At 45.2% G+C, this 42,198-nt stretch carries 33 protein-coding genes and 1 pseudogene; 22 read left to right on the forward strand and 12 right to left on the reverse strand.

Annotated elements, in window-relative coordinates; genetic code table 11:
• Nucleotides 1-514 precede the first annotated feature (514 nt).
• Nucleotides 515-661 (reverse strand): hypothetical protein, encoded by a 147-nt coding sequence (locus JGK20_RS15530; protein WP_293183019.1) that lies wholly within the window; start codon nt 659-661, stop codon nt 515-517.
• A 681-nt stretch (nt 662-1,342) separates the two neighbouring features.
• On the opposite strand from JGK20_RS15530, the gene JGK20_RS15535 reads away from it, so the two are divergent.
• A complete protein-coding gene (locus JGK20_RS15535; protein ID WP_293183017.1) occupies nt 1,343-1,471 on the forward strand; it encodes a hypothetical protein in 129 nt (42 codons plus the stop codon).
• A gap of 63 nt (nt 1,472-1,534) precedes the next feature.
• A complete protein-coding gene (locus tag JGK20_RS15540; protein ID WP_293231233.1) occupies nt 1,535-4,996 on the forward strand; it encodes a response regulator in 3,462 nt (1,153 codons plus the stop codon).
• Here JGK20_RS15540 and JGK20_RS15545 read toward each other — a convergent pair.
• The 3 genes from JGK20_RS15545 to JGK20_RS15555 form a co-directional block, all read right to left on the reverse strand.
• Nucleotides 4,929-6,383, reverse strand: a complete 1,455-nt coding sequence (locus tag JGK20_RS15545; RefSeq protein WP_293231285.1) for a hypothetical protein — start codon at nt 6,381-6,383, stop codon at nt 4,929-4,931. The two genes, JGK20_RS15540 and JGK20_RS15545, sit on opposite strands and share 68 nt — an antisense overlap.
• A gap of 125 nt (nt 6,384-6,508) precedes the next feature.
• Nucleotides 6,509-7,129: a DUF3177 family protein gene (locus JGK20_RS15550; RefSeq protein ID WP_293231236.1), complete on the reverse strand. Its 621-nt coding sequence runs from the start codon at nt 7,127-7,129 to the stop codon at nt 6,509-6,511.
• Between the two features lie 307 nt (nt 7,130-7,436).
• Nucleotides 7,437-7,673: a Calvin cycle protein CP12 gene (locus tag JGK20_RS15555; RefSeq protein ID WP_293151347.1), complete on the reverse strand. Its 237-nt coding sequence runs from the start codon at nt 7,671-7,673 to the stop codon at nt 7,437-7,439.
• A 500-nt stretch (nt 7,674-8,173) separates the two neighbouring features.
• On the opposite strand from JGK20_RS15555, the gene JGK20_RS15560 reads away from it, so the two are divergent.
• From JGK20_RS15560 to JGK20_RS15570, 3 genes are read left to right on the forward strand one after another with little or no spacing between them, the layout of a single operon-like run.
• A complete protein-coding gene (locus JGK20_RS15560; protein WP_293183009.1) occupies nt 8,174-8,773 on the forward strand; it encodes an IS607 family transposase in 600 nt (199 codons plus the stop codon).
• Nucleotides 8,764-10,038, forward strand: coding sequence for a transposase (locus JGK20_RS15565; protein ID WP_293231239.1), 1,275 nt, complete (start codon nt 8,764-8,766; stop codon nt 10,036-10,038). The genes JGK20_RS15560 and JGK20_RS15565 overlap by 10 nt, the downstream gene beginning before the upstream one ends.
• A gap of 56 nt (nt 10,039-10,094) precedes the next feature.
• Nucleotides 10,095-11,345 carry an FIST N-terminal domain-containing protein gene (locus JGK20_RS15570; RefSeq protein WP_293231242.1) on the forward strand — a complete coding sequence of 417 codons (1,251 nt, stop codon included), beginning with the start codon at nt 10,095-10,097 and terminating at the stop codon, nt 11,343-11,345.
• 204 nt (nt 11,346-11,549) lie between these two features.
• On the opposite strand, the gene JGK20_RS15575 is transcribed toward JGK20_RS15570, so the two are convergent.
• The 3 genes from JGK20_RS15575 to JGK20_RS15585 all read right to left on the reverse strand — a co-directional run bounded on the left by JGK20_RS15575 (nt 11,550) and on the right by JGK20_RS15585 (nt 14,512).
• Nucleotides 11,550-13,562: an iron uptake porin gene (locus JGK20_RS15575; protein WP_293231245.1), complete on the reverse strand. Its 2,013-nt coding sequence runs from the start codon at nt 13,560-13,562 to the stop codon at nt 11,550-11,552.
• 513 nt (nt 13,563-14,075) lie between these two features.
• Complete coding sequence (locus tag JGK20_RS15580) at nt 14,076-14,225, reverse strand: hypothetical protein (protein ID WP_293223921.1); 150 nt, start codon at nt 14,223-14,225, stop codon at nt 14,076-14,078.
• A gap of 164 nt (nt 14,226-14,389) precedes the next feature.
• Complete coding sequence (locus JGK20_RS15585) at nt 14,390-14,512, reverse strand: hypothetical protein (protein ID WP_293231248.1); 123 nt, start codon at nt 14,510-14,512, stop codon at nt 14,390-14,392.
• A 145-nt stretch (nt 14,513-14,657) separates the two neighbouring features.
• Between JGK20_RS15585 and JGK20_RS15590 the strand changes: the two genes are divergently transcribed.
• Nucleotides 14,658-16,280, forward strand: coding sequence for a glycosyltransferase family 39 protein (locus tag JGK20_RS15590; protein ID WP_293231251.1), 1,623 nt, complete (start codon nt 14,658-14,660; stop codon nt 16,278-16,280).
• A gap of 5 nt (nt 16,281-16,285) precedes the next feature.
• Nucleotides 16,286-17,233 (forward strand): hypothetical protein, encoded by a 948-nt coding sequence (locus tag JGK20_RS15595; RefSeq protein ID WP_293231254.1) that lies wholly within the window; start codon nt 16,286-16,288, stop codon nt 17,231-17,233.
• A 304-nt stretch (nt 17,234-17,537) separates the two neighbouring features.
• On the opposite strand, the gene JGK20_RS15600 is transcribed toward JGK20_RS15595, so the two are convergent.
• Entirely contained in the window at nt 17,538-19,607 is a 2,070-nt protein-coding gene (locus tag JGK20_RS15600) for a hypothetical protein (protein ID WP_293231257.1), read from the reverse strand.
• Between the two features lie 660 nt (nt 19,608-20,267).
• On the opposite strand from JGK20_RS15600, the gene JGK20_RS15605 reads away from it, so the two are divergent.
• Nucleotides 20,268-20,525, forward strand: coding sequence for a hypothetical protein (locus JGK20_RS15605; protein ID WP_293185809.1), 258 nt, complete (start codon nt 20,268-20,270; stop codon nt 20,523-20,525).
• Between the two features lie 509 nt (nt 20,526-21,034).
• On the opposite strand, the gene JGK20_RS15610 is transcribed toward JGK20_RS15605, so the two are convergent.
• On the reverse strand, nt 21,035-22,456 hold the full coding sequence (locus JGK20_RS15610; protein ID WP_293231260.1) for a CHAT domain-containing protein: 1,422 nt from the start codon (nt 22,454-22,456) through the stop codon (nt 21,035-21,037).
• Here JGK20_RS15610 and JGK20_RS15615 point away from each other — a divergent pair.
• From JGK20_RS15615 to JGK20_RS15645, 7 genes are all read left to right on the forward strand, one after another.
• The gene (locus JGK20_RS15615) at nt 22,455-22,643 is read left to right on the forward strand and encodes a hypothetical protein (RefSeq protein WP_293231262.1); all 189 of its coding nucleotides are present in this window, start codon (nt 22,455-22,457) and stop codon (nt 22,641-22,643) included. The two genes, JGK20_RS15610 and JGK20_RS15615, sit on opposite strands and share 2 nt — an antisense overlap.
• Nucleotides 22,644-22,858: 215 nt before the next feature.
• Nucleotides 22,859-23,503: a hypothetical protein gene (locus tag JGK20_RS15620; protein WP_293231264.1), complete on the forward strand. Its 645-nt coding sequence runs from the start codon at nt 22,859-22,861 to the stop codon at nt 23,501-23,503.
• A 31-nt stretch (nt 23,504-23,534) separates the two neighbouring features.
• Entirely contained in the window at nt 23,535-24,464 is a 930-nt protein-coding gene (locus tag JGK20_RS15625) for a DUF1822 family protein (protein ID WP_293231266.1), read from the forward strand.
• 29 nt (nt 24,465-24,493) lie between these two features.
• Nucleotides 24,494-26,956, forward strand: coding sequence for a CHASE2 domain-containing protein (locus tag JGK20_RS15630; protein ID WP_293216200.1), 2,463 nt, complete (start codon nt 24,494-24,496; stop codon nt 26,954-26,956).
• A gap of 102 nt (nt 26,957-27,058) precedes the next feature.
• Nucleotides 27,059-27,388 carry a hypothetical protein gene (locus JGK20_RS15635; RefSeq protein ID WP_293185799.1) on the forward strand — a complete coding sequence of 110 codons (330 nt, stop codon included), beginning with the start codon at nt 27,059-27,061 and terminating at the stop codon, nt 27,386-27,388.
• A 31-nt stretch (nt 27,389-27,419) separates the two neighbouring features.
• Entirely contained in the window at nt 27,420-27,677 is a 258-nt protein-coding gene (locus tag JGK20_RS15640) for a hypothetical protein (protein WP_293185797.1), read from the forward strand.
• A gap of 1,159 nt (nt 27,678-28,836) precedes the next feature.
• Nucleotides 28,837-29,406, forward strand: a complete 570-nt coding sequence (locus JGK20_RS15645; RefSeq protein WP_293191620.1) for a MarR family winged helix-turn-helix transcriptional regulator — start codon at nt 28,837-28,839, stop codon at nt 29,404-29,406.
• Between the two features lie 395 nt (nt 29,407-29,801).
• Here JGK20_RS15645 and JGK20_RS15650 read toward each other — a convergent pair whose 3' ends face one another.
• Entirely contained in the window at nt 29,802-31,484 is a 1,683-nt protein-coding gene (locus tag JGK20_RS15650) for a N,N-dimethylformamidase beta subunit family domain-containing protein (RefSeq protein WP_293231268.1), read from the reverse strand.
• A gap of 374 nt (nt 31,485-31,858) precedes the next feature.
• On the opposite strand from JGK20_RS15650, the gene JGK20_RS15655 reads away from it, so the two are divergent.
• The 5 genes from JGK20_RS15655 to JGK20_RS15675 all read left to right on the forward strand — a co-directional run bounded on the left by JGK20_RS15655 (nt 31,859) and on the right by JGK20_RS15675 (nt 38,895).
• Entirely contained in the window at nt 31,859-33,811 is a 1,953-nt protein-coding gene (locus tag JGK20_RS15655) for an FAD-dependent oxidoreductase (RefSeq protein ID WP_293231271.1), read from the forward strand.
• Nucleotides 33,812-34,036: 225 nt separating this feature from the next.
• On the forward strand, nt 34,037-35,197 hold the full coding sequence (locus JGK20_RS15660) for a low temperature requirement protein A (RefSeq protein ID WP_293176320.1): 1,161 nt from the start codon (nt 34,037-34,039) through the stop codon (nt 35,195-35,197).
• Nucleotides 35,198-35,290: 93 nt separating this feature from the next.
• A complete protein-coding gene (locus JGK20_RS15665; RefSeq protein ID WP_293231274.1) occupies nt 35,291-35,977 on the forward strand; it encodes a class I SAM-dependent methyltransferase in 687 nt (228 codons plus the stop codon).
• Nucleotides 35,977-37,047: an aromatic ring-hydroxylating dioxygenase subunit alpha gene (locus tag JGK20_RS15670; RefSeq protein WP_293231277.1), complete on the forward strand. Its 1,071-nt coding sequence runs from the start codon at nt 35,977-35,979 to the stop codon at nt 37,045-37,047. Before JGK20_RS15665 ends, JGK20_RS15670 begins: the two co-directional genes overlap by 1 nt.
• Nucleotides 37,048-37,206: 159 nt before the next feature.
• Nucleotides 37,207-38,895 (forward strand): DUF262 domain-containing HNH endonuclease family protein, encoded by a 1,689-nt coding sequence (locus JGK20_RS15675; protein ID WP_293231279.1) that lies wholly within the window; start codon nt 37,207-37,209, stop codon nt 38,893-38,895.
• A gap of 558 nt (nt 38,896-39,453) precedes the next feature.
• Here JGK20_RS15675 and JGK20_RS15680 read toward each other — a convergent pair.
• Complete coding sequence (locus tag JGK20_RS15680; RefSeq protein ID WP_293231282.1) at nt 39,454-39,924, reverse strand: hypothetical protein; 471 nt, start codon at nt 39,922-39,924, stop codon at nt 39,454-39,456.
• 170 nt (nt 39,925-40,094) lie between these two features.
• Between JGK20_RS15680 and JGK20_RS15685 the strand changes: the two genes are divergently transcribed.
• Both JGK20_RS15685 and JGK20_RS15690 read left to right on the forward strand, forming a co-directional pair.
• On the forward strand, nt 40,095-40,442 hold the full coding sequence (locus JGK20_RS15685; protein ID WP_293204751.1) for a type II toxin-antitoxin system RelE/ParE family toxin: 348 nt from the start codon (nt 40,095-40,097) through the stop codon (nt 40,440-40,442).
• Entirely contained in the window at nt 40,411-40,797 is a 387-nt protein-coding gene (locus tag JGK20_RS15690; RefSeq protein ID WP_293223907.1) for a transcriptional regulator, read from the forward strand. Before JGK20_RS15685 ends, JGK20_RS15690 begins: the two co-directional genes overlap by 32 nt.
• A 126-nt stretch (nt 40,798-40,923) precedes the next feature.
• Here JGK20_RS15690 and coaBC read toward each other — a convergent pair.
• Nucleotides 40,924-42,107, reverse strand: a pseudogene (gene coaBC / locus JGK20_RS15695) (bifunctional phosphopantothenoylcysteine decarboxylase/phosphopantothenate--cysteine ligase CoaBC).
• Between the last annotated feature and the right edge of the window lie 91 nt (nt 42,108-42,198).

The raw sequence follows: 42,198 nt of genomic DNA on the forward strand, positions 1-42,198 counted from the left end.
AGTGGATAGGTTTTCTTTTTCACCCTCATTCTCTCCTAGCGCGGTGGCTCTAGTTCTTCTTTTGCCACCGTTCTCATCTTTGGTTAGTCTAAACTACAGTTATAAAGCAATACGGTTTACTTAACGCTTTTGATGAATTTCATCTGACGATTTTTGGATTATAAAGAGGTGAAGTAGATATTAAGAATATTTTACCACAGAGAACACAGAGAACACAGAGAGGGGAGGGATAAAAGGTTTTTTTACGACATCCAAAACCCTCGCAATACTCTGCGCCCTCTGCGCCCTCTGCGCCCTCTGTGGTTCAAAACTCTTCTCTTGATGGAGTGGATTGTATTTCAATACGGTTTACTTAATGCTTTTGATGAATTTAATCTGACGATTTTCTGGCAATATAGCCATTTTGGGCAAGTCAGATTTTTCTTAAGTCAACTGTATTGTCTTATAAAGAGCGCGCTGAAGCGCAACTACTTACCTAGTCAGTAAGGTTGAATAGACTTGCTGCACAAACAACCTATTTTTTTTCTGCTTCTTTTTCTGAAGGTGAAGGAGCTAGCAGACCGGAGATGGCGCCGATCGCATTACTGCCAATCACAACAAAAAGCGGAGGGATTTCCTTGCCCATGACAGAGAGTGTCATGCCAAAAGTAAGTGAAATCATAATCGAGCCTGCTAAACTGCCAACAATTAGGCGGTAACAAAAGTTATCAGATTTATACATGATTAATTCAATTGCGAACGATAGTTGACTGCCAAAATTAATATTTATGTTGCAAAACAAATATAATTTGGCGATTTGATGCGATAAAGTTTAGATGCGCTGCTATCAATAGTCGAGTGTTCCCTCGCTCATCTGCCGTTGTCACAAACTTCTAGTATTGGTGCGGGAAATAAGCCCGCTGAATGCTCTATCAGTAATTGCCCAACAAGCTCCGCTGGCATTCAACCATCGCTGAAGTTAGCGGATATTTTCATTTTGGATAACGGCATAGTTTCAGGTAGTAAGTAACAATAACAGCCCCAACGTCATTTAATGTGAATTGCGTTTGTGCTTTGGATGGTTTTTTGATTTGACCTTGGTTGTTTGCGAGTTGCTAGACTTGCTATTCCCCAGTTGTAGCTGTGGGGAAAAGCGGTTTAACAGTCGCTTTTTCTAGTGACGCTTGTTTGAGGTAGCTTAGATGAGTGACACAAGAAAGGAAGTTGGCTAATATATTTTAATGGATGTAACAGATGGATGTTGAGAGTTGAGGGTTGAGGGTTGACTTAATTAGACATTCTATGAGGCCGCACTTAATTATGTAAAGTAGCAGGGAATAATTGTGTAGCGGAGATTTATATCATGAGGTACAATGCGTTAAATTGGGGAATTTGCGTATGTTTGACTCGGTGCTTTTTATTACATCACGCAGCCAGTATTGCTAATTTGCGCGGAATTCGCGATCGCCAATTAGCTGAAACTAATTACTAATTATGCTCAAATGCAACAATCTGCGGATTTGGGCTGGATCTCTGAGAAGTTAGACTATTTATTATGTTAGTGAAAATAATTAGTAGATCGATCGCAAAAATATCTGGTACTATGCCCCTCGGTTTAGCGTTGACATTGCCATTCGTCGTGCAAACTTTCGCCGTAGTCAGTATAGTTGGATATTTGTCGTTCAAAAATGGACAACAAGCAATTCAAAAACTTGCAGACAACTTGCAGGGCGAAATCAGTGGGCGCATTCAAGAACACCTCGCGCATTACTTAGAAAAACCTTATAATATTGTCCAACTCAACGCAGGTGCAGCTCAACTTGGGAAACTGAGACCTGAAGATTTTCTAGAAACTGAACGCTCCTTTTGGCAGCAGGTAAAAATATTTTCATCGGTGCGTCAAATCTATTTAGGGACGAAAGAAGGTCAGTTTATTGGAGTTAGTCGAGAGGAATCTGGTCAATTAGTTACCAGAATTACAGAAAACTTTCCCCGACGTTCTTTTTATGAGCTAGATGCTTTCGGCGATCGAACGAAGCTGTTGCGTTTTGAACCAACTTATGACTTGCGAACTCGCCCTTGGTACATTGGTGCAACCGCAGCCGAATCACCGATATGGACTGCGATTTATACATTTTTTCAAGGCGATTTGGGAATCACTGTGGCTCAGCCATTTTATGATAAGAAGGGCGACTTTCGTGGCATCATGGCAGTCGATATTCTTTTGGGTCAAATTAGCGATTTTCTTAGAAAAATCAAAATTAGTCGATCGGGTCAGGTATTTATTATGGAGCGATCGGGCGCAATAGTTGGCAGTTCGACGGAGGAAAAACCGTACATTACTGACGCCAGTGGCAAATTGCAACGCTTGCCAGCAATTGATAGCACAAATCCCTTAACTGCATCGGCAGCAAAACACATAATTAGTAGTTTCAACTTGAGCTTAGTTGAACCACCACAAAAGCTACAATTTAAACTTAACAATCAATCTAATTTTGTACATATTCTGTCCTATAAAGACCAGGTAGGACTGGATTGGTTGGTGGTGGTAGTAATTCCAGCAAACGATTTCATGGATGAAATCAATAGCAACACCCGCAGCACTATTTTACTTTGTATCGCTGCCCTATTTCTATCAATAATTATTGGAACTTTGACAGCGCGATCGCTCACAAAGCCAATTCTGCGATTAAACGCAGCAGCCAAAAACCTTGCGGGAGGAGAATGGGAGCACAAAGTTGAGCTGGATCTCGATCGCACCGACGAAGTAGGGCAGCTAGCCAAATCCTTTACCAGCATGGCATCTCAACTGCAAATATCCTTCAATACCCTAGAAACTCAGAATCAAGAATTGCAGCAACTCGACAAACTCAAAGACGAATTCTTAGCCAACACTTCCCACGAATTCCGAACTCCCCTTAACGGAATGATCGGCATTGCCGAATCAATGATTGACGGCGCCACCGGAACGTTATCAGAAATTCAACAACAAAACCTCTCAATGATTGCCAGCAGTGGCAGGCGACTCAACGAACTTGTTGACAACATTCTTGACTTTGCCCAACTCAAAAATCAGAAACTAGAATTGCAGCTTCAGAGTGTAGGATTGAGGTCAATTGTCGAAGTGATTCTCACCGTTTGTCAACATTTAACGGCTGGCAAAGATTTAGAATTAATTAATGCCATCGATTCAGATTTGCCATTAGTTTTAGCCGACGAAAACCGCCTGCAACAAATCTTCTACAATTTAATTGGAAATGCGATTAAATTTACGGAATCCGGCACGGTAAAAATATCAGCAGCAATTGTAGATACCGACGGCAAAACATCTCTGGGAGTGTCCCCGTCAAATCTCCCAGCATCAAACCCAGATTTTAAAATAGCTGTCACGGTTTCCGACACAGGAATCGGAATTTCTGTCGCGAATCTCGATCGCATTTTTGAACCATTTGAACAAGGCGACGGTTCCACAGTCAGGCAATACGGAGGCACAGGCTTAGGTTTGACACTCTCCAAACAATTTGTCGAACTCCACGGCGGCAAAATATACGCAGAATCCCAAATCGGCATCGGTTCGCGTTTCACATTTACCCTACCTCTTTCTCCCGAAACCATTCATCCTAGCGAAGCAGGAATAAATCGGCAGCTAGCATCGCCAATTCAGGATTCAGAATCAGAAAACAACAGAAATAAAACTTATCTATCCTCCAATTGGAATGTGCCTAAACCCGCTCCGAATCCAGTAAAGCAAGCCACTGCGCTATTAGAAGTCGAAAAATTTAAACTTTTGATAGTTGATGACGATCCGATTAACCTGCAAGTTTTAAACAATCACCTTTCTCTACAAAATTACAGTGTCATTCAGGCACTAAACGGCGAACAAGCCTTATCACTCTTGGAAAGCGGGGTGCATTTTGACTTAATCATTCTCGACATCATGATGCCCAGAATGTCTGGTTATGAAGTCTGCGCTAAACTCAGAGAGAAATACCCATCTCACGAGTTGCCCGTAGTGATGCTAACTGCCAAAAATCAAGTATCAGACTTAATAGCAGGATTTCAATTCGGAGCAAATGACTATCTAACTAAACCCTTCTCGAAAGACGAACTGTTAACCAGAATTAAGTCTCACATCAATTTATCGCAAACTAATAGCGCCTACGGGCGATTTTTCCCCGATGCTTTCTTAGACTTTTTGAAAAAAGAAAGCATTGTGGATATCCAATTAGGGAATCATGTCAGCAAACAAATGGCAGTCATGTTTAGCGATATTCGCTCGTTTACTGCCCTTTCCGAAACGATGACTCCGCAGCAAAACTTTGACTTTGTTAATGATTACCTGCGAGAAGTAAGTCCAAAAATTAGAGAACATCACGGCTTTATTGTCAAGTATTTAGGAGATGGGATGATGGCTGTTTTTCCCAACGGTGCTGACGATGCTGTCAAAGGTGGAATCGCTAAACTGCAACAAGTGTACGAATATAATGCCGATCGCATACACAGCGGATATCCACCGATTCAAGTCGGCGTAGGAGTGCATTTTGGTCACATGATGGTGGGTATAGTTGGGGAAGCGGAGAGAATGCAGGGAGATGCTTTTTCGGATAATGTCAATTTAGCCTCTCGTCTGGAAAGTCTCACTAAGTTATATGGAGTATCTTTGATAATTTCCGAGAAAGTTTTGGATAATTTGACGGATCGCGAACAGTATCAAATCCGTTTTTTAGATAGAGTAATTGTCAAGGGAAAACAGCAGCCAATTTCTATCTATGAAGTCCTCGATGCAGAAACAGAGTTGCTCAGGGAAATGAAGTTACAAACTCAGACTGATTTTGAACGGGGTTTAGAACATTATCGCTCTCACGAATTTAAGGCTGCTAAAATCTGTTTTTATCAAGTTTTAGCCGTTAATCCTGACGATAAAACGGCTGCACTGTATTTGGAGCGAGTCAATCATTTGATTGAGAGAGGCGTACCGGAAAATTGGTCTGGGGTTTGGACTTTAACTCAGAAGTGATATCGTAGTATCGGTAGATAGTAGATTTGCGGGTTTCAAACAACTTAAGAATTGAGTCAACGACAATTTCTGTAACGATGGGGTTAAAGTCGGTAATAAAGTCATCGGCTTCCAGATTGGCCCTAAAAAATTGCTTAGCCCGATCGCACTGATAGCGCATTTCGTCAAATCCCACAATTTTGACCATAAACGTTGCTAGGGGGGAGTTTTCCAAATCGGTATTAGAACTGCTTTTCGCCCGCCCATTTTCTAATAAATTGAATACTTCTGTTTCTAAAGGAGTTTGAGGTTGGTGAGGTTTCTCTATTTCAGGAAAAAAGCTTTCCAGACGGATGCCTTTATCGGCTCTATCTGGCAGTTCTCCCATCATCATGGCCAGAGAAACATCGAGTCCCAAACCTGAAGAAAGAGCTTCCAGCAGGGCGATAGCAGCCAGTTTGCACCCCAGATAAAGCTGGGCAATTTCGAGATTGTACCTAGCAGTAGTTTCCCAGCGTTGATATGTGCGATCGTCTGGGAATCCCTCAAACTGCCGAAAAATCACCTCGGGCTTGAGATAAGTCAGAAAACCCTCCATCTTCAGCAAAGCAACTCGGTAGTCGCGAACTGTATAAAAACCGTAGCTGGTGATATTGTGATTAGTTTCCGGTAATAAATTCCAGGTATTTGCCAAAAAATGGGCTGAACTTTCGTGAGCAAAACTAATTACATCCCGGTTGGCAATTCGCACAGCTTTTTTCACTGTTTCCCGTATTTGCTCATCAGTTAAACTGAGGTGAAACAGGCTAGTTATTGCTTGCAAGCGGTCATAAAGGCGCCCAGTTGCGGTGACTCCCCACTCGGCGGAGCGAAACGGAATTGTTTCTTCTATGCAGGCGACAATTTGAAGCAATTGCTCGGGCTTGAGAAATGGTTCGAGAGATTTTGCTGCAACTAAAGCGCTGAGAAATTCGTTTTGTCCGACGAAGGGATTGAGCACTTCTCCGGGTACAAAACCGAATATGAGCATTACCATTTCTAAGGTAGCATCAGCAGGGAGTTCAGATTGCTCCCGAATCCGTAGCTGTTTGTTAACCTCTTTGGTAACAGGAGTGATGTAGTAGCTGACGTTAAAGTTAATGCTGTGATCGACTTGTACGTAGACGATATCGTGAAATAAAGCTGCCAAAACCTCGATCGCATCTTGATTTCCCCCGACCTCAAAAATATGTTCGGGAGTATGGAAAAACCGCCAGGGCCCGGTCATCGGCTGAACTATAAGTTCGGCAATCCGAGCTAGTTCGGTTGGTTCGACTTCTGCGTTGAGGCGAGCGATCGCCCAAATCAGCTTTTCTAAGCATTGTAAGTATGCTTCTTTGCTATCAATCACAGTCTTTTCCACTAACATTACACCCACTTCTACCATCCTCTTATTGTTTTTATTTTTCCGTAAATTTGCCCCGTTTTTTATTTCTGAGTTTTTTTGAAGAGATTAACAGGAATTTAGGAAGCAAATACTTCCTTGAAATCAACTTAATTCCCTGTAGCAGATCTGCCTTGTTTTCCCAATCTAATTAGGACAAAGTATGATAAGTAAACCACATAAATTGCTAAACCTGTCAAACCCAAAAATCCCAAAAATTGAGGGCTTGCTTTAGCATGAAACATCTGTTTGTACAGCCAAGGCGGGTCAAACCAAACGCTGCAAAAAGGTTCGTCAATTACTTGTATTTGAGATTTAAAGGCACAGGTTAAGAAGGGAATTTGAGCTAGAGCGCCCAAACCGCTGTAAACAGTAATCGCCCACCGCCAAGCTGTAAAAGCCAGCTTTAAAGACGACTGCGGTCGATCGGCAATTTCGTCGTTTAAATCTTCCCAAAACCACAGACAAGCAGGAATCAATGCCCTCCCCATCACCGACGACACAAAGCTTACAGGCAGTGCAGCCATCATCAGGTAAAGTGTAATTGCCAACAAACTCGCCACCCGCCAATAAATCATCAACAAACGGACGATCGCGTCAGCCTTGGCAAAAACAGCCCAAATCAGCACTACCAGTGGAATCGAAACGGTTAATAACACCGACAACCGGTAATCCATCCACACAAGTGGTTGAAACCAAGGCCCGGTGGCTGCCAATAAAAGACTAAACATCTTTGGGAAAATATACTTACTTATTTGTGAAAGATTTTACTACAAAAGCGCTCAAAAAGCAGGGATAAGATAAGACGGCGGTTGAAACCGCGTCTATAAAAACGAAGTCCGCCGGACGCCGACTGAAGAAGAAGATCGCGTAATTTTAAGCGTCGGTTCTTCAACCCGCGGAGGCGGGTTTGGTCTGTGTAGACGCGGTTTCAACCGCCCGGTGTTCTTGCCAAGGTAATTGATAAACCGATCAAAAAATCCCGCGCCAAAATTAACTTTCGGCGCGGGATCGAAGGGATAGAGCTAAATTGCTCGTTTATTCGTCGTAGATGCGGCACTCAGCAGCGTCAGGATTGTCGTCGCAATACTTTTCAAAAGAATTCTTAGGTTTGACTTGCTTTTGGTGGGAAGCTTCAGCTTGCAGTTCTTCAACTGCGTCCCACGCTGCTGCACATTCCCCGGAAGTGGCGCCCTTCAAGTCACAGACGGTACGAGCGCTTTCTAGTTCTTCTTCAATTTTTTCTTCGATGTTGCCTGCGGGTGTTGTTGTCATAAACTTGTTGGTATGAAAGGTTTTCTTTTTGGATGTTAGCTTGTGTTTGACTTGCCGTTTCTGTCTGGCGATCTCAACTAATACTAGCTTGAGATGTGCTGCTGTGGCAGCCCAGATAGAAACCATCCCTAACTGCGATCGCAGCCGCCGTCTTTACTTCCTGCTTTGCCCAGATCCCGTCGGCGGGTTCTAGTCCACAGGCATGAATGCAGGTTGAGCTGACCTGACTTTTTATGAAAACATTACACGAAGTTGGTGTGTCAAACTGTATTGAGCTTTATCTTTTAAGATTTTGCTGAACACGGCTTTTAACACTAAACAGATTGAGTCGAGACTCATGTTAACTTATGTTAACACGATCGCGGACTGCGAGGGGAATCGATCGCCCCATAAAACCGTCCCGTCAGTGGCCTGTTCCGGTTAGCCTAAGTATTGTAAAACTTTATTAAAACTATAAGCAACAGTAAGCAATAGTAGTACCATATAGTCAGGAGGGCAAAATGAAACTACCCGATTACGCAAAAGCAATAGGCATCAGTTATACAACAGCTTGGCGGTGGTGGAAGACTGGCAAGCTACCACATCCGGCACGGCAAACAGAAAGCGGTTTAATTATAGTTGACTATTCGCCACAAAAACCACGTTCGGAGTTGAAACAAAATCGAGTTGCAATTTACAGCCGAGTCTCGTCTTCTGAAAACAAGGAAAATCTCAACCGCCAATCACTTCGATTAACCGAATATGCGATAGCCAACGGTTATCAAATCGTCAGAAATGTCAAAGAAATTGGCAGCGGATTAAATGACAACAGAAAACAACTAGAAGCTTTACTCCAACAAGATGACTACAATATTCTTTTAATTGAACATAAAGACCGTCTAGCTAGATTTGGCACACATTATCTAGACATACTTCTACTAAGATCAGGAGTTAAGCTAGAAATTGTCAATTTAGCCGACAATGGGCGAGATGAATTAATGCAAGACTTAGTGGCTGTTGTCACAAGTTTTGCTGCTCGACTTTACGGACAACGCCTGGGAGCACGAAAAACGGAGAGAATCATTGCCGAGTTAAAAAATGGAGAGTCTGAATGCAATTAGCAGAGAGACATATCATTAAATCCACAGAACATCGTTTCGCCACTATCGATCGGTTAGCCTTTAAATCAAAAAATCTCTACAATGCTGCCAACTACGTTATCCGCCAAAACTTTGTATACGGATGGGGGTATCTCAACTACAACAAAATGGCTCAGTTGATGAAATCTCATCCAGCATACAAAGCATTGCCAGCGAAAGTAAGCCAACAAATCTTGATGATATTGGACAAGAATTGGCAAGGTTTTTTTGCAACCGTTAAAGCTTATAAAATGCAGCCCACAAAATTCACGGGATGCCCAAAACTACCTAAGTATAAAGATAAAGTCAAAGGGCGAAACCTTGTTGTATACACAATTCAGGCGATTAGTAGTAAGCAATTACCGAAAGGAATTATCAAAATTTCAGGGACTGATATCTCAATTAAAACTCAGGTAAAACCAGAGAAAATATGTCAAGTTAGGTTAGTTCCCAAGTGTGATTCTTATGCGATTGAGGTAATTTACGATGAGCCGGAGTCCACCAGTGATGCAAATCAGAAAGAATCAGTAGCTAGTATAGATTTAGGATTGAATAATTTAGGAGCGCTAACTTCAAATCAGCCGGGGTTTGTCCCTTTACTGATTAACGGGCGACCACTGAAATCAATTAATCAATTCTACAACAAACGTAAGGCACATATACAGTCTCGATTGAAAGGTCTGCGCCAAACATCGCGTAGAATTCAGCGCTTGACTCGTTGTCGAAACCAGAAAATCGATAATTACTTGCACCATGCCAGTCGTGACATTATCAATCTTTTAAGAGAACTCAAGATTGGGACTCTGGTAATTGGCAAAAATGTACAATGGAAAAACGAGATAAATTTGGGGAAAAAAACTAATCAGAACTTCGTCACAATTCCTCATGATCGATTGATTGAGATGTTGGAATATAAGGCTGCATTAGTTGGGATAAGAGTGATGTTACAGGAAGAATCATATACTTCTGTCTCCAGTTTTATTTCTTTAGACCCGATTTCTGTTTACGGTCAGAATAGCGCCCAGGATGTCAAGTTTAGTGGCAAACGAATTAAGAGAGGATTGTACAAAACATCGAGCGGTCAATTAATTAATGCCGATGTTAATGGGTCTTACAATATCATGAGAAAAGCAATCCCAAATGCTTTTAGCAATGGGATAGGGATCTGCGTAGCTCAGCCGAGGCGGGTCAATCCGCTCGAAGTAAGAAAGAAGGGGGAGGGACTTCATGCCTCCTGTGTCATGTAATAAATGACTATACTTTTACAAGCTATAGAAATAGTTTTTATAGAGAAGTTTGCCTTATGTACGAAAACCAAATGCAATGGGTCAGTGCTTTATCAACCCGTCCGTCTTTAGAATCAGCCCTGAAAGAAGTTGTAGAACAAGCCGATCGCGAATTAGAAGGCCCGGCAGATTTAGCACTGATCTTTATCTCGTCTGCCTTTGCTAGCGAGTATTCTCGGCTGATGCCTTTACTGCAAGAACTGCTGCCCGTGCCCGCGATTTTGGGCTGCGGCGGGGGAGGAGTCATCGGCACGAACCGGGGCGGGCTCACCGAAGAAGTAGAGGGTTCTCCCGCAGTCAGCCTGAGTTTAGCCCGCTTACCTGGAGTAAACGTCAGAACTTTTCACGTCGGTGCAGAAGAACTGCCGGACTTGGACAGCCCCCCGGATACTTGGGTGAATGTCTTGGGTGTGCCTGCCCAGGAAGAACCGCAGTTTATCATCTTGGCAGACCCATTTTCCTCACAAATTAACGATTTGCTCCAAGGACTCGATTATGCCTATCCGGGCGCGCCGAAGGTAGGAGGACTGGCCGGCGGGGACGGTGCGGGCAGAGGTGCGGCGCTGTTTTGCGACTATCAGTTGTACCGAGAAGGGACGGTGGGAGTGGCTTTGAGCGGGAATATAGTTCTGGAAACGATCGTCGCGCAAGGCTGTAGACCGATCGGGCATCCTTATCGGGTGACGGAAGGAGAGCGCAATATTTTGCTGAAACTCGAAGAACAAACCGACGATATGGGCAGCAGGGGCATCGAGCGATCGCCCTTAGACGCCCTGCGAGAGTTAGTTCAAACTTTGAGCGAAGCAGACAGAGAATTAGCGCAGCACTCGTTATTTGTCGGCTTAGTCAGCGATGAATTCAAGATGACATTAGAGCCTGGGGATTTTTTAATCCGCAATTTGTTGGGTGTAGATCCGAAAGTGGGGGCAATTGCGATCGGCGATCGAGTCCGTCCCGGACAGCGCATCCAATTTCACCTGCGGGACGCCCGCACCTCCGCAGAAGATCTAGAAATGCTGCTCGATCGGCATCAGCGATCGGCCGAGGACAGGGGTACATCCAGTGCCGGCGCCTTGATGTTCTCCTGTCTGGGGCGCGGGGAAGGGCTTTACGGTCAATCGAACTTTGACTCGCGACTGTTCGGCAGATACCTCAAAAACATCCCCTTGAGCGGCTTTTTCTGCAACGGCGAAATCGGCCCTGTCGGGGGCAGCACATTTCTGCACGGTTACACCTCCGTATTCGGGATTTGCCGCCAAAATTCCTAATTTTGTTGACTGTTGATGGTTGATATCATCTCAAATCCGGTGGCATCGGAATTATTAGCCAAAATTAGGAGACGGCAGTGCCGTTTCCCTACAATATTATTTTCGGTAGGGACACGGCACTGCCGTCTCCTCCGTTGCTTTTGACCAAAAAATAAAAGCGGCAGTCACCTGCCGCTTTTAGCTTTAACTAGATATCGGGAAACCTTAGAAACTAAAGGTTGTCCGCAGGACTCCTACCCAGATATCATCATTGCGTTTGTTGTGTTCCGGATTCATAATCACATAAACGCCCGGTGTCACCGAAATAAAGTCATTAACTTGGAAGCGATAGAAACCCTCTAAGTGATAAGAGGTGTCGCGGTCTCTTCTGACATCGCTGCTAGTAACTTTTGGCGGTACGCCGGCAATAAAACCGAGGAGGTTCCCAGGCTTGCCAAAATCTGGCAGGGCCAAGAAAAGAGCACCATTTTGAATAGTAGCGTCATTGTCGGCACGGCGTTCTTGGTGAGCCTTGGTGTAACCGTACCAACCGCCAAACTGGAAGCGGGGGCTGGGTTTGAGGTTAAGTTGTACCCCAAAGTTATCTGATGCAGTCGATATTTGACCGAAGGGACGGTTAGCCAAGGAACTGCCCGTATTGCCCATGATCGCAACATCGCCACCCCGATTGTATTTCCGGTTGTAAGTTGCACCAATGTCAATAAATTTGCTTAGGGAGAAGTTGAGCTGACCCAAAGCGCTGAAAGAACCGTCGAAAACGCCCCGGCCATTAGCTGGGTTGGGAGCATCGCCGTCGGAGGCAAGATAGGCGACTGTGGCTCTCACGGCGCCAAAGTTGTATTTGATAGCAGCACCTGCTCCTTCGGGGCCGCGGAACACTGCGGGGTTGTAACGTCCAAACGCGGAGAGAGCGCCGCTACCAGGACTTTCTAAGGGAGAATTGAGCTCAGCAACGTCATCGAGCCTCAGTCCTTTCGGCCCGAACCAGACTGTAGCGTTGCCTGCGGGGAAGCGATACCACAATTGATCCAGGGAGAATTGGCTGCCGTCTTCGCCGGTGATGGCGAGGCGAGCCATGTTCGTATTAGTGGCAGTAGCTGCACCGTAGTTGGGGATGTTTCTAGCTTGCAAGCGGGTTCTGAGCAAGTCTTTGCCGGTGAAGCTGGTGTTGAAGTTCAACCGCACCCGGTAGCCGAGGGTGGTGGTAGTTTTGTCGTCGTGCTTGCCGACACCATCTCCGAAGCTGTCGCTGGCGAGAAAAATGGCTTCTCCTGCCAGTTTGGTTGTGGTGGAGAACTGGTTGGCTTCGAGTTCTGCGGTGCGAGCTTCCAGACCGTCTACTCGTCCGCGCAGGGTAGCGAGTTCGGCTGCAAATTCTTCTTGCAGGCGTTGCAGGATGGCTAAGTCGTCTTTGGTGACGAAGGTCGATGTTGCCGAGCTAATTTGCTTGGTTACTTGGTCTAAGCAAGCGTTGACGCCGGCTGCAAATTCGTAGCGAGTCAGGGCGCGGTTGCCGCGGTAGGTGCCGTCGGGATAGCCTACGATACAACCGTAGCGTTCGACTAGCGATTGCAGGGCTTGGAATGCCCAATCTGTCGGCCGCACGTCGGAGAGCTGAGAGACCGATGTCACTTGGGACATGGCTCCAGATGGTTCGGCGGGGAGGGCTTGGGGTGCTGCTGGGACGATCGGGCCACCCATGCCTGCGGGTGCTGTCTGAGCAATTTCTACCTTGGCGGCTGGGGTGCTAGCAATTGCTGGCACTTCAGTTTTGGCGGTTGCTGTCGGGGTGCTTTCCACTGCCAAGTCTGAGGCTTGGGGCAATGGTTGGGCTGTGGTGACAGCAGGTAGGGGAGCGATCGCTGCCGCTGTGGTGGCGGGGGCGATGGGCGCTGCTGCATTGATGTCGATCGCTGCTGTTTGCAGTTCTGTGGCGCTGGTTTCTGGTGCGATTGCTGCCAGTTTTTCGGCGTCTGCGGAGTTGGCGATCGGGGTTTCGGCCGCCGGAGCGATGCTGTTTAAAGCCAGCTTTTCTGGGGCAGCAGGGGTTGCTGCAACTGGTTCTACAATTTTTGACTCAGATGGCTGTGCTGTTGCTACCTGGTTGGCTTCAGCGGTTGCGGTCGCTTCAGTAGCGATCGCAGCGGTACTGACGACTGATGATAGCCCCAGAATTGCCGGGGATACTAGAAGTAAATTCCAAAAAGTTCTGTTCATTTTCCTCACACCTTCACACTCTATTCAACTCGATCGGCAATTCCCAACTGATACTTTTTGTGGTTCCTTGCCTGTTGACAATAACTGCCAAAAAAATAGAACCTATCCATAACTGTTGATGCACAGTAGGCGTGTCTAGTTCCTGCTTGAACGTAGAAGGCTGGCCCTTTTTACAGCCCAGACCCCAATTTAGGTCAAGCCCACATTACACTACGCTTGATTATACCATCAGTTGCTAATTTCATCTGTCGATCGCCAGACTTGCTGGAGTTGCTTTCTCCGACAGGGCGATCGACAACCAGTGGTATGGGTTAGACCACAATCGCCTCAAACTGACAAATACTGATAGTCCTTGCTTATGTCTGAGTTAACACACACTTATAGGTAGGATTAGGGCTGCTTGTCGCATTCCTTATACAGCTTTCGATCCTATTATGTCAAGCTTTTTAACCTAACTTTAAACCTCGCGGCCCGGACGGGGTTATTTTTCCGCCAGCAGTGGGGAACGGAAGGTTAAACGCTGCTAGATGCACCCGTGGGGGCAAAATTCCAGTCTTGACCAATTTGGGTGTTCTGATGCGCCCACCAGTCGAGACTTGCCAGCGCGATCGGCATTTTTGAGATGCCCCGTTCGGCGACTTGAATTTGCCAATATTTTAACACAATTTTTTTGTAGTTTGACAGTGGCAGCAGACTGAATGTCTGTGACCTAAAATTAAAGTTTTGTTCCCTCGCTGCGAAGGAGTTTTACAGCCAGTTATTTTTTTGGCACAGCCGATGTCTTTCAAATCACCTTTTGTATGTGATTTATGCTACCGAACAAGGAGCTATTGAGCCTTCACCATTCCTGGACGGATCAACCCGGTCAAATGGACGAAAATACTTGCTTTGATGCGATCGATCGCAGTTAAAAAAACGGTGTATGAGAGCAAGGAGTGCCTCCAGGACATTCCTCATTCGCTACTAACACAATAAATAAATGCCACAAATTATTAGAGGGCGATCGAAGAACCTGTAGATGTGGCAATGCACTTAACCTCGCTCTGGTATGTTACATTGAGGCGCAGCATCTATCTTTTTTGCCACCTTCCATCTATGACTTTGATTAAAAGCAAACTGGGCTTCTTAGTAGTTATCTTATTGATATTAGGATTGTTTTTTCGATTCACCAACATCGACACAAAGTTTTATTGGTATGATGAAGTATTTACTTCCCTGCGGATTTCGGGATACACGCAAACAGAAGTGCTGCATGAAATAAGCAGCGTTCAGTTAGTCGGCGCACAAGATTTGATGAAATATCAGCGCTCCAATCCCGCAAAAAATTTTGGCGATACAGTTAAAGGTATTGCCATTGAAGAACCTCAACTGCCGCCTCTATATTTTCTGGCAGTCAAGTATTGGGGAAAACTATTCGGTGATTCTCCTTTATCGACGAGAAGTTTCTCAGTTTGGGTGAGTTTGTTAGCATTTCCCGCTCTGTACTGGCTGTGCCGAGAATTGTTTCCAGCACCAGAAGTGGCGTGGATAGCCGTGGGATTGCTAGCAGTTTCTCCCTTGCACGTGCTTTACGCTCAAGAAGCTCGTCCCTACAGCTTGTGGCCGGTGCTGATTTTAGTTTCTTGTGCGTCTCTGCTGAGAGCAATGCGGCTTCAAACTAAGCTAAGTTGGAGTATTTATGCAGTAGCAACTATTCTGGGATTTTACACACACTTGTTTAGCCTGTTAGTCGCTTTGGGACACGGAATTTATGTATGGGGAATGCAAGGTTATAGGTTGAATCGCAAGGTAGTTAATTACGTGATGGCAATTGGCTTGTCTTTGGTAGCTTTTCTGCCTTGGATGGTGATTCTAGTAATAAACAAAAAGGCAGCAAAAGAGGCGACTCTTTGGGCGAATGGAGACAGTAATTTGCTATCTTTGATTAATAATTGGAGCGGGAATATCGGTCGTGTTTTTTGGGATTTTGGGCTAAATTCTCAGGCTACATCAATAAATTTGATTGGGTTGATGGCAGCGACTTTGATTTTATTGGCAATCGTAAGTTATGCGGTTTATTTTCTGTGTTGTGAGACAAAGAAACAGGTTTGGCTGTTTTTGCTGGTGTTGATGGCGGTGACAGCAGTGGCAGTGATGCTACCAGATGTTATATTGGGAGGAATCCGATCGACTAAACCTCGCTACCTATTTCCGACTTATTTGGCGATGCAAATATCTGTGGCTTACCTGTTAGCGACTAAAATTAGCGCGCTGGGCGTGCCAAGCTGGAAACGGCAGATGTGGAAAGTTCTGACAGTTGTATTGCTAACGGGATCTGTGCTGTCGAATATTGTTAGTTCTCAAGCCGATACTTGGTGGACGAAGGAATTGGGCCGGGAAAATCCCGTAATTTCTCGGAGGATCGATCGCGCTCCTAAGCCGCTGGTTGTCAGTGATATCTCGGAAGTCACTCTGGGAAATATACTGTCAATGAGTCATTTGTTAGAGCCGAAAGTGATGTGGCAATTGGTGTTGCTTGACCAGGAAGGGCGCCGTCAAGCTCAGTTGCTAGACCCACCCGCGATACCCAAAATTCCCAGCGGTTTTAGCGATGTTTTTGTTTACGGGCGAACGCAGAATTTTAGTGCTAAGCTGGCAAAAATGCACAACTCGAAAATAGATGTGCCGAAAAAACAAACAATCCAAATGTTGTGGGTTGGCAAGTTAGAAAAAGAGTGAGAGTTATGGAAGATTTTGGTATTATTATTGCCTGCTGCGACCAGGATTATCTGTTTGCTAAGGGTTGCTGTGCTAGCATTCGATATTTCCTGGGAGATGTACCGATTTGTTTGTTGATTGATGGTACGTTTTCTGTGAGTGCTTTGGAAAAGTCTTACGGGGTGCGAGTTATCGATCGCACAAACGTTTCCCAAGAGGTTCTCAGGAAAAGAAGTTTTGGGTGGGGTAAAACTAAAATGATTGCTTTCTGGGAAAGCCCTTGGTCGAATTTTATGGTTTTGGATGCCGATACGATCGTCTGGGGCGATGTTCTGAAATTGGCTAATTTTAAAGAATTTGATTTTACGATAGATAAGCCTTGTTACGATTACTCGGATGCAGATGTTTCGGAATTTTTCTTTGATATTCCGGGCGTTGAAAAGCATTTCCCGAAGTTTCGGTGGTCGGAATCGCGATCGAACTATTTCTGCACGGGTACTTTTTTTGCTAAACGCGGTATTTTTAGCTTGGAAGAATACATAGAAATTTTAGATTTTACGGAGGCTAATCCGGGGATATTTAAGTACGGAGAAATGGGGTTTTTGAACTTTATGATTTTCCGGGCGGCCGGGGAAAATCGACTGCGGGTGCAGAATGTGGATATGCAGTTGTTGGTGCCGGATTTTGACCAGGATTTGCTGAGAAAGCGGTTTCCGGTGGCAGAAAACGGGCCTGCGGGCGATCGCGAGTCGGCGACTGTGATTCACTGGTGCGGGCCGAAGCCGACTTTATCGACATCTAAGGTTTACTCGGAACCGATGAATTTTTGCCGCCGCAAGTGTCAGGAGGATGCTTGGGATCGCACGGGTTTGGCTGCGGAGATGTCGCTGCAAGTTGAGGATTTTCAGCGATCGATCTATGTGTATAAGAATAAGTTTAAGAAGAAGTTTCGGCAGTTAGTGCGATCGACTTGAAAAAATACCACAATTAAGTTTGTAGTAAGGACTTTAGTCCTTATATTATGTCCGGTAGATTAGACCTCTTGCATAAGTCTTCGATCGATCCTTCAACCGCAGATTTCAGACAGATAAACACAGATTAACGCAGATAATTTCAGGGTGTTTTCCGATTTTTGCAAGAGGTCTATTACCGATAATCTAATTAGTTTGTAGTGAGGACTTTAGTCCGAGGGAAAGAAGGACTAAAGTCCTCACTACGAACCAATTTGATTGTGGTTATTAAATGTGAATATTATTCATCGAGCGAGCGATCGACAATTTAACCTTCCAGAGGCAAAGTGGGCGCGGCTGGCGGTAAAACTTGGCGGTGAACGCTGACTTTGTGACTTTCCCGCTGAGTTTGCATTTCGACGGCGATCGCCTCAAATTCAATTTCCATGCAGCCGTAGGGAATCTCTAACTCGATACTAGCTCGCATATTTCCCAACCCGGTAGCTGTAAATTCGGTAATCCAGCGCGGCCCGTCGAGAATTAGGTAGGTTTGCCGATCGAATACCCAAACTTTTACATAAATCCGCGGCATTAATTCCGGTAGTTGCACTTTCACTATTACAGCCTGGCCTGCAAGGATTTGGGCGCGCGGCAATTCCAGGATGGGCATCGGTACTGACTCGTCTTCTGACAAAACGTAGGGAGTTGGTGGAGTTGCTTCTGCTTCTACTTTGGTGGTTTTTTGAGCAACTTGTTTCGGCTGCGGGGGCTCGTCAAACACCACAAATTCTCTCGCTTCCGGGCCAGTAGGTTGCGGTTGGGAAATGGTTTCCCTGATTGCTGGTTGCACTTTAGTTGGGCTGCTTTCTTCGACGACTGTTATGGCTTCGCTGGTATTGGGGGTGGCTTTTGGAGTTGGCGACAGGCTGGTTGCTTTCAGCCATTCGGGGGATTCGCCGGTGCTGGCTAGGGAACTCAGTCGCGACCAAAATCTATTTTGGACGTTTAAGGTTTGAAATGCCTTTTGTGAGGGGGGTGGCGTAGGTTCTGGGGCTGGTGTTTCTGGTTCGGGAGTGTTTTGGGGTTTTTGGTCGATCGCCCGAACTTCGGCCTTTTCTGGGGTAGTTGCGATGTCTGAGGGTTTGGTTGGTTGGTCGATCGCCCCGGCGGATGTTCTAGACGAATTGGTGATTTCTGAGAGCAATTGCGATCGGCTGCTGTCGGGCAGTTTGTTACCGAATGCCGGCAATTCTAGGCCGCCCGCACTTGGAGTCTGGCGGGAATTTAGTTGAGGGGGTAGGGATTCATTGCTTAAAGATTCATTGATAGCGACTTCTGCGGGAGATGGCAGATCTAAGCTTTTTTGTGCTACCCGGAGGAAGGATGGATGTACTTCTTTCCGAGGTGGTCTGACTGCTGTTGGAGAGGGTTCGGCTTGATGTTTTTCTTCGATGAAATCGTCTTTAATTGCTTCTAGCAGGTGTTCTAAACCGGCTGTAATTGTAAATAGTTTGGTGGCTAAAGTTACATCGCCGCTGCTAAGAATTGCTTCTCCTAAAATTAGGCGACTTTTGCAGTCGGGTGGGATGTAGGTAACGCAGGCAAAGATGCAGGGAGGAGCTTGTTCTGGCATCGGCTGCTCGATTTGGGCGAGTATTTGTGAGGTTTGGGGGTCTCGCAGGTAAATTTGCAGTTGTGCTGAACCGATGAGTTTTTGGAGTTCTTGAAGTTGCGATTCGGGGATGGGAGGTGGTGTTCTTCTGGTTTTTTGAGGTGGTTGGGGAATGTCGATTTTGCCGGAAATGATTAAGGGGCGGCCGAGTTGGGTGATGAAGGTTTCTCGATCGAGTACGAGTTCAAGTTCGAGTTTGACTGGGGGGTTCGGCGGCTGAGGCGTTTGGGGAAGGGGGAATTGGTAGATTTTGGTCGGCTGCGGTGGAGGTGGAGGTGGGGCTGGGATTTGGGTTGGTGTCCGATCGACTGCTGCTGCGTTTTCTGAGGCTGCGGCTTCGGAGGAGTCGATCGCGGGTAGGGGTTCGGAAGTTTCCGATTCTGCGGGCAATACTTCTAATTGCACGCCATACTGCCAAGATTTTGCTGGTTCTGATTTGGAATCTGGTAAGCAGGAGAGTTCCCACATTCCGGGTTTGAGACGGGTGTAGGGAATAATCACGACTAATCCTTCGGGGTTGGTGCGGGCCGATCTGCTTTGGACTTTCCGCTGGGGGGCCGTTTCGTCGAAGGATGTATGGATGATGCGAATTTCGATGTCGGTGTTGGGGTGCTGAATGCGCGCCACGACGCGATATTTGCCTTCTAGAATTTCCACGTCGGGGGTTTCTAGGGGCAACCAGGCGCGATCGCCTTCTTTCTGTAGTAAAAATTCTAATTTTTTCATTTTTGTTTCCCCTTGAAGGCTCCCGCTTGATTTGTCACAGGTTGGTGGTGGTTGGTTGAGCGACAGCTACAGATATTGAATTACTTTATGTTTTATAGCCTATCACCTCGATCGGTCAAGAGGCTCGATGGACAGTTGACAGTTGACAGTTGACAGTTGACAGTTGACCGCTGACAGTTGACCGCTGACAGTTACATAGTACGAGCATCAAACTGTTTATGCTAAAGAGTCCTAGCATATATCGATTCTATTCTATATATTTATCTCAATATCGGTAGTGGCGGTTGCTATATCGTTCCGTACAATTATCGCCATCCAAGAGCGATCGACTTACCAAACAGAGCCATTCTTCAATCTAAAATCTAAAATCTAAAATCTAAAATCTAAAATTCATTGACGGCGGCCCCACAAGCCGCTACGCTGTGAAATTAAGGTTGCTTTGCTCGAAGAGGAAGCAGCCAGCGTCGCCCGAAAATCTAGTTGCACTGTCCAAAGCTGCTGTAACAGCTAAGGACAGCTAACCGCCAAACTGGGATGAGCAGTATGGAGGCTAATCGAGGATAACATTCTCTGTCGCCGCCCTGCCTTTTGTTAGTATGCGGGGCGGCTGGGTTTTTGGGTTTTCCTCACCAGAAAAACCAAAAACTAGGAGACCATATTATGTCACAGGAATTTTTGCCTGACGATAACTCGTCCGTTAGCGAAGCCCTCGAAGAGGATCGTCCAAATGACGACTTTGAATCGGAACAGGAAGTCTTGCAGATAACCGTTTTCGGTTCCCACAAAGCCGTTTTAGAAACCATCCACACGTTGTACCGGCTGGGATTTGCAGCCGTCGGCGATTGGAGTCCTCCGCAGCGAGGGTCAAAACCAGGACAAGTGATTAGTGTACTGATTAAGCGATCGGGCAAAGTCTAGAAATTGGGCGGTCTTCATCTTTTTGTGCGGGCTAGAAGCCCACCCCACAATATTTTAAATAAACCCAATTGTGAAACAGGCATCTTGCCTGTTTATCCCCCAATTGTGGCACAGGCATCTTGCCTGTTTCTCCCTCAATTGCGGCCCAAAAGATTTAACTTTTTGTGCGGGCTAGAAGCCCACCCCACAATATTTTAAATAAACCCAATTGTGTAACAGACATCTTGCCTGTTTCTCCCTCAATTGTGGAACAGGCATCTTGCCTGTTTCTTCCCAATAGTGGAACAGGCATCTTGCCTGTTTCTCCCCACAATTACGCAATGACTATCTTAAGTAAACCGTATTGATTTATAGCCTTTCTCAAAAAGATGAGGTATGACTGACAGCTTACATAACCCTTCAACTAAGAGGGCTCAAGCCCAACAACGTACCTCATATGAGAGCTAGATCCGCTATAACTGTTTCTCCCCCATAGTGGAACAGGCATCTTACCTGTTTCTCCCCGACAATTACCAAGGACTGCCGATCGTACTAAAAGCGGCCCAATAATAAGGATGCGATAAATTTTTGCTCTCAAGTTTGGGGATAGACGGCGGCAACGGAGTTTCTCCCCTAGAACTTCGCAGTTGCCCATTTTCGATGGTGACTTTACCTTTAATCGCAGCAATTTGTGCTTGCCTGAGAGCTTCAGCTTTAATGATTGGAGGATCTTGAGGTTTGCTGATTTTTAACTGCTGGTAAAACTCTGTCATCAGCGCCAGAGTCCCCGCATCTGACACATACCACAAACTGGCGAGGGCAGATTTTGCTCCCGATTGCAACGCTAAGCCGCCAAATCCGAGTTCTGCTTCTTTGTCTCCCGAGGCAGTTCTACAGGCGCTCAATACTAACAGTTCCAGTGGCGGATTGTTCCATTTCAAATCTCTCATTTGAGATAATCTGAGTTGGTTATCCCAAAATTGAATGTAGGAGTTATCTGGGCTTCCGGGGCGGAATTCCGCGTGAGTCGCCAGGTGGATGATGCCGTATCTTTGTTGCAGTCGCTGCGATTGCAAGTTAACGATGGTAAAATCTTCGTTGATAAAGGATTGACCTGGCCACTGTCGGGCGATCGCACTTAATTCTAACGGAACAGCCGGTAGCGGTTGTTTGTTCGCGGTTTCTGAGAAATTTTCTGCTCCCATTGCTAGGACGTGGGAGTTTCTGAGATCGGCGTAATTGATGTCTATCAGCTTGAATGCCGGAATCCGCGACATACTGTATTTTTCGATCAAAAATTGCTTTCCGTCGTGCATTGCTGCTAGGGGTACCGTTCGCAAACCTTCGCCGACGCAGAACAGCAAGGTGTCAATTTTTGCTATTTTCAAGTCTGCTTCTAGCGGTGCAATTATCCATTGATAAAGTTGTTGAGCTGATTCTAGATAGCTGGTAGTATTAATTTGTGCTACTTTGGTGATTTCGCTGGTAAATGCTTGGACGACTGGCACCAGTTTGTCTTTTTGGGCTGAGGGGACGCTGCGGTTAATTGGCGGGCGATCGGGCAATATTAAGATTAGTTCTAGTTGGTCTGTGCGCGGGATGGCGTAAATTAAAGCTGGTTTTTTCTTAGTTTGAACTGCTAGGCGGGAAAGAGTTTTTGATATTGATTGGGCGGTTTTTTCGCGGGCGGCAAAGTCTTGTTCAAAGTATGTTTGATAGTCTTCTTCCCAGTCTTTTTCGATTCTGGTGACGGCTTCGGTGAGGTTTCCGCGATCGAGAATTTGTCTCATTTCTTGCCCGTTAAGTCCGCCTGGTTCTGGCTTTTGGGCAATGGTAGCGAGGTTCGCGGTGCTCCAGCAGAAAAGTATGGCTGTCAAACAGTAAAAAATAGCTCTTTTGATTTTTTTCTGAGTTGCGTGTTTTTGACGGTGCTGCTGGGATTGGTAGTGCATGGTTTTGGGGCGGTTAGACCATTTTCGATTTGCGATTAAAGAATTGGGAATGATGGTTAAAATCGAATTTTTTGAAACAATAATAACGGCTTATTTGACTGCTGCACCACTCTGGATCGTAAAAACCGTTGGTTCGGAGTGCGATCGTCCTGCTCGGTTGCCGATCGCGCTTCCTGTAAATAATTAACTCTGCTGGCGATCGCGATTATAGCATTCTTTGTAAATTATGCAGAAGTTTTGCATAAAAATCGCAGATCCCGACAGATAGGCAAATAGAAGGCATTGCAGGGGATATGGCGGCTCCGACAGCCGGCGCACCAGTCGCTCTGGGAGCATTCGCTCAACCCGGCGGCCTGCATAGCTGGTTGGAGACTATTTTTCTGAGTAACCTTGGAACAAGAGATGCCTACTAAGGACGAAATTGACGATCGGCTCAAACAGCTAGCTATAGCTGCCCAAAATCACCAGCCTAAAACTTTAGGGCGACAGAAAGCTGTGACCAGATTAGTGATGGAAATTGAAAAATATAAAATCATTAACTGTCCGCAGAATAAGAATTTTTCCTACGCAATTTATCAGGAGATTTTGCTGGAAGCCAAACAGGAACTGATGTTTCGCATTTCCCGGGAAATTCACAACTACCGACCTGAAAAAGAGGTCAGCCAGTGGGTAAATTTCTTGATAGTTAAATGTTTTCAAGAAACCACCCCTAAAGTTATAGGTAGGAAAGATTTACCAACTGTATACTACGGAGATATGGAACCCGTTTTCAATCAAATGGAAAAGCAGCAGGTCGAACATGAATCTTGTCCAATTGCAGCAGGTCTAATCGAGATGATTGAAGAAGATCCGGGCGATATTTTTCAAAACGAAGTGATGAGAAAGCACGCCCACGTCAACTTTAAATTGTTGCTGGTCAAGAGAGTGATAGAAGATGCAAGCTTGCAGCAAATCTCCGAAGAGTTAGGAGTAAGTATTTCAAGTTTGAGCAGTTTTTACCAGAGGTCTTTGGAGAAATTCACGCCCAGATTCCGAGAATACTTGTAGGACATTCAAAACCCAAAAGCAGAGATGGATCATGAATAACACAGAAGTTGATTTAGTTTTGACAATACCGATCGCCCCAGCAGCCTACCGCAGCGCTCAAACCCTTGCACAGCAACAAAGTGACCGGGGGAAAGCCAAACAGGTTTATCTCAATGCTTTGGCTGTGCACGCAGTCGATTTGTACTTTCAGTGTATGGAAATAGATACGGATTTGGCTGCCAGCAATATTTGGAATCCTGCGATCCAGAAATTCATGGATATTGCGGATTTGGATGTCAAAGGTATTGGCAAGCTGGAATGCCGTTGGGTAAGCCCTGGTGAAGAAGGTGTCTCGATTCCGGCAGAAGTGCGATCGGACAGAATCGGTTATGTTGCTGTAGAGATCGGCCAATCTCTCGAAGAGGTGAAGTTGCTGGGATTTGTCAAAAATGGCGATCGAGAAAAAGTTCCTCTTAGCGACTTGGAGTCGATCGACAACCTGCTAGAATACTTAGACGAGCTCAAGCCTGTAAATCTGAGTCAGTGGTTGCACAATATTGTCGGTAGCGGTTGGCATACAGCCCAAACACTGTTCGAGTCAAAACCAGAATTGCAGTTTGCTTTCCGAAGTCCCCAAGTAGTCGAAAAAAGTGCTTCAGCAGATGTGCACGTACCAGTCAAGCGAGGCAAATTACTCAACTTAGAGTGGGGAAAAGAGCAAGTAGCTTTATTTGTGGAATTGATGACAACCGATGAACCAGATATCGATATTTCGGTAGAGGTTTATCCCACAAACGGTCAAACTAACTTGCCCAACGATTTGCAGTTGATGGTGCTGGATGATGAAGGTGAACCTCTGATGCAAGCTAGAGCAAATAAAACGGAAAATTTGCTCTTTGAGTTAAGCGGAGAACCGGGAGAGCATTTTAGTGTCAAGTTGGCTTTGGGCGATTTCAGCGTGACTGAAAATTTTTTGATCTAATTGTCACTTATCAAGAGGGGGTGTGAATTATGGATAAGTTAATTGTTTTGAAATTAGACGGAGATTGCGAAGAAGGTTTTCGCTGCACCATAAAAATTGGGAAAAATAATCAATTTCCCTCTACGGACTTTACGGAAAGTAAAACATTGCCAGCCAACCCGCAAATAGCAGCTTTTGAAGAAGAACATTGGCGGGAAAAATATCGAGCTATGGGAACAAATTCCCGGCATCACCAGGAAAATTTAGTGCATTTAATTTACCCTTTTTTGCACAAAGATGCCAAAAAAAATACTGCTGTGAAATCGACGGTGGCTAAAGGATTGTCTTTTCGTCGGATAAAACCGAAAAAGATTAATGCAAGAAGTCCTGTGAATGATTGCAAAGAGTCTGGGAAAAAACTTGTGTTGATGCTGAATGATTGGCTGAAGTCTCCTGAATTTGCTAGGGTAGATAGAATAATTGGGGACAATTTAAATCCAGATGAAGAGGCAAGGGTGCTGATTTGCACAAATGACAAACACTTGCACAAACTGCCTTGGAATCAGTGGGATTTGTTTGAAAGATTTCCGAAAGCCGAACCTTCGCTGAGTAAATTAAACTATGTAACACTGGAAAATCCTGGACAACCTATCCGCAAGTCTAAGGTAAGGATTTTAGCAATTCTGGGAAACAGCGCTGGGATTGATATCACGCAAGATAGGAAAATTTTGGAGAATTTGTCTCCCAATGCTGAGGTGAGGTTTCTAGTGGAACCGAAACAGGACGAAATTAACGACGAACTTTGGGAGCAATCTTGGGATATTATATTTTTTGCAGGACACGGGGAAACTGAGGACGATATTGGAAAAATATATATCAATCAAACTGATTTTTTGACAATTAATGAGTTGTGGTGCGGCTTGAGGAAAGCGGTAAAAAATGGTTTGCAACTTGCAATTTTTAACTGTTGCGATGGGTTGGGTTTGGCTAGAAATTTAGATGATTTTCAGATGATTCCGCAAATGATTTTAATGCGGGAGTTTGTGCCGGATTTTGTGGCTCAAGAATTTTTAAAGTGTTTTCTTAAAGAGTTTGTGGATGGCAAGTCTTTGTATGCAGCAGCGGGGGAAGCACGGCGGCGGTTGGAGACTTGGGAAAAGGATTTTCCTTGTGCTAGTTGGTTGCCTGTAATTTGGCAGCATCCGGCAGCGAAGCCTGCGGTTTGGAACGATTTTTTGCTGGCGCCGGATTCGCCTGCTGTGGCCCAGGATTTGACTTTGCTTCCCACGTCTGGGAAAAGACCGCCGGTTAATGTTTTTTCGCGTTTGAAGTCGGTGATTTTGGCGAGTGCGGGCTGTACCCTGGCTGTGATGGGAACGCGCTCTCTGGGGGTTATGGAGGCGCTGGAACTGTCAATGCTCGATCGACTAATGAGCCAGCGCGAACCGGAATTAATCGACAATCGGTTGCTGGTTGTGGAAGTGACAAACAAGGATGCCGAGAAGTACGGCTATCCCCAAACGGATGCTACTTTAGCAAAGGCGATGGACAAATTGCAGCAGTTTAAACCTATAGCAATTGGTTTGAATATGCACCGAAATGTGGCAAGGGAGCCAGGAAGAAAAAATTTAATTTCCCTATTTGATAGCAATCCTAATATTATTACTGTATGCAGTTATGGTTCCAATGATATAAATTACGATCCGCCGCCAGAATTGTCTAAGGCTAAATTAACCAATCAACTTGGTTTTAGCGATTTGACTCCGGATGAATTGCGCCATGAAAAAGGTAGCAGTATTCGCCGTCAATCTCTTTCCTATAAACCAAATCTTTCTAGTTTTACTAACAAGTGTAAAATTCCCACTAGCTTCAGCTTTCTGTTAGCTTTGCGTTTTTTGGAAAATCAAGGAATAAAATCACAGATAAGTAACAATCAAGAGTGGCGAATCGCTGATGTTACATTCAAAAGATTGGCTACTCGTACAGGAGGTTATCAAGATTTAAAGGCGCTAGTAAGTCAAATATTGCTCAACTACCGCGCCAACCCCAAGCCAGCTTTTAAAGTGACGCTTCAAGAAGTATTGGAAGGGAAAATAAACTCTGATTTAGTCAAGGGTAAAATTGTCCTAATTGGTCACACTTCGGAGGTTTCGAGGGAGGATTCTGATACTCCTTACGGTAAAATGTCGGGAGTTTGGATTCACGCTCACATGGTGAGTCAAATCCTCAGCGCTGTAATTGATAAAAGGCCGCTTTTGTGGGTTTTGCCGCAATTGCAAGGGATACAGTGGGGAGATGCTGTTTTTGTGTGGTTGGTGGCTGTGACGGGCGGGCTGTTGGTTTGGCGGGGTCGATCGCTCTTGGTGTTGGCGATCGCTAGCGGTGCTATGATCTGTGTGCTGTACCAAGGTTCTTTGGTAATTTTGACTTTCGGTGGCTGGATGCCTTTGGTTCCGGCGGTTGTGGCTTTAGTTGCGACGGGTGGTATCTTGTTTGTGTACGATCGATCTTAATTAGCCTCGGCGGCTGAAATTTCGGAGAAATGTCGGCGGTTGAAACCGCATCTATACAAGCAAATTCCGAACTCAGAGGGACTGGGAGAGAAGAGAGCTTTTATGTGTAAAATGCAATTGCAGTTAGTTTTGGGTTTAATTTTGGCGATCGATTCTGCGTCAGCGCTGGCAAATCCGGCACATCCAGCTACTGTAGTAGAAAATAATTTGGTCAAAAATCATCGAATTGCGATCGCACAAAACGCCAAACCCCAGAGAAAGCCGGATATAAAAACACCAATCACACCACCAGACAAAAACACGAAACCCGGGGCCGGATCGAAAGTATCAAAAACACCTAACACACCTCCCGATTCTAATACCAAACCTGGTGGACTCGACCCTTCTAAATCATGCAAAAGAACCAATAAGGTAATTGCTCAACCCCTTTAACAAGAAGACAATATAGACATTAGATAAAGGAATGGAAAAACTCCCCGACTTAAAACAACTATCGAGCGAGGCAAAAGAAGCCTTGATAGTAGAGCTATGGGAGAAAATCCAAAAACTCAGCGCAATATTAGACACCTACGAACCAAAACCCGAGCCAGAGCCATCTCCCAAAAAAACTCTTCAAAATTCCAGCACTCCACCTTCCAAAGGATTCAAGCCCAACATTTGTACCGACGCTCTAGTTGAGCAATTACAACGGCAGCTTATTTTGAGAAATAGCGGCAATTGATTCCCCTGCGATCGCAAATCCCGCCTTGATTTCAACACCCTCGATCAAATCCTGTGGCATATTTTTAAAGACTCCAACCCAAAAATAAATCTAACAATCAATACAGTTGAACCTGAAGCAGCGGAAATTCGGGATTGAGATCGAACTCTCACCGTAAATTTTTCAATAATTGCTTTTTATGTCCTATGTCTTTAGGTTGTAAATTAAGTTGCAACAATCAAATTTAACTAGCGCTATCACTGGGAGCAAAGTATGGCAAGCCTCGTGGTAGAGTTCGGCTAAGTCGATATTTTGGGTGGCGACAAGTTGGCGGCGGTATATTTCAGTTTTGGATCGCAAAGTAAATAATTTACACTCTTGAAAGTGGGACGGGCGGGACGCCCATCCCACAAGAACCATCAATAAGTTATTTAATTCTCATTCCTTTGCTGTTGACTTGATTTGCGATCGCACCAACAATTTTCGATCTGATAGGTACTTGTACGGATTACGAAAATAGTGTTAAGGCTACTAATCAAACCAACTTTCTCACTTTTTATACTCATCTTTGTTAATTGTGGCACGGGCGTGTCGCCCGCGAGCCATCGGCAGTTAAAAACTCCAAAATTTATGGTACTTTTTCCGATCGAGCAACTAACTGTGATATATATAACTCACTTTTCCTAATTTATATGTAATAATACTTAATTAGATAAATAATTTTACACTATGCGGTCGATCGCCAATGTTAGCTATCGACAACCCAAACAGAATCGATGCCAAATTAAAAACAACATTTCCAGCTCCCTCAATGAAAATAGCCGCGTGTGGCAGTTAATTGCAGTAAATTCAAGTCAGGGATTGATAAACAGATTGAATTTCCAAATTTACACACGATTTTCATATAAATTGACAAATTTAGCCAAACAAATTAATTCTAAACTGTTAGAATAGCTAACAGTTAGTATTACTGCAATTGCGGTGCAGAGCGAATACCTGTACTGTCTATAAAGCAAATTAGCGATCCGTCCATAATTAAATGCCCGAGTCGCCTATACTTACTTACACCCCCCTGGGAAAAGTAAACTAAAAACCTAAATAAGTCACTGAAGCACCCTCCGAGCAAGTGCAGGAGCTTCACAGAAAGCCTCTGTTGACGCCAAGGTTTTTTTACTCAAACATGAAATTTGATTTGTATGCTGCACCAACCGAGCATCCCTTTTGCTCACGCCACCTTGCTGAGTACAGCAATGGTGGAGATTTTTCAGGGGGAAGAAAGATGAATTTGGAACAATCCTCTACAGGAATAACCCCCGATAGCTGCGCTGCGGCAGTAGTGGAAATCATTCCGCTGATTGTGGGGTCGATTCGAGCCCAAATGCGAAATCAAGGAGAACCCTTTTTATCGATATCTCAGTTTCGCAGTCTTATGTTTCTTTACCGCTATCCAGGTTCTTCTTTATCCAAGTTAGCAGATTATTTGGGGGTAACTCGACCGACTGCTTCTGCAATTTGCGAGCGCTTGGTTCAGGAAAAATTTGTAGACCGCAAAGAACATCCTCAGGAACGGCGAGCGGTGGTGCTGAAACTGACAGAAACTGGTCGTGCGAGGCTCGAAGAAATTCAAGCGCTCACCTGTAGCAATATTTCGCCAATGTTCGAGGATTTGTCTGAGGAGCAGATGGAGAGCGTTTTAGCAGGATTGACGTTACTCAGAGAGGTGTTTGACGGCAAATCTAACGATCGGTAAAACCTCATATACATCTATTTACTGTTTAATCTGTGACATATAGGTTGTAGGGTACGTAGTCCGCACCCTACAGCTTTTTAGTTGACCTATAGCCCAATACGGTTCATTTAACACTCCTTATACTTGGATATCCCCCTCGCATCCCCGTTAAGAAGCAGGATGGTTTTATAGTCATCACAAAAATTAGGTACGTAGTTGGGCTTGGGCCCTCTTTATCCATAGGCCTAAAGAGGGCTTAAGCCCAACTACGTACCTTGATTAGGAATAACAATTTAATAACTTAAGCAATGTTTGCTCGTTGCTCGTTACCAGGAAGAGCCTAGTAATGCAGATTCGGAGGCTCTGCTTCCCTTTACCTTGCCGCTTATGGAGATAGAGGATAGTTATTACATAATTTACTTTTTGGCTGAATTTAACAGCTTTGCTAAAACGTTTCGCGTTATCTGCTGAGCTCCGGCATTTAAAACAGGCGATCGCAACTGCGGCGCATTGTAATCGTCCAATCCCCACGCCCACTGCATCGAACCAGTCGCGAATACTTTCGCCCCCGAATCTGCTGTATAAACCGTCATATCAGCATAGCGAGTTCCGCCGCCGTGAGGGTATGGAGAATGCCCGACCCGAACTATATTTTTCGGAGCATTGCCAAACATTCGATCGACTTCATAACCCAACAGTCCCGGTAACTTGTCGCCCTGTTTTAACTGAGTTTTTTCCAGCAGCCAATCCGGGGCATTTTTATCAATCACAATATCAGAATTAACTTGAAATGTCTCGTACATAACACCTATTAAAGCATCTTCTGGACTTCCGATAGAGTGGTCTCGCCAGCGAGTTGTTACTAAAGAATTAAGTGCTGGCGATTTATTGTAACTTGTTGCTATTTGAGTGCTTTCTAGTTGCTCTGTTCCATAGCTTAATTCCCCAGTATTAGCTATTTTTACTATCGAATTAACGGCGCCTAATTCTTTTTGCAATCCACCCATAGGGTCTAAATCTGCCATTTCTTTATAAGCAACCACAGTTCGGTTTACTTCCCCAGTAATTCGGCTGGGTTCTAGGCGGATCTGCCAATAGCAAATATTGGAACCAAAAAATCCGATGCTGACGCCTTCATCTCTAGCAGCTTCTATATTTTCTCGCATATCTCGCGACCAGTATTCGTCGTGACCGACGGACAAAAATGCTTTGTGAGACAACAGCAACCGGGAGTTAAAATGCGTGTCAATGTTGGTGGCATAGGTAACATCGTAGCCTTCTTTTTCCAGCCACCTGACCATATTGTATTCCCAACCAGCGCTCGAAGTTCTCCTTTTTGGCTGAAAATTTGTCAGAAATTCCCCCGCACCTACGCCGTAAGCTGCTTTGCGGTTGGGACTCATGGCGTAGGGCCGATTAAACGAAACCTTGTAAGCTTGTTTTGCCATGCTGTTCCAGCGGTAAAGGGATTTGTGACCCCAATTGTTGTACGCTTGGAAAGTGGTAACGCTGGATTGAAATAAAATGTCGGATTTGCGATCGTCATCCCGCACTATAAAGATAATATAACTTTGTTTCCCGCTGATACTGGCAGTGAGTTTAGCTAAATAAATGCCGCTCGTCCAGTCGGAAGGGCGATCGGGAATTCGCAAAATATACGGGTCTTTCCAATCGCATTCTATCAGTCCCGATGCTTCATCTTCTCTCGGCGGAGGCTGTCTGATTCCCTTCCGCACAATTGGGTCATTCATCCGGCGGCCACCGAGTCCATTATACCATCCGGTGCGGAATATTTCTATGCTATAATTCGGTTCTTTAGTGTTGACAAATAACTTAATTTCGCCGCCGAGATTGACGCTGGTCAGAGAGGCATAACCTTCGATTTCTCGCTTCGTAGCAGGATTTTCTAACTCCCAGTCTGGGGTTCCGGGTTTTTGGTTTTCTCGGGCTGTGAGATTGGTGCCGATAGCACTTTTTGCGATATTTGAATAGTCTTGAGAATGTGCTGCGCTGTTAGACAAAAAAGGGGCGGCTAAGCCAAGTGAGAAAGCTTTCAGAAACTCTCGGCGGCGCAATTTCGACAATAGTTTAACTGTCACTGGTTTAAGTCTATGAATTTTAGGTGATAGATTGTACGGTTGGGTTTGGGTGTATCGGGCGTAACAATACTTTACAATAGCCCTGGAAACATCATACCTGAGATAGATTAATTTGCGATCCTCTTCGAGGGCTTCGCCAACGCGCGATCGTCCTACTCCGACTGAGTGATTTGTCTGAATTTTTCTTCACATATAATGTATTAGGTCTTATGATGTATGCCTTATGGCGTATGTCCCATCACCGAACAGTTTTAGATAGAAAAGCCGATTTGAGATGTTTTTAGGTACAAGTCCCCGGAAGCATCCGCGAATCGCCTCTAAAATCTAAAATCTGAAATCTAAAATCGGATGATTTATTTGTGTGAACCAGCTTTATGAGTGAATCAACCAATCCACCGCTATCTCCACCAGTTTCTCGACGAACCGCCCTCAAATTCCTCGGAGTCGGTGCCGCAGGCGGGCTGCTGGGCTACTCTCGATTGTCCAAGCCCGAACCCGCCATTTTTGTGCAAGATACTCTTGACTTGCCGCGAATGCTGAATAAACCCAAAACCGTTGCAGTTGTCGGCGCAGGATTAGCAGGGCTCGCCTGTGCTTACGAACTGAGTCAGCGGGGTTTCGCCGTGACGCTGTTGGACAAATCGCCCCAACTCGGCGGTAAAATTGCTAGTTGGCCGATACAAGTCGGCAACGAAACCTTTATGATGGAACACGGTTTTCACGGTTTTTTTCCGCAATACTACAACCTCAAAAGTGTGGTCAAAGAACTAGAAATTACCGATAACTTTGTATCTTTAGAATCCTACGCCGTTGTGTTTCGAGACGGCAAATACCAACCAGAAGTTTTCCGTCCCAACCATTCAGCTTTCCCCTGGAATATCGTTGATTTGGGGATATCTTCTCCGAATAGGCTCAAGTGGGGAATCAACCTGACAAAACCCGCTCACTGGCAAGTTTTTCGGGAAATCGGCGGTTTTCAAACTCAAAAAAGTTTCGCTCGCCTCGACAACATATCAGTTGCCGACTGGGTAAAAGGTGAATTCCCGCGCGGACTTTACGACTTGTATTTTCTGCCTTTTGCCAAGTCCAGTCTCAACGCTCCCGACGAATTGAGCGTAGGAGAATTAATGCAATTCTTCCACTTTTACTTTTTCGGAAATCCAGAAGGTTTGGCCTTCAACGGCACGCGGCAAGATATGGGCACGAGTTTGGTGCAGCCGATTGCCAGATCCATTGAAAGTAAAGGTGGCAAAGTATTGACAGATGTCGCAGTTAGCGGAATTCACTGGGAAAACGGTCAGATTGATTCTTTGACTTATCAGTCTGGAGACGTGCAGAGTAAAGTACCTTTTTGGGTAAAGCGAAACGCGCTGTTAACTGACAGCAACTCTACGGAATATTTCGGCGCTGGCGACAGCGTGTTTGCCGCCGCACCCGGAGGAAAAGAGGCAATTTCTCTGAGCTGTACTCACCAAGGCTGCACGGTTCAGAAACAAAATGACGGTCAATTTCACTGTCCTTGTCATGGGGCAGTTTTTGATGCTGATGGGCGAGTTGTGAGCGGGCCTGCTCAACGGGATTTGCCTCGATTTAAAGTAGTTGATAAAAAATCCGATGAGATACAGTTAGCCACCGCTCCTAATAAGTCGCAACCGCAGAATGCAGGGGAAACATTGAAGGCTGATTATTATGTATTTGCGGCGGATGTTCCGGGGATGCAGCATTTGTTTAGTTTGGCCAGCGGTGAGGTGAATCCGCAGGTGCAGAGCCGAATTGAGGAATTGAAAATAGCCGATCCGTTTGCGGTTGGGCGTTTTTGGTTCGATCGCGATTTTGCCTGGGAACACAGCAATTTTAGTTCGCTTTCCGGCTACAAACTGACTGACAGCATCACACTTTACCACAAAATCCAGGATCAGTTCATCGAGTGGCATCAGAAAACTGGCGGTAGCGTAGTGGAACTGCACGCTTATTGTTACAAGGAGAAGGAATTCCCCAACCAGGAAGTTTTGCTGGCTACTTTTGAGCAAGAATTGTATGAAATTGTACCGGAATTAAAAGCAGCAACTCTGCTGCACCGGGAGTTGGTAAATCAAAAGAATTTCTCGGGCTATCCGCCCGGTAGTTATGCGGAAAGGCCGGAGACTTGCTGCGCTGTTCCCAATCTGTTGTTTGCGGGAGATTGGGTAAAAATGCCTTTTCCTTGCGGTTTAATGGAAAGGGCGGTGAGCAGCGGTTTGTTGGCAGCTAATGCTATTTTATACCAGGAGGGTTTGCAGAGGCGATCGCTCTTGACGGTGAATCCCGAAGGCGTGCTGAAAATCTAAGGTTTGCAGCGGGGCGGATTTTCAATCGTGTCCGCACGAACAAAAACTGGTTCGTAGTGAGGACTTTAGTCCTCAGGAGAAGAAGGACTAAAGTCCTCACTACGAACCTTAACAGTCATCGGTTCGTAGTGAGGACTTTAGTCCGCATCCATAGAAGGACTAAAGTCCTCACTACGAACCTTTTTATTTTATTTCGAGTTAAATTAGCACACAAAACATTGGTTTATGGCTAAAAGAATCTGGTGGCAAAAACCGCAAATCCGCACCGACGAAGAACAGCAATTGCACCGAAAAGTTAGCTGGCTGGAACTCTTTTTTGACCTGGTATTCGTAGTTATTATTGCCGAATTATCGCACAATTTGGCGATCGATGTTTCTTGGGTAGGCGCGGGTAAATACATCTTGCTATTCTTGCCCGCGTGGTGGGTTTGGATCGGTGCAACTTACTATAATGAGCGGTTTGAGACAGAAGGAATTGAAAATCGATTGTTTACGTTTCTCCTAATTTTGGCTGTAGCGGGATTGGCGGTATTTTCCCACCACGGTTTAGGAGAAACCTCTGTGGGTTTTGCCTTATCTTACGTATTTGCGCGATCGATCGTAACTGTTCTCTGGTGGCGTGCTGGTTACCACGAACCGAGTTTCCGCCCAACTGCGAAACGGTTTGTCATTGGTTCTAGTATTTCGATCGCCTTTTTTATCTTATCCGTTTTCGCACCTCCCCCAACACGTTTTATCTTGTGGGTAATTGGCTTATTTGTAGATATCAATACCCCGATATTTACCCTCAGACACCAATCAAAACTCCCCCAATTTAGCAGTTCCAGACTTCCCGAAAGATACGGACTATTTATGATTATAGTTTTGGGGGAAGCCGTAGTCAGCGTAGTTCAAGGATTAGCCGCCAAAGAACACTTTGAATTCGCCCATGCCATCACTGGAATTCTGGGAATGACGCTGATTTTCGGTATATGGTGGATATACTTTGATTTTGTCGCTCGCAGGCCTCCAAAACCTGCAACTGGTTGGGTATTTGCTTGGGGATATTTGCATATGCCGCTGGTAATGTCGGTGACGGCAACGGCGGCAGGAATCAACAATGTAATTGCCTCGAAAGCAACAGTGCTGCCTTTGAACGTGCGGTGCTTAATTTGTGGTTCTTTAGCGATTTCTTTAGCTGTGATTGCTCTACTAGAAACCACTTTGCGCCGAGATGAGGACGAACCCGCTCACCCGATATGGAGTCCTGCCTTAAAGTTAGCTGCGGCGGTTGTGACACTAATTGTAGGTCTTTTCGGAGGATTAGGAGCGATCGCTCTCCTGAGTTTGTTGGTAATATTACTAGCAATTCAGATGAGTTACGGTTTGTGGGTGTGGTTTCGCTGAGGAGAAAAGTCAGAGCTTGGGAACAAAAAAACATCCGCGTGGCTTTGGGTGCATCTGCGGGTAAAATGTTGAATGAGTATAAAGCAAGAATAGATGCTGAAGAGTAACTGGAAAATCCCCAATAAATCTGTAACGTTTGATGATTTTGCAACAGAATACGATTTCGCTGCCACCTTGGAAAGCCAGAACGATTTTTTTACTAAAAATCTGTCTTCCAACAAAGGTACAGCATTAGATATTGGCTGCGGTTCTGGCATTCTGGCTTGGGAATTAGCTAAGTATTACGAGCGTGTAGTGGCGGTAGATTTATCAGCAAAAATGCTGGCTATTGCTAGTCAAAAACGCTCAGCCCCCAATATCGAATACATCCAAATGGATGCCAGTCAATTAGCGCTCGATCGCCAATTTGATTTAATAGTTAGTGCCGCCACTTTTCACCACCTACCCAACCTACCCGTCGCCCTCTCAGGCATTAAGAACTTGTTAAATCGGCAGGGTAAAATTGTCTTTTTAGATAATGTCTCGGAAGTCGAAACACCAGCCACCCTCGGCTACATTATAGGTGCAATTAGAGATTTTATTCCCGATTGTTCTAAATACGGATTTCGCGATGCTTCAAGATTGTTGAAATTTAGATTGTCGCCAAGCTGGTTGAAGCATTTAGCGAGCGACAGGTATTTGTCAGAAGGGAGATTTAAAAGAATTTACGGCCGTTGCTTTCCCGGCTGTTATTTTGTAAAATTGGGTTGTTCTATGGGCGTAATTTGGGAAAATTTGTAATGCAAAATAACGCGATCGGATCGATATCTGCAAGGGGAGAAAAAACTCACATCCGCGAGTTGGGCATTAATTTGGAGCAATGGTATGCAGTCGCCCGCAGCACAGAGGTACAGAGTCAGCCCCTAGCTGTGATATTGTGGCATCGGGCGATCGCACTTTTCCGCGACAGTACAGGCAAAATCAACGCCTTAGAAGATAGGTGCCCGCACCGACAAGTTAAACTCAGCCACGGCAAAGTTAAAGGCGATTTAATCGAATGCGCGTACCACGGATGGCGATTAAATGCAAGCGGAGAATGCGCCGAAGTCGATTATTTAGCAGAAAACCAAAAGCTACCTAACTGCAAAATTCGCTCCTATCCAGTCAAGGAGCAAAACGGTTTTATCTGGCTGTTTCCCGGCGACAAAACCCAAGCCGAAAAAATAGATTTATTGGATTTGCCCGAGTGGGAACATCTCAATTATATTGCCACAGTCTCAGTCATCGACTGTCAGGCACACTATTCATTTTTAATTGAAAATTTGATGGATATGTACCACGGACACTTGCACGATGATTGGCAAGCTTGGGCAAATCCGGTATTAGATAGTTTAGCAGAAGACGAGCATCAAGTAACAGCTCGCTATCAAGCACAAAGTTATTACAAAATAGATAAAATTTGGTCAATTTCCCAGTTATTTTTTAAGTCTCTGCGCCGACTGCACCCGGAACCGCTTGACGTGAGTTATGTTTACCCGCACTGGGTTTCAACATTGGGAAGCGACTTTAAGATTTACTGCTTAGTTTGCCCGGTAAGCGAGACAGCAACTCGCGCTTATTTAGTTCATTTTACCTCATTAAATGCGTTTTGGCGGCTGCACAAATTGCCTGTGTGGTTTCGCAAGTTTATCAAAGATAGTTGTTTTGGTGCTGCTCAAAAGTTATTAGATGGTTTGGTGCGGCAGGATGTGTTAATGATTGAGGAAGAACAGCAGGCTTTTTTGCAGAATTCGGAAAGAAAGAGTTACGAATTAAATCGGGCGTTGGGTAGCGTGCAAAAGTTGATGAGAAGTCAGGCGGAAAAAGAGTGATTCAGCCGCAGATTGACATCTGCGGCGCGACGAATGGAACCAGCCTGCACAGGCTAAGTTGAGAGTTCGCCTTTCCAAGCTTGAGCATGGTATTCTAGCAACAGGGAAAATTGACTTTCGGGAAGCAATTACCAACCATACCTAACACAGGAACCAAGCATGAACCGTGTCAGCATCAAGGGTGAACAACATCCGATTAAAAAAATCTTTAGCGATGACTTTATGTTCACCATTCCCCTCTACCAGCGTCCCTATGCTTGGACAAAGGAGGAAGCTGGGGAACTGCTGGAAGACCTGCTAACATTCTTGGGAGATGGTAACGAGACGATTGATGAACTCAACCCCTACTTTCTAGGCAGCATAGTTTTGATTAAATCGGAGCAGCCAGCCGCTGAAATTGTAGATGGTCAGCAACGTCTAACGACTCTCACCATACTACTAGCTGCTCTCAGGGCATCATTGCCAACAGAACACGCCAATGACTTGACCACTTTTCTATACCAAAGAGGCAGCTTGATTGCGGGTACTCCTAATCGTTACCGTTTGACTTTGCGCGAGCGAGATGCAGACTTTTTCAAGGAATATATTCAAAATGAAGGTGGTATTAACAAGCTCAAAGAGTTGAACAGTGTTGAGCTGATGGATAGTCAGAAGCTGATTAAAGAAAATGCACATTTATTCTTGCAACGTTTCCATGCAATAGGCGAACATTGCTGTATACGCCTTGCCCAGTTCATCATTACTCAGTGCTTCTTAGTAGTGGTTTCTACGCCTGACTTTGACTCTGCATATCGGATATTCTCTGTGTTGAACAATAGGGGATTAGATCTTTCTGTAACTGATATCTTGAAAGCTGACATTATCGGAAAAATACCCGAAAGTCAACAAGAAAAATATACTAAAAAGTGGGAAGATACCGAGGAGAATCTGGGACGCGAGTTATTCAAAGATTTGTTTTCTCATATTCGCATGATTAAGGAAAAGAAAAAACTTAGCAAGAGTATCCTTAAAGAGTTTCAAGAAAACATCAATCCTGCGGCTGGGCCTCAGCAATTCATTGATGAAATTTTAGCTCCTTATGCTAAGGCTTTTTCGGACATTTACAACTTAACCTATGAAAGCGAGGCGCGTGCACAGGAAATTAATCAACTATTTAAATGGTTAAACAAAATTGATAATTTTGACTGGGTACCACCTGCCATTCTCTACCTATCTCGCAACCGTAACCGTAATAACCCCGATAATTTGCTGCGTTTCTTTAGAGATTTAGACCGCCTTGCCGCAGGTTTAATGATTGTCCGCGCCAATATCAATGAGCGCATAGAACGTTACAGCAGATTGCTTACTGCTATTGAGCAAGAGGAAGATTTATTCAATGCCTATTCACCGCTCCAGTTTACTCCTGAAGAGTCAAACAATATCCTTAGAGTCCTCGATAGTGACCTTTACCTAATGCAAAAAATTCGTCGTTATGTTTTGGTGCGCTTAGATGCTGCTCTGTCAGAAGGTGAAGCATCTTACAACTTCTCCAACATTACTGTCGAGCACGTACTTCCCCAAAATCTAGGTGCTAATAGTGAGTGGATGAAGTGGTTTGCTAATCAGCAAGAGCACGCTCAATATGTACATCGTCTTGGCAACTTAGTTTTACTATCTTGTGCGAAAAACACTCTGGCACAAAATTATGATTTTGATGTAAAAAAACAGAAGTATTTCACCACTAAAACAGGTGTTTCACCCTTTGCACTTACTACCCAAGTGCTGCGGGAACAGGAATGGACGCCAGAAGTAATCGCTCGACGACAGAAAGAGCAGATTAATGTTCTCAAGAATCTTTGGCGCTTATAGGATAATTGAATTGGATATCAAATTGCTATTATCTGTCCATCAGCACAAAAGCCAGAGCTAAAATTAACAATCAAACCAGAAATTGCTTCGGGTGCATCTGGCGCAAGGAAGAGGGCGAAGCATGACCGCATATAAGTTATTAGTTATCATCTCCTATTTTCTGCGGTCATGCTTCACCCCTACGCATATATTCGCTTGCATTGAGATGCACCCATTGCTTCAAGATTGAAAGCTAAAATCAAAGGAAAAGTTACTCATCCATAAATTAAAATAGAACCCTGTTGTTGGGTTCTCTTCTTGTTCTTGCGAACGAAACATGAAAAAAATTGGCGCGGCCTACACTGCTCTATCGAACAGTTCGGTCGTACATTACTGATTATAGCTTGCTTCTTAGCAGAAGGCAACCCATATTTCTAACTTGCCCGAAGGCTACACAGCCCAAAACCTACATCTGATGGCTCGATAGGATTGGTTACACCTCTGCTAAAAATCGCAATTCATCTGCGTTAATCTGCCCCTATCTGCGGTCAAAAAAATCTAAATCCCGCAGCACAAACCTTACTTTTTAGGCTGCTGCTGCTGGTAAACGCTGACAACTTTGTCCGCATAAGTAGCAGTGGCGCCACTTTTGCAAGCTGCGGATTCTCCTGTCATCCACCAGCAAGCGGCGCGGCGGATAGCGGTTAATTCATTGTTGCTGCTAGCTTTGTATTCGTCGCGCAGCAAATCGCCGACGATACAGGTAACAATTGTTTTGGCTTTTGTGGCGTCGGCTTCAAATTGTTGCGGTGTTAAATCTTGTTTGGTACAGAATTTTGCCCAGCGGGAAATATTATTCGGTAAAACTTGCCACTGACTGTACATTCCGTCATTTGCGGTTTGCGGCGGGGCGGCTTGTCGCAGCGCTTCTACGAGGGCGGAAACTTGCGCGTCGGTGACTGCGGCTGCGGCTGGAAGTGTTTGGAATCCGAGACTCACGATTAGGCTGCTGAGTAGTAGATTGGTTTTTGCGATCGATTTAAAGTTCATTTACAACTCCCTGTTTTAATCAAAGTTTCCTGCACAAGGTTTACCTGAAAGGCGATCGAATGCCTCTATCTAAAGTATGATTTGCTTGGGGAAGGCGGTGGCGATTCCCTACGGGATAGCTACGCTTCACAGCCTTATTATAGAAATTGGCAAAGAATTAGGATAAAATTGTGGAAGTACAACCCAGGGAAATTACAAGTTACGGTACATCAGATGGCAAATTTCCTTTCGACGAGTGGCTTGATTCCGTTCGCGATCGGAATGTCAGATTTAGAATCAAGTCTAGGCTTGACCGAGTTCAACAAGGCAATCTCGGAGATATCAAGTCAGTAGGAGAAGGAGTTTTTGAACTCAGAATTAATTATGGCCCGGGCTACCGCGTCTACTTCGGACAAGTTGGGTTGACAGTGGTGGTCATCCTGGTAGCCGGAGATAAAAGCACTCAAGAACAAGATATTCGACAAGCCATAGCATACTGGAAAGATTATGAAAGACGTGAAAGCACCGACAAGTCATAGCTACCGCGAGTACCTCATTGAATCTCTCAAAGAGGCTGAAGAAGCTGCTGGTTACATCGGGGCTATTTTGGAAGAAAAAGATCCTGAACCCGCACTTTTGAGAAATGCCATCAGAAATGTGATTGAGGCTCGAATCAGGATGAATGCTCTTTCTGAGTCAGCAAAAGAAGTTCACGAAAAACTCGACAAGATGCTGACTGAAAGCGGCGGTTCTGAAATTTACAGTTTGGTAGAATTGCTTGAAGCTTTAGGGTTTAAACTAGAAATTACGATCGCAAATATTGAGTTGCCGGCCGAGTCGGAATCAACAACTTTTGTGGAATCAGAATTATGCCCGGAACCAGCAAATTTATAACCAGTTGGAAGTCGATCGCATTCTGTGCATCGGTCAAGGCGGGTTTATAGATATTGTGAATGTGAATCAAAGATTTTTTGTGAATCCGCCCCTACAAATATGGTCGTTAATTCACCGAGAATCATATCACCGCTCTATCGCAAAATCTAATAGTCGGTGAGCCATTTCTAGCTTGCTGCAAGGTGCAATTTCTACTTGCTTCCCGGCGGTATTAATTAATATTGCTTGATTGGTATTGCTGCCGAAACCAGCACCTATTTTATCGATCGGGTTTGCGGCAATTACATCCAGCTTCTTAGCCCGCAATTTCTCCACCGCAGGCTTGACAATATCCCCAGTTTGTGCTGCAAAGCCGATGAGTTTTTGGTGTGGCTGCTTCAAGTTCCCCAACTCTGCCACAATATCGGCTACAGGCGCTAACGGTAAAGAATTGGGGAGCGATCGCTTTGGCAATTTCTGATTACTGCGATCGACTGGTTTGACATCCGCCACCGCCGCCGCCATCACCGTCAAATCGGCATCGTGAAAGCATTCTAGCATCGCCTGTCGCATTTCTTGGGCGCTGGTAACTGCGATCGCCCGTACACCAGACAGCGACAATTCCCCAGTTATGCTGTGTACCAGCGTCACAGCCGCGCCGCGATGCAGTGCAGCTTGCGCCAAAGCTATGCCCATTTTGCCCGTGGAAGGATTGCCGATAAACCGCACCGGATCGAGGTGTTCTCGGGTTCCTCCCGCACTGATTAACACCCGCTTGCCCGCTAAATCTCGATCGCCCTTGGTATACAACAGCGACTCAATATGAGGCAAAATCTCATTAGGTTCAGCCATCCGGCCAACACCCGCGCGATCGCACGCCAGCATTCCCGCCCCCGGATTCGCCGCATGATAGCGCCGATAAGTCAACACTTCCCGCCAATTCCGCTGCACCGCCGGCTGTTCCCACATATCAGTATTCATCGCCGGCGCCAGCAAAATTGGGCAAGTAGAAGCTAAGACAGTATTAGTCAACAAATTATCAGCAAAACCCCCCGCCAAGTCAGGGGAGCAATTACAAAAACTTCCGCCCATTCTCCCAGTTGAATATGCAGCGGGCGGCCGTGATTTGCTTGCCAAAAATCCCGATCTGTAAAAGCAGGATGGCGGGAAAGAGTAGCAAAAGTTAAAGGCGTGACAAACTCGCCAGCCGCATCAGTAAGAATTGCTTTAACTTCAGCTCCTGCTTTTGCTAAAGTTGAAACTACTTCACAAACTTTGTAAGCCGCAATCCCGCCACTAACGCCGATTAAAACTCGTCTGCCATTCACCATAGGATTTTATATTTTAGATAGGGAGCATCTCAGTTTTGCATATAGTGCGAGCGTCCCCGCTCGCGAGTATTATACTGCTCGCGAGCGGGGA

Source organism: Microcoleus sp. PH2017_05_CCC_O_A, assembly GCF_020738785.1.
Taxonomy (GTDB): domain Bacteria; phylum Cyanobacteriota; class Cyanobacteriia; order Cyanobacteriales; family Microcoleaceae; genus Microcoleus.

What these genes read in the sequence shown, in the direction of transcription:
- JGK20_RS15530 (WP_293183019.1), bottom strand. Translation starts at nt 661, where the DNA reads ATGATTTCACTTACTTTTGGCATGACACTCTCTGTCATGGGCAAGGAA.
- JGK20_RS15535 (WP_293183017.1), top strand. Translation starts at nt 1,343, where the DNA reads ATGAGGTACAATGCGTTAAATTGGGGAATTTGCGTATGTTTGACTCGG.
- JGK20_RS15540 (WP_293231233.1), top strand. Translation starts at nt 1,535, where the DNA reads ATGTTAGTGAAAATAATTAGTAGATCGATCGCAAAAATATCTGGTACT.
- JGK20_RS15545 (WP_293231285.1), bottom strand. Translation starts at nt 6,383, where the DNA reads ATGTTAGTGGAAAAGACTGTGATTGATAGCAAAGAAGCATACTTACAA.
- JGK20_RS15550 (WP_293231236.1), bottom strand. Translation starts at nt 7,129, where the DNA reads ATGTTTAGTCTTTTATTGGCAGCCACCGGGCCTTGGTTTCAACCACTT.
- JGK20_RS15555 (WP_293151347.1), bottom strand. Translation starts at nt 7,673, where the DNA reads ATGACAACAACACCCGCAGGCAACATCGAAGAAAAAATTGAAGAAGAA.
- JGK20_RS15560 (WP_293183009.1), top strand. Translation starts at nt 8,174, where the DNA reads ATGAAACTACCCGATTACGCAAAAGCAATAGGCATCAGTTATACAACA.
- JGK20_RS15565 (WP_293231239.1), top strand. Translation starts at nt 8,764, where the DNA reads ATGCAATTAGCAGAGAGACATATCATTAAATCCACAGAACATCGTTTC.
- JGK20_RS15570 (WP_293231242.1), top strand. Translation starts at nt 10,095, where the DNA reads ATGTACGAAAACCAAATGCAATGGGTCAGTGCTTTATCAACCCGTCCG.
- JGK20_RS15575 (WP_293231245.1), bottom strand. Translation starts at nt 13,562, where the DNA reads ATGAACAGAACTTTTTGGAATTTACTTCTAGTATCCCCGGCAATTCTG.
- JGK20_RS15585 (WP_293231248.1), bottom strand. Translation starts at nt 14,512, where the DNA reads ATGTCCTGGAGGCACTCCTTGCTCTCATACACCGTTTTTTTAACTGCG.
- JGK20_RS15590 (WP_293231251.1), top strand. Translation starts at nt 14,658, where the DNA reads ATGACTTTGATTAAAAGCAAACTGGGCTTCTTAGTAGTTATCTTATTG.
- JGK20_RS15595 (WP_293231254.1), top strand. Translation starts at nt 16,286, where the DNA reads ATGGAAGATTTTGGTATTATTATTGCCTGCTGCGACCAGGATTATCTG.
- JGK20_RS15600 (WP_293231257.1), bottom strand. Translation starts at nt 19,607, where the DNA reads ATGAAAAAATTAGAATTTTTACTACAGAAAGAAGGCGATCGCGCCTGG.
- JGK20_RS15605 (WP_293185809.1), top strand. Translation starts at nt 20,268, where the DNA reads ATGTCACAGGAATTTTTGCCTGACGATAACTCGTCCGTTAGCGAAGCC.
- JGK20_RS15615 (WP_293231262.1), top strand. Translation starts at nt 22,455, where the DNA reads ATGGTTTTGGGGCGGTTAGACCATTTTCGATTTGCGATTAAAGAATTG.
- JGK20_RS15610 (WP_293231260.1), bottom strand. Translation starts at nt 22,456, where the DNA reads ATGCACTACCAATCCCAGCAGCACCGTCAAAAACACGCAACTCAGAAA.
- JGK20_RS15620 (WP_293231264.1), top strand. Translation starts at nt 22,859, where the DNA reads ATGCCTACTAAGGACGAAATTGACGATCGGCTCAAACAGCTAGCTATA.
- JGK20_RS15625 (WP_293231266.1), top strand. Translation starts at nt 23,535, where the DNA reads ATGAATAACACAGAAGTTGATTTAGTTTTGACAATACCGATCGCCCCA.
- JGK20_RS15630 (WP_293216200.1), top strand. Translation starts at nt 24,494, where the DNA reads ATGGATAAGTTAATTGTTTTGAAATTAGACGGAGATTGCGAAGAAGGT.
- JGK20_RS15635 (WP_293185799.1), top strand. Translation starts at nt 27,059, where the DNA reads ATGTGTAAAATGCAATTGCAGTTAGTTTTGGGTTTAATTTTGGCGATC.
- JGK20_RS15640 (WP_293185797.1), top strand. Translation starts at nt 27,420, where the DNA reads ATGGAAAAACTCCCCGACTTAAAACAACTATCGAGCGAGGCAAAAGAA.
- JGK20_RS15645 (WP_293191620.1), top strand. Translation starts at nt 28,837, where the DNA reads ATGAAATTTGATTTGTATGCTGCACCAACCGAGCATCCCTTTTGCTCA.
- JGK20_RS15655 (WP_293231271.1), top strand. Translation starts at nt 31,859, where the DNA reads ATGAGTGAATCAACCAATCCACCGCTATCTCCACCAGTTTCTCGACGA.
- JGK20_RS15660 (WP_293176320.1), top strand. Translation starts at nt 34,037, where the DNA reads ATGGCTAAAAGAATCTGGTGGCAAAAACCGCAAATCCGCACCGACGAA.
- JGK20_RS15665 (WP_293231274.1), top strand. Translation starts at nt 35,291, where the DNA reads ATGCTGAAGAGTAACTGGAAAATCCCCAATAAATCTGTAACGTTTGAT.
- JGK20_RS15670 (WP_293231277.1), top strand. Translation starts at nt 35,977, where the DNA reads ATGCAAAATAACGCGATCGGATCGATATCTGCAAGGGGAGAAAAAACT.
- JGK20_RS15675 (WP_293231279.1), top strand. Translation starts at nt 37,207, where the DNA reads ATGAACCGTGTCAGCATCAAGGGTGAACAACATCCGATTAAAAAAATC.
- JGK20_RS15680 (WP_293231282.1), bottom strand. Translation starts at nt 39,924, where the DNA reads ATGAACTTTAAATCGATCGCAAAAACCAATCTACTACTCAGCAGCCTA.
- JGK20_RS15690 (WP_293223907.1), top strand. Translation starts at nt 40,411, where the DNA reads ATGAAAGACGTGAAAGCACCGACAAGTCATAGCTACCGCGAGTACCTC.